The organism is Streptomyces varsoviensis, from assembly GCF_000718635.1.
Taxonomy (GTDB): Bacteria; Actinomycetota; Actinomycetes; order Streptomycetales; family Streptomycetaceae; genus Streptomyces; species Streptomyces varsoviensis.
This window is the reverse complement of sequence record NZ_JOBF01000014.1, coordinates 1-55,459: the sequence shown is the minus strand read 5'-3', so window position 1 is coordinate 55,459 and position 55,459 is coordinate 1. Positions and strand designations below refer to the sequence as shown.

Sequence of the window (55,459 nt, the reverse complement as noted above, 5' to 3'; positions counted from 1 at the left end):
TCCTGTCGGGGCGACCGGTCGGCGGTCCGCACCGGAACCGGACAGTCCGCGGCTGCCGTCCCACCGTGCATACGGAATGACCTGCGCGTCCGGCCCGGGCGGCGTCGCACCCGGAGGCGGTGCGGCGGGCGATCCGGCCCGGCTGTTGTGACAGATTGATGAGAGATGAGAGCGTGCGGAGCGTGAGCGAGACGACGACTGAAGCCCTGCAATACCGGTGTGACGGGCCGGAGCAGGCCCCGGTCCTGGTCATGGGCCCCTCCCTCGGGACGACGTGGCACATGTGGGATCGGCAGATCCCGGAGCTGACCCGCCACTGGCGCGTCCTCCGCTTCGACCTGCCCGGCCACGGCGGCGCGCCCGCGCACCCCGCCACCGCCATCGGCGACCTCACCGACCGGCTGCTGGTCACCCTCGACCAGCTCGGCATCGACAGATTCGGCTACGTCGGCTGCTCGATCGGCGGGGCGATCGGCGCCGACCTCGCCCTGCGCCACCCGCACCGGCTCGCCTCGCTGGCCCTCGTCGCGTCCTCCGCCCGGTTCGGGACCGCCGACTCCTGGCGGCAGCGCGGCGTCGTCGTCCGTACGAACGGGCTCGACCCGATCGCCCGCTCCTCGCCGGAGCGCTGGTTCACCCCCGGCTTCGCCGCCGCCCAGCCCGCCATCGTGGAGTGGGCCGTACAGATGGTCCGTACCACCGACCCCGGCTGCTACATCGCCGCCTGCGAGGCCCTGGCCGCCTTCGACATCCGCGCGGAGCTCGGCCGCGTCGGCGTGCCGACCCTGGTGCTCGTCGGCGCCGAGGACCAGGTCAGCCCGCCCGCCGACGCCCGCGTCCTGGTCGCCGGGATACCCGACGCCCGGCTCGCCCTGGTCCCCGGCACCTCGCACCTGGCCCCCGTCGAGCAGCCCGCCGCCGTCACCGACCTGCTGGTCCGCCACTTCACCACCTCCTGGCAGAGCGGCTACGAGCAGACCGGCCCGCACGCGATCACCCCGCCCGTGCCCAAGCCGCAGCTCACGCCCCCGCCGCCGCCCACGACGGCGCCCACCGTGGTCACCGGCCCGGTCGCCGCCATCGCCGCCTCCGCCGAGCAGCCCGTCGCGACCGGCGGCACCGCCGCGGCCGCGTACGAAGCGGGCATGAAGGTACGGCGCGAGGTGCTCGGCGACGCCCACGTGGACCGCGCCGAGGCGGCCAAGGACGCCTTCACCGGCGACTTCCAGGACTTCATCACCCGCTACGCCTGGGGCGAGGTCTGGAACCGCCCCGGACTCGACCGGCACACCCGCAGCGTGATCACCCTCACGGCGCTGACCGCCCGCGGCCACTTCGACGAACTGGCCTTCCACACCCGCGCCGCGCTCCGCAACGGGCTCACCCCCGAGGAGATCAAGGAAGTGCTGCTGCAGACCGCCGTCTACTGCGGGGTGCCGACCGCGAACTCCGCGTTCGCCGTGGCGCAGCGCGTGATCCGGGAGGAGACCAGCCCGCACGCGTAGCAGGATGGAGGCATGAACCTCACGAAGCACAGCCATGCCTGCGTCCGGCTGGAGAAGGACGGCCGGACCCTCGTCATCGACCCCGGCGGCTTCAGCGAGCAGGACGCCGCCGTCGGCGCGGACGCCGTGCTGATCACCCACGAACACCCGGACCACTTCGACGAGGGCCGGCTCCGGGCCGCCCTGGACGCCAATCCGGCCGCCGAGATCTGGACGCTGCGCAGCGTCGCCGAGCAGATCTCCGCGGCCTTCCCCGGCCGCGTCCACACCGTCGGCGAGGGCGACGCCTTCACCGCCGCCGGCTTCGACGTCCAGGTGCACGGGCAGATGCACGCCGTCATCCACCCCGACATCCCGCGCATCACCAACGTCGGCTATCTGGTGGACGGCTCCGTCTTCCACCCCGGCGACGCGCTGACCCTCCCCGGGCGGCCCGTCGACACCCTGCTGGTCCCGGTGATGGCCCCCTGGAACAAGGTCGGCGAGATCATCGACTACGTCCGCGAGATCGGGCCCCGGCGCGCCCTCGACGTCCACGACGCGCTGCTCACCGGGCTCGCCCGGCCCGTGCCCTAGTAGCTCCGCTACGAGGACCTTCCGGCGCCTTGCGATCGCACGCACCAGACGCCGTGCGCTGATCCGACCAGGGATATGACACAGGCTCTGAGCGGCAGGGCCCCGGCTGCGACCTGGGCGGAGACCGGGACCGGCACCGCCGGACGGTGACTGTCGGACCCGGGCGGTAGGTTTACGGACATGCGCATCGCCACATGGAACGTCAACTCGATCACCGCCCGGTTGCCCCGGCTGCTGGCCTGGCTGGAGAGCAGCGGCACGGATGTGCTGTGCGTCCAGGAGACCAAGTGCACCGAGGAGCAGTTCCCCTTCGACGCGCTGCGCGAGATCGGCTACGAGGCCGCCGTCAACGCGACCGGCAGATGGAACGGCGTGGCCCTGCTCTCCAAGGTCGGCCTCGACGACGTGGTCGTCGGACTGCCCGGCGGCCCGGAGTACGACGGCGTGCGGGAGCCCCGCGCCGTCGCGGCCACCTGCGGCCCCGCCCGCGTCTGGTCGGTCTACGTGCCCAACGGCCGCGAGGTCGACCACGCCCACTACGCGTACAAGCTCCGCTGGCTCGACGCGCTGAAGACGGCGGTCGCGGACGACGCGGCGGGGCAGCGGCCCTTCGCCGTCCTCGGCGACTTCAACGTGGCGCCCACCGACGACGACGTCTGGGACCCGGCCCTCTTCGAGGGCGCGACGCACGTCACCCCCAAGGAGCGCTCGGCGCTCGCCGCCCTCCGCGACACCGGCCTGTCCGACGTGGTGCCCCGCCCGCTCAAGTACGACCGCCCGTACACCTACTGGGACTACCGCGGCCTCGGCTTCCCGAAGAACAAGGGCATGCGCATCGACCTCGTCTACGGCAACGGCGGCTTCGCCAAGGCCGTCTCCGACTCCTACGTCGACCGGGAGGAGCGCAAGGGCAAGGGCGCCTCGGACCACGCCCCCGTCGTCGTCGACCTCGACGTATAGGACTGCGCCGAGCCTGCCCGGCCGTACACCACCCGGCCGTTCACCGCGCCCGCCCGGCCCGCTCAGCCCACCAGGTCCCGCAGTTCGATCGCGTCGGCGAAGGCCCGCATCCCCGCGTCGTTGGGGTGCAGATGGTCGCCGCTGTCGTAGGCGGGCAGGATGCGCTCGGGCCGGGCCGGGTCGCGCAGTACGGCGTCGAAGTCCAGCACGGCGTCGAAGCGGCCCGCGCCCGAGCGGATGAAGGCGTTGACCTTCTCGCGCTGCGTGTTCGCCGAGGGCGGGCAGTACCTCTCGCCCGCGCACGGCGCGATGGTGGCCATCACCACGCGCAGCCCCCGCGCGTGCGCCCGCGCCGTGACGGCCCGCAGCCCCGTGACGACCTCGTCGGCCGAGGTGCCCGCGCGCACGTCGTTGACGCCCTCGAAGACGAGGACCGTACGGGCCGAGGTCTGGGCCAGCACATCGCGGTCGAGGCGGTGCTGCGCGCTCACCCCGCTGGTGATCGTGGACACGCCGTCGCCCGGATAGCGGTCGGTCACCACGCGGTTCCCCGAGATGGCCTCGTTGAGCACGCCGAGCCTGGGCACCGCGTGCTGCGCCGCGAGCCGCCGCCACAGCAGGTCGGGCCAGCGCCGGTTGGCGTCGGGCGTCGAGTTGGCCCCGTCGGTGATCGAGTCGCCGAGCGCCACCACCGAGCCCGGCCCGCCCCCGACGTCCACCCCGGTCAGCAGCGGCCACGTGGTGAGCGACTGCCCGTACGAGCCGCCGGCGCGCTCGCCCGTACGGTCCCCGCTGTCGTCGGCGCTCAGATACGAGCGCTGGAGCGCCAGGCCGTGCACCGGGAGCGCGTCGACCGTGCCCGGCAGGTGGACGCTCACCAGCAGATTCGCCCCGGCGGGCACCCGGAATCCCACCGGGTCGCTGAACTGCTCGGCGCCCGCCGGGACGGTGGCTCCCGGCCGGCCGCCGAACCGCAGCGGAACGGGCCGCCCGGCCGCCGTCGCGCCGCTCGCCTGGAGCGCCACGCTCGCGTGCCCGATCGCCAGCGGCCGCCCCGCGAAGGTGTTGGCCAGCCGGATACGGGCCCGCGGGCCGCCCGCGCTGGTGTGCACGACGAGCCGCAGCGTCCGGTCCCGCCACGGCCCGACCGCGGTGTACCCGGACGAGGCCGCCGCCCAGCTCCCCGTCCAGCCGCGGGGCTCGGCCCGTACCGCCACCGCGAACACGTGCAGGGCCGCCGCCGCGCCGGTCCGCGGCAGCACCACGGAGTCGATCTCCCGGCCGCGCGCCACCGGCACCGTCACCACGAACAGCCGGGTCTTCTCGGCGCGCTGCCCGGCGGGCGAGTTGAGGTGCGGCAGCGCGACCGCCTTCGTCGCGAGCGGGCCGGTCCGCCAGTCCGGGGCGGTCAGCGTGTACGCGCCCCGTGAGCCGTCCCGGTAGCGCACCGTCCCGTCGCCGCCCGCCGTGCCGCCCGTACCGGCGACGAGGAAGGAGACGGCGTCGCCGCGCCCGGCCAGCCGCACGCGCTGCCCGTCGGCGCGCACATTGTCCGGCGCGCCGGGGGCGGCCCGCGGCAGCCGCAGCCGGGCCCCGTCGAAGCCGAGGGCGCGCCCCGGCGTCCAGCCCGCGGCGGCCAGGTCCTGGGCGGAGAGCGAGTTGCCGGCGCCGTCGAAGTCGGCCGCGCCGGGCCGGGCGTCGTCGCTGACGGCCGTATTGTCGAAGAGCCGCTCCAAGGGGAGCGGCTCGGCGGGGCGCTGGACGGCGAGGGCGGGCGCGGCCGTGACGGCCAGGGCCAGGGCGGCGCCCGTCGCGACGAGCCCGGCCGCGGCCGCGGGTCTGTGCCGGCCGTTCCCGCCGCGCGCTCCAAGGAACGTGTGTACGAGCATGTGTGCTGCCTCCCGTGTCCCGTCGGCGCGCTCGGGCCCGTACGGTTCGGCCCGTCGGGCGCCGGTCCTGAGCCGGTGGTGAAGCCGGGGCGCTCCAGTGGCCCCAGTGGGGGACCCTGCTCCGGCGGGATGAAGCTAAGGAGGCGTTCGGGTGGCGTCAAGGAGGCCCAATGGGCCAAGAGGGTGTGCCGCGCGCCTGTGGTGAGGTCGTCCGCGCGGATGGGAACCTGTGCGGTATGAACATTCCCTTCTTGGACAAGTGGCGCAAGCGGCACGGGCCGGAGCACGGGATGACGCCGGCCGAGGCGCTCGACATGGATCCGGAAGGCATCGCCGAACTGCTCTCGGAGTGCGAACTGCTGCGCGCCCAGGCCCAGTCGGCGGGGGTGACGCTGGACGACTCGGCCGCGTCCCTCACGGCGCTGGACCAACTTCAGCCGCGCTGGCGCGAGGACCCGGAGCTGCTGCCGTGGCTCGGCAACGACGCCGGCCTGTATCTGGGCACGGTCGTCGTCCGCACGGTCCCCGGCGCCGGCTGGCACCTCCGCCCGGACGGCCAGCCCGTCGTCCTGCTCGGCAACGGCCGCGAGGTCGACGTGGTCGACGCGGGCCAGGGCTGGGCGGCCGACGGCGCGCCGGAACTCTCCCAGCTCTACGCGGAGATCGCGGAGAGCTGACGGGCGGCCCGGAGCGCGCGCGGCCCGCCTCCACCGGTGCCGTGACCGGCGGTGCGACGGGGCACAGCCTGCCGGGCGGGGCGCTAGCTGACGAACGGGATCGAGTACTCCAGCCGCCACCGGTCCGCCCGCACCACGATGTCGGCGGTCTCCACGGCCCGGTCGTCGGAGTCGAAGTGCGTGCGCTCGACCACGGTCACGCACTGCCCCACCGCGCAGCCCAGCGTCTCCGCCTCCCGGCTCGTGGCCGGCCGCGAACCGACCAGGTCCTGCGCCCGTACGACCCTGATCCCGATGGCCGCCAGCCGCCCGCGCACCCCGCGCCGCGCGTACGGACCGCGCTCGGGATGGGCCACGTCCGTGCCCTCGGTGACCGACAGCGGCTCCCAGCTCGTGGCGAGCTGCACGGGGCGCCGGTTGGCGAGGTACTCGTACTGGGTGCAGATCACCCCGGCGTCCGGAGCCAGCCCCAGCCGGGCGGCGATCCGGTCCGGCGCGGCCATCTCGGTGGAGGTGGCCTCCCAGGTCAGCGCGGTGTCCGAGGCGCTCTGGGGAGAGGTCCGGTCGAGCGACGGGCAGGTGTCGGCGTCGCGCTCGCGCGCCGGGTCGTACCCCCGGATCACGGTGGCGAAGGGGGAGTCGACGGCCCCCGTGGAGCGCAGCAGGGCGCCCAGCGGCGCCCGGTCGCTGACGAACACGCCGCGCCCGAACTGCCCTTCCGCGTACCCGGCGGCTTTGAGGACGCGCACCGCGCGGTCCACGGTCTGGTCGCTCGCGTCGTACGCGCGCTTGAGCTCGGAGCGGGAGGGGATGCGGTCGCCGACGGTCAGGGTGCCTTCGTCGATCCGCTGCCGGAGGTCGTCGGCGATGCGTTGGTAGACGGGCCTGAGGTCACACACCTGGGGTCCTTTCGCACGAAGTGCCCCCAGGCTAGGTACCCAGGCCGGCTCTGCGTACCTAGGTCAAAAGTCGGTTAATCCCCGCCATGTGCGTGTCGTCCGGGAAGCCCCGTATTGGGGTGGATAGTTTGCGTTGACCGCGACACGGCTGAGAGTGGGTAGAGCTGGGTATGGCCGTCGATCCCTTGATCGAGCTGCGTGATGTGAACAAGCACTTCGGCTCGTTGCACGTCCTGCGGGACATCAACCTCACCGTCGGCCGCGGCGAGGTGGTGGTCGTCATCGGCCCGTCGGGCTCGGGCAAGTCGACCTTGTGCCGCACCGTCAACCGCCTGGAGCCCGTCGACTCCGGCACCATCCTCCTCGACGGCAGGCCGCTGCCCGAGGAGGGCAAGAGCCTCGCGCGGCTCCGCGCCGAGGTGGGCATGGTCTTCCAGTCCTTCAACCTCTTCGCCCACAAGAGCGTGCTGGAGAACGTCTCCCTCGCCCAGATCAAGGTCCGGGGCCGCAAGAAGGAGCAGGCCGAGGCGCGCTCGCGCGAACTCCTGGAACGCGTCGGGCTCGCCGCGCACGCCGGGAAGTACCCGGCCCAGCTCTCCGGCGGTCAGCAGCAGCGCGTCGCGATCGCCCGCGCGCTCGCGATGGACCCCAAGGCGCTCCTCTTCGACGAGCCGACCTCCGCGCTCGACCCCGAGATGATCAATGAGGTGCTGGAGGTGATGCGGCAACTCGCCCGCGACGGCATGACGATGGTCGTCGTCACCCACGAGATGGGGTTCGCCCGCTCGGCCGCCAACCGGGTCGTGTTCATGGCCGACGGCAGCATCGTCGAGGACCGCGCGCCGGAGGAGTTCTTCACCGCGCCGGAGAGCGACCGCGCCAAGGACTTCCTGTCCAAGATCCTCAAGCACTGAGCGGGGGAGCGGACATGAGCCTGAACCCCCGCCGTACGAACCGGCGCCTGGCCCGCCGCCGTATGAACCCGCGCCGTACGAACCCGCGCCGTACGGACCCCCGCCGTACGGACCCCCGCCGTACGGACCCCCTCGGCACGAACCGCCGCACCGTCCGCCGGGCCGCGGCGGCCCTCGCCCTCACCGGGCTCGCCCTCGCCGCCGCGGCCTGCGGCAAGTCCGGCAGCCCGCCGGTCAAGGGCCCGCCGCCGGGCGCGCTGCCCGTCTACCAGACGGCCCACGGCTTCCGGCTGCCCGATTCCCCCACCTGGAAGCGCGCCCGCGGCCGCGGCCACCTCGTCGTCGGCGCCAAGGAGGACCAGCCCTATCTAGGGGAGAAGGACCCCGCCAGCGGCCGCTACTCCGGCTTCGACGTCGAGATCGCCAAGATGATGTCGGCCTCCCTGGGCTTCGACCCCAAGACGGTCCGGTTCACGACCATCGCCTCCGCCAACCGCGAGACCGCGCTCCAGAACGGCCAGATCGACTACTACGTCGGCACCTACACCGTGAACGCCCTGCGCAAACGGCAGGTCGGGTTCGCCGGCCCGTACTACATGGCCGGCCAGGGGCTGCTCGTACGGACCGACGAGAAGGACATCCACGGCCCCCGCGACCTCGACGGCCGGAAGGTCTGCTCGGCCGCGGGATCGACCCCGCTCCAGCGGCTGCAGGCCGACTACCCCAAGGCCAAGGCCGTCGCGTACGACACGTACTCGATCTGCGTCGACAACCTGCTCACCTATCAGGTGGACGCCGTCACCACGGACGACAGCATCCTGATGGGCTACGCGGCCAAGGTGCCCGACGAGCTGAAGCTCGCGGGCAAGCCCTTCTCGAAGGAGCCGTACGGCATCGGCGTCCCGCGCGGCGACAAGGCGCTGCGCCTCGCGCTCGACGACGCCATCGAGGCGCACGAGAAGAACGGCGACTGGAAGAAGGCGTACGACGCGACCCTCGGCCTGTCCGGGGTCCCCGCCCCCAAGCCGCCCGCCGTCGACCGCTACCCGGCGAGCTGAGGCAAGGACCGCCATGGACGTACTCACCGAAAACTTCTCCCTGTACGGCAGGGGCCTGCTCGGCACCGTCGAACTCACCGTCTACGCCTCGCTCCTCGCGCTCGCGCTCGGCTTCGTGATGGCCTCCTTCCGCGTCGCGCCGGTCGGCTCGCTGCGCGCGTTCGGGACCGTATGGGTGGCCGTACTGCGCAACACCCCCCTGACGCTGCTGTTCTTCGCGGTGCTGCTGGGGCTGCCGAGGTTCGGGCTGGTGCTGCCGTTCCAGCTCTTCGCCGTCCTCGCGCTCGGCTGCTACACCTCCGCCTTCATCTGCGAGGCGGTGCGCTCCGGCATCAACACGGTGCCGGTCGGGCAGGGCGAGGCGGCCCGCAGCCTCGGCATGACCTTCGGGCAGACGCTCGGCGGCGTGGTGCTGCCGCAGGCGTTCCGCTCCGTCATCCCGCCGATCGGCTCGACGCTGATCGCCCTCGCCAAGAACTCGGCGATCGCCGGATCGTTCAGCGTCACCGAACTCCTGGGCACCTACAAGACCCTCAACGAGCTGGGCTACAGCATCATCTGGTCCTTCGTCTGGATCGCCGTCGGCTATCTGATCGTGACCCTGACCATCAGCGCGCTCTTCAACGTGCTGGAGAAGCGCTGGGGAGTGGCCCGATGAGCGACACCGTGCTGTACGACGTGCCGGGCCCGCGGACCCGGCGCCGCCACCGGATCTACGGGCTGCTGGCGACGGCCGCGATCCTCGCCCTGGTCGGCTGGGCCCTCTACCTCCTCTTCGACACCGAGCAGTTCACGGCCCGCAAATGGACGCCGTTCGCGTACCAGGGCATCCAGGAGATGCTGCTGCGCGGCCTCGGCAACACGCTGAAGGCCTTCGCGTTCTCCGCCGTCCTCGCGCTGGCGCTCGCCGCCGTGCTCGCCGCGGGGCGGCTCTCGGAGCACCGGCCGGTGCGCTGGACGGCGACCCTGCTGGTGGAGTTCTTCCGCGCGATGCCCGTCCTCGTGATGATCTTCTTCGTCTTCGTGGCGCTCCAGGTGCAGCCGCTGCCCGCCCTGATCACCGGCCTGACGCTCTACAACGGTTCGGTGCTCGCCGAGGTGTTCCGTACCGGCGTCATCTCCGTCGACCGCGGCCAGCGCGAGGCGGCGTACGCGCTCGGGCTGCGCAAGACCCAGGTCATGTCGCACGTCCTGGTGCCGCAGGCGGTACGGGCGATGCTGCCGACGATCATCAGTCAGCTCGTGGTGGCCCTCAAGGACACCTCCCTCGGCTACCTCATCACCTATGAGGAATTCCTCCACGCGGGCAAGCTGATCGCCTCCAACCTCGACTACGACCTGCCGTTCATCCCCGTCGTCATGGTGATCTCGCCGATCTACATCGGGATGTGCATGCTGCTGTCGTGGTTCGCCAACTGGGTCGCCAAGCGGGAGCGGCGCAGCCTCAAGACCGAGGGGGTGGAGGTGAACGCCGCCGAGCCGGGCACGCTGCTGCCGGGCTCCAAGCAGCAGTAGCGAGCCCGCGCTCCCGTACGGACCGCAGGTCAGGCCGTTCCGAACCAGGCGCCCAGCGCCGCGTGCAGGCCCTCGTCCGTGGTGCCCTGCCAGGCGACGTAGCAGTCCGGCCGCAGCAGGAGCGCGGTGTCGAGTTCCGGCACGGTCACGGTGTCGACCCGCGCGGCCCACGGGCCCGCGTCGAGCGCGCCGGTCGGGTCCAGGAGCAGCGGGCGGGCCGTACGCGTCAGCTCGCGCAGTCCCGGCACGTCCGGCGCCCACCGGCCGACGAGCGGCCCGGTCGCCGGCCCCATGTCGTACCGGATGTCCGCGCCGGACAGCAGGTCCGCGAGGTGCTGCCGGGTGGCGGGCTCGGCGAGCAGTTCGCCGAACAGCTCGCGCAGCGCGGTGACATCGGCGCCCGGCCGGGTGAGCAGCGACTGCGCCTGCGTGTGCATGGCCACCCGCCGCGCCACCGGCGCCCGCTCCGACTCGTACGTGTCCAGCAGCCCCTCGGGCGCCTGGCCGCGCACCGCCGCCGCCAGCTTCCAGCCGAGGTTCACCGCGTCCTGGAGCCCCATGTTGAGCCCCGGGCCGCCGATCGCCGAGTGCACGTGCGCGGCGTCGCCGAGCAGGAACACGCGGCCCGCGCGGTACCGTTCCGCGATCCTCGTGTTGCCGCCGAAGAGCCGCCGGAGCAGGCGGGGGCCCGTACCCGTCGGCGGAGCGACCGGCACGTCCGCGCCGAGCACGCGGCGGGCCCCGGCCCGCAGTTCCTCGAACGACGCCTCGCCCTCGGCCGGCCGGCCCCACTCCACCGTGCTGATCTTCGGGTCGTCGTCCGGGAACGGCGCCCAGGTGAACAGGCCGCGTTCGGTGCGCAGATGCTGGAACGGCGGTACGACGCCGAAGCCGGGCACGGTCAGACCGCCGTCGGCGTCGATCAGCTCCGGGTCGACGCTCACATGGCCGGTGTACGACACCGAGTCGTCCGTGGTCACGCCGGGGAAGCCGATGCCCGCGAGCTTGCGGACGGCGCTGTGCCCGCCGTCGGCCCCCACCAGGAACGCCGCCTCGACCGGCTCGCGGTCCCGTATGCCGATCCGTACGGACCGCTCGTCCTGCGTCAGGCCGATGACCTCGTGGCCGCGGCGGACCTCGACGCCCAGCTCGGCGGCGCGGTCGGCGAGCATGGCCTCGATGAAGCGCTGCGGCATCAGCAGGGTGTGCAGCGAGTTGGCGGGCAGGTCGTGCAGGTCGAGCGGGAACGCGCCGAAGACGAAGGCGGGCGACGGCTCGGGTACGGCCCCGGGCTCGGTCAGCCGCTCGTACAGGCCGCGCCGGTCGAGCATCGGGATCACCTGGCCGACCAGGCCGTTCGCGCGCTGTTCGTCGACGGGTTCGGGCAGGCGCTCCAGGACGAGGGGGCGCGCGCCGGCCAGGGCGAGTTCGCAGGCGAGCATCAGGCCGTTGGGGCCGGCGCCCGCGATGACGACATCGATCATGGTCGAACTCCTTTTCCGGGCAGGGAAAATCCGGGCAGAGAAGGCCGGCCCAGCGGCCCGCCGGGCTGTTCCTTCACTCTGGGCGGCTAGGGGGTGGGCAGTCCCGCCGCAATCCTGGCGAGCGCGTCCGCGAGCAGGCGGCGCACCGGCACGGGCGGGTCGGTGCGCAGGTAGTGGGCCATGGCGGTGTTGATCGCGGCGACGACCGCGGCCGCGACGAGGTGCGGGTACAGGTCGTTCGCCAGGTCCGTGCCCGTACGGTCGGCGACGGCGGCGGCGATCTCGGCCTCGGCGATGGCGCCGGCCCGCAGCATCTCGCCCTGGAGCGCCGGTTCGGCGAGCATCGTGCGTACGCCCGCCGTCCACGTGGCGGCGTCGGGAACGGGGTGGGCGGCCGACTCGGCGTCCGGCGCGAACCGAGGGAGCACGGCCCGGGGGATCGCCTCCCACAACGGCTCCGCCGGGCCCTCGCGCAGCGCCTCCGCGACGCCGAGGCACCGGTCGAGGTGGCGGGCGACGATCGCCTCGCCCTTGCTGGAGTAGTAGTTGTTGAACGTACGCGGCGAGACCCCCGCAGCCTCCGCGATGTCCTCGACCTTCACATCATCGAGCCCGCGCTCCACGACGAGCCGCAGCGCCGCCCAGCTCAGCGCGGCACGTGTCTCGGCTTTCTTCCGCTCTCGCAGCCCCATGGCACGACCGTAGCAAAACTTGCGCGCCGCGCAAAGTTGCGTGGTGCGCAAGTTTTGCTTCCCTCCGTCGCGGACCGTGCGATATTCGCTACGGCACCGCCCCCGGCGGCTCCTATCATCACCGGATGACGGACCCTCTCTATCCCCTCTATCCTCCGAAGCCCCGCCCCGGAGACCAGGTCGCGGTGGTGTCCCCCGCGGCCGGCCTGCCCGGCGCCTTCCCCCAGCCCTACGAACTCGGGCTGCGCAGACTGCGGGAGGACTTCGGGCTGAAGCCGGTGGAGTACCCGACGACGCGGAAGATGGGCGCGACGCCCGAGGAGCGCGCCGCGGACCTCCACGCCGCCTTCGCCGACCCCGCCATCAAGGCGGTGATCACCAGCGTCGGCGGCGACGACCAGCTCACCGTCCTGCGCCACCTCGACCGCGACCTGATCCGCGCCAACCCCAAGCCGTTCTTCGGCTACAGCGACAACACCAACCTGCTGCTGTACCTGCGGAACTCGGGGATCGTCGGCTACCACGGCGGCTCGGTGATGCTCGAATGGGGACGCCCCGGCGCCATGCACCCACTGACCGCGGACTCCCTCCGGGCGGCGCTCTTCACCTCCGGCCCGTACGAGCTCGCCCCGGCGAACGCGTCCGGAGACGTCAACCGCCCCTGGGAGGACCCCCGCACCTTCGACTCCGAACCCGCGTTGGAACCCGCCGACGGCTGGACCTGGCACAACGGCGACCGGCTGGTCGAGGGGCCGAGCTGGGGCGGCAACCTGGAGATCATCTCCTGGCTGCTGATGGCCGACCGCGAGATGCTTCCGGCCGCGGCGTACGCCGGCAACGTCCTCTTCCTGGAGACATCGGAAGAGATGCCGCCCGCCCCGGAGGTCTACCGCATCCTGCGGAACATGGGCGAACGCGGCCTGCTCCGGCAGTTCCCCGCCCTCCTGATGGGCCGCGCCAAGAGCTGGTCGTTCGAGAAGCCCCTCGACGCCGAGGAGAGGGTGCGCTTCCGCCGCGACCAGCGCGAGGCCGTCCTGCGAGCATGCGACGAGTACGCGCCCGACACCATGATCGTCTTCGACGTCGACCTCGGCCACACCGACCCGCAACTCGTCATCCCCGTCGGCGGCCACATCCGCGTCGACGGCCCGGCCCGCCGGATCACGGTCACGTACTGAGCGGGAGGCCGTTCCGGGGGAACGGGCTCACGCGTCCGTGATGTGGCCGCGTTCGAGCCGGGAGATGGTGCTCGGCGTGATGCCGGTGCGCTCCGCCAGTTCGGCGCGGGTGAGGCCGAGGGCCGTACGGAAGCCGACGCGGGGGCCAGAGCCCTCAGTCGCGGAGCGGGATGGACAGCCTCGACGGGTCGTCCTTCGGCGAGGAGAAGGTGAGCTTCGCGCCGGGCGGGTTGTGGGAGATGTACAGGGGGTCGACGGTGTCGACGACGAGCGCGAGGCGGTGGCCGGCCGGCACGTCGTACGCGGTGGAGAACAGCTCCAGATCGACGCCGAACGGCGTTCCCGGCGTCTTGCCGTGGAAGGTGTACGGCGCGTTGGTGACCAGTTGGCCGACGCCCAGCGGGCCCACGTCGTAGAGGTAGGCGACGGCCGTACCGCTCTCTTTGTCGCTGGTCAGCGTGGTGTGCAGGGTCACCGTGCCGCGCACCCGGCGCTCGGTCGCGTACGGCTCGGACTGCCATACGGCGGCCACCGAGCGCGGCAGCAGCGGCACCGAGACCACCGGCGGCGTCTTGAGGAACTGGTCGAGGGCGTTGGTCAGCAGTACGACCCCGGCGTCGGCGCCCGAGTCGACGTTGGTGGCGATGGTCCGGTCGCCGGACAGCGGCAGGTCGATCCGCTTCCGCCCGACGGCCGCCCAGCTCGGGTACCCCTCGTAGCCATTCGAGGAACGGGACTTGAGCTGTACGGGCTGCTCGCGGTCGACGCCGTTGGCCGCGCCCTTGAGGTAGTGGTCGAACCAGCGGTGGGCGTTGTTCCAGGTGTCGTTGGGCAGCCCGAGCAGGCCCGTGAGCTCGGCGGTGGCGTGGTCGCCGGGGCGCAGTTCGAGGCGCTTGGGCCCGGTCAGCCGCTCGTAGCACTCCGCGTACTGATTGGGCGGGAAGATCGTGTCGCCCCACGCGTTGCCGAGCATGATGGCCGCGCCATTGGCGTTGATCTTGTCGAGATAGCTGGCGGGGGAGCGCTTGCGGCCCCACTCGATCATCTCGGGTTCCTTGTCGAGCCGGGAGCCCAGGAAGTTCTTCAGTATTTCCGCGAGTTCGGCGCTGGGCCGGCCGGTGAGCGCGCCCGCGCCGCCGAGCAGCGCCGCGGCCTGCTGGTGCTGGGTGCGCCCGCTGTAGATCGCGTCGATCAGATCGGCCCAGCCGCTCATCGCGACGACGGCCTTGACCCGCTTGTCGAACCCCGCGGACAGCAGGCCGATGCCCGCCCCGTACGAGATGCCCGCCATGCCGATCCGGTCGGGGTCGGCGGGGGTGTGGGCCAGCGCCCAGTCGATGACCTTCGAGGAGTCCGCGACATCCGGCGCCCCGGCGGTCTCGATCTGGCCGCCGGAGAGCCAGAAGCCGCGGGAGGTGTAACTGACCACCACGTAACCGTCGTCGGCGAGCTTCTGGGCCTGGGCGAGGTATTCGACCTGCGGCATGCCCCAGCTCGTGGGCAGCACGATCAGCGGGTAGCGCCGAGCGGCGTCGGCGGGGGCGCCGGCCGGTGTGAAGACGTTTCCCTTGAGGGTGATGCCGCCCGAGCCGGGGATGTCGTAGAACTTCAGGCGCGAGGCGGCAGGCGAGGCGGCGGACGCCGTGACAGGTGACGCGGCCGGTGCGGCGGCGCGTTGGGCCGGGGTTGCCGGGCGCGGGGACTGCGGGGGGGGGGCCACGGGGGGGGAGCGCGGGGGGAGGGGGGCGGGTGAGGGGTGCCGGGGGTGGGGGACGCGTGGGGACGCCATGAGCCGCTCCAGACTTCGCTGGCTGGGGAATGCCGAAGTGACTGGAGAGTAACCAGAGTTGTTTACTGGAGGTAACCCATCAGTGCGTCACGGACTGGTAACGCTCGGTGGTGAGCGGGTGATACGGCGGGCGAGTCCCCGCCCCCTCTCCTCCCGTACCCCCGCTCGTACGCCCCCCGCTCATCTCCTGCCCGAACCCTTCACTCGTCCCCGCCGAGCCACAAGTCCGGCCCGAACACCTCGTAGTGGACATCGGCGGGACGCACCCCGGCGGCCAGCAGTTGGGTACGGGCCGCGCGCAGGAAGGGCAGGGGTCCGCAGAGGTACGCGACGGTACCGGCGGGGATGTCGAGCGTGCCGAGATCGGCCAGGCCCGTGCGGTCCGCGGGCCACTCGCCCTCGGGGGCCTCGTACCAGACGTCCGCGGTGGCGGCGGGCAGCAGCGCGGTGAGGCGGCTCAACTCGTCGCGGAAGGCGTGGGTCCGCTCGCTGTGGTCGGCGTGCGCGACGAGCACGCGGCGCGTGGCGCCCATGGCGGCGAGGTGGGTGAGCATGCCGATCATCGGCGTGCAGCCGATGCCCGCGGAGGCGAGCAGCACGGGGGAGTCGCCGTCGGCCAGGACGACATCGCCGAAGGGGGCGCTGATCAGCAGCGTCTCGCCCACCCCGACGCGGTCGTGGAGGTAGTTGGAGACCTCGCCCTCCGGCGAGCCGGCGGCCCGCTTGACCGAGAACTGGAGCCCGCCCTCGGGGTCGCCCGAGAGGCTGTACTGGCGGATCTGCCGCGCCCCGTCGGGGAGCCGCACCTGGACGGAGACGTACTGGCCGGGGCGCGCGGCGGGCGCGGGGTCGCCGTCGACGGGCCGTACGACATAGGTCGCGACGTCGTCCGTCTCCCCGATCCGGGCGGCGACCCGGTAGCGCCGCCAGGTGTCGCCGTCCGGGGCGCCGGCCTCCGCGTACAGCTTGGCCTCGATGCTGATCAGGGCGTTCGCCATCAGCCAGTACACCTCGTCCCAGGCCGCCACGACCTCGTCGGTGACGGCGTCGCCGAGTATCTCGGCGATGGCCTCGAAGAGGTACCGGCGCACGATCGGGTACTGCTCGGCGGTGACGCCGAGCGAGGCGTGCTTGTGCGCGATGCGCGAGAGCAGCGCGTCGGGCCGGGTCTCGGGGTGGGTGACCAGGGAGGTCGCGAAGGCGGCGAACGCGCCCGCGAGGGCCTGGCGCTGGGCGCCGTTGGCCTGGTTGCCGCGGTTGAAGAGGTCGCGCAGCAGCTCGGGGTGGGCGGCGAACAGCTTGTCGTAGAAGAGCGGGGTGATCTCTTCGATGGCGCCCCCGACCGCGGGCAGGGTGGCGCGGACGGTCTCGGCCGACGTGGATGACAACATCAGCGGCTCCAAACTTGCATTTTGAATTCGTATTTTGAGTTGTGCGGAAGGGCCGCGGCCCGGAGCGCGGCGATCAGCCGCCGGGGCGCGGACTCAGGCTGAGCAGGACCGGACCGGTCGGCTCGGCGACCAGATCCTGGATGGTGAGCGGGTCGAGCGAGGCGAAGAACGCCTCCTGCGCCCGGCGCAGCTCCGCGCGCAGCCGGCAGGCCGCGCGCAGCGGACAGGGTGGATCGTCCTCGCAGCCGACGACGTCCGAGACGCCTTCCAGCTCGCGGACGAGGCCGCCCACCGAGCCCGTGCGGCCGCCGAGCGTGAGGGTGAGGCCGCCGCCCCGCCCCCGGCGGGCCTCGACGACCCCGAGGTGCTGCAGCCGGCTGACCACCTTCGCGGCGTGCGTGTACGGCACCCCGACGGCCCCGGCCACCTCGCGGGTGGTCGGGGCCTCGGTGTCGCCCGCCACCGCCAGGCGCATGGCGATGCGCAGGGCGATGTCGGTGCTCTTGGTCAGTCGCACGTTCCGTAGCCTAGCTAATTGGTTTTTGGGACTCCTATTTGGGGGGCGGTATTCGGCCGGGGCCGGACCGGCCGCGGCGTGCGCCCGGTCCGGGTCTCCACCCACTCGGCCAGCTTGGACAGCAGCCAGTTCAGCGCGATGAAGATGACCGCGACCTCGAAGTACACCTGGAGGAAGTCGTTCTCCAGGAACGAGCCCAGCACATTGCCCTGGTGCATCAGCTCGGGGTAGCTGACCACATAGCCCAGCGTGGTGTCCTTCAGGGCGCGCACGGCCTGCCCGATGATGGTCGGCAGCAGCGCCCGTACGGCCTGGGGCAGCACGATGAGCCGCATGACCTGCCCGTGCCGCAGCCCGATCGCGTACCCCGCCTCGCTCTGGCCGCGCGGCAGCGCGAGCACCCCGGCCCGGAAGATCTCGGCGAAGTTGCCCACGCCGTGCAGCACGATGGGGATGACGAGCTGCCAGAACGGCGGCATCCGCAGCCCCAGGGACGGCAGCCCGAGCAGGAAGAAGTACACGACGAACAGCAGCGGCAGCGAGCGCAGCAGCTCCACCACCGCACCTGCCGGCACCGACACGAGCCGCCGCCGGGAGAGCCGCAGCAGGCCCATCACCGCGCCCAGCGGCAGCCCGATGGCGATGGACACCACGCCCGCCAGCAGGGTGTCGCCCAGCGCGCTGAACAGGAACCGCTGGATCGACGCCTGGGTCAGCGGCTGCCACCGGGCCCAGTCCAACTGGCCGTGCCGGCCCAGTTGGAGCATGACGACGGCCGCGAACGCCGCGATCAGGGCCGCCGCCGCCACGGAGCCGAGCCGCCGCTGCCGCCGGCCGCGCGCCCCGGGCGGCTCGAAGAGCACGCCCGCCGCACCGCCGAGCGGCCTGCGGCCCGCTCGGGGTCCCGGGCGCGGGGCGCGCCGCGCCGGGGCGTTCCGCCCGCTCGGCGCGGCGTCCAGGGCGGTGGGGGCGGGGTCCGCAGGCTGGGGCCGCGGCCGGGTCTGCGTCATGGCTGCTGTGCTCTCTTCCGTACTCCGGGCGGCCTCGCCGGCGCCCTGCCGTGCCGTGCCGCTCATCGGTGGATCCTCAGCCGGCGCTCCAGGCGGCCGGTGATCAGACCGCCCGCGAGGGTCAGGGCGACGTAGAGGACCGTCGCGGACGCGAACAGCGCGAGCGGTTCGACGTACTGCACGTTGAGCTGCCGGATGACGCCGGACAGTTCGTTGACGCCCGCGACCGAGCCGACCGCGGTGCCCAGCGCGGTGGCGATGAACATGTTGCCCAGCGGCTGCACCATCGAGCGCAGCGCCTGCGGGAGGACGACCAGCCGCAGGCACTGGAAGGTGGTCAGGCCCACGGCGCGGGCCGCCTCGACCTGGCCGGCCGGCACGGTCTCCATGCCGGAGCGCAGGATCTCGCAGACGTAACTGGCGATGTAGGCGGCCAGCCCCACGGTCACGGAGGTGTTCAGCGACAGCGTGAGACCGAGCTGCGGGAGCACGAACACCGTCACCACCACGACCAGCAGCAGCGGCAGGTTGCGCACCGTGTGCACGTAGCAGGCGGCGAGCGAGCGCAGTACGCCCAGCGGCGCCACCCGGCACAGGCCGAGCAGGCCGCCGAGGACGAGGGCGGCGGCGAAGCTGACGAGGGTGAGCAGGACGGTGCGTCCGAACCCGGTCAGGATCTCCCCGAAGTGGTCGGCGACGACGTTCACGGCCGTCCTCTCAGGAGCCGGTGGAGGCGGTGGGCGTGCTGGCGGGAGGCGTGGCGGCGGACGGGTCGCCGCCCGCGCCGCCGGGCTTCGGGGGCTCGGGGACGGGCTGCTTCGTCAGCGGGCTGACGTTGTCCTTCCAGGACTGCTTCCACAGCCCCTGCTCCTCCACGGTGCGCAGGAAGCCGTCGACGATCTCGCGGAACTTCGGGTCGTCCTTGGGCAGCCCGATGCCGTACGAGGCGGAGCCGAAGGTGAAGGGCAGCACTTCGAGCGCGGTGTCCTTCTGCGCCCGGGCCACGATGACCGCCTGGTTGTTGATGAAGGCGTCGCCGCGACCGTCGCGCAGGGCCTGCAGGCACTGGCTGATGGTCTGGAAGATGACCGGCGTCGCGTGCGGCGCGACCTTCTTCAGGGACTCCACGGACGGACCGGCCGTCGTGATCACCTTGCGGCCGTCGAGGTCGGCGGCCTTGTCGATGCCCTTCATCCCCTTGCGGACCAGGACGGCCTGACCGAGGTTCATGTACGGGCCGCCGAACGCGACCTTGCGCATCCGCTCCGGCGTGATCTTGTACGTGGAGACCACCGCGTCGGCCGTGCCGTTCTGGAGCAGGGCCTCACGGGTGTCGGCGTTGATGGAGACGTGCTTGACCTCCGGCTTGCCCAGCAGGTACTTGGCGAGCATCGCCGTCAGGTCCGCCTCGAACCCCTGGTACTTGCCGTTGAGCGGGTTCTTCTCGGAGAAGCCGGGGTCGGTGTCCGAGGTGGCGGCCGTGAGATGGCCGTTCTTGCGGATGCGCTCCAGGGTGGGCGTGCTGGGCAGGTCCTGGCCCACGGGGGCGCGGGAGAGCAGGTCGCCGCCGGACTTCGCGCCGCCGCCGGGCTTGTCGGGCAGCTCCGAGGAGCCGCAGGCGGTGAGGGAGGCGGCGAGGGCGGCGGCGCAGGCGATGGCGGCCGCGAGCACAGTTGGTCTCCGGAGAGTCATGACCGGTTCCTTTCACGGCCGCGGACGGCAGACCTGTCCCCTGGAGAAGGGGGCGTCCGGGCGGAGGGGCGACCAGAGACGGTGTGTCGTAGAAACTACGAACACATGAAGCTCTGTAGTGCGCTTCACCATAGTCGGGCCCCGCACCGTGTCAAGAGTCTGTTCAGGTTCCGTATGCGCTTCGGCAAGCGGATGGCCCGCTCGCCGGCGTTCGCCGGTTCCGTTCGCCCGCGTCCGCCGCGTGTCACGTGGCCCTGCCGCCGCGCCCCGCCGTTCCGTCCGTCGCCGGTCAGGCTTCTCCGTACGTCGCCCCTCAGGCGTCCCGCTCGTCCGCGCCCCGGCCGCGCCGCTGCTTGCGCGGTACGTACACGGCCGGGTCCCGGCCGGTCAGCGAGGTGCGCAGCCGGTTCAGGGCCTCGCCGGCGTCGGCCGCGCGGGCGGCGCCGCGCTCCTTGAGCGCGAGCAGCAGCGCGTCGTTGAGGACGATCGATGCCAGCTCCTCGCTGGCCATGCCGCCGCCGGAGTAGAGCGCGGTGAGGGCGACGTCGACCCGGTCGCCGAGCACCGGCCCCAGCGAGTCCGTGACCAGGATGCTCGCCGCGCCCACCTGCGCCGCGTGGTCCAGCACCACCTCGATGTCGGTCAGCAGCCGGCCGGGCGCGTACACGACCACGACGTCGCCCGCGGACACCGGCAGCAGCGCGTCCGCGAGCTGGAAGCCGGTGGCCGCCGCGACGCGGGTCCCGAACCCCAGCCGCCCCATGCGCAGCGCGAGATGGCGGGCGGCCAGTTCGGAGGCCCCGACGCCGAAGGCGGTCACCGCGCGGGCGTCCGCCAGCAGGTCCACGGCGCGCCCGAAGACCGCGGAGTCCACGAGCCGGCGGGTCTGCTGGAGCCGGTCCACCGCCTCGTCGAAGATCTGGTCCAGCGTGGCGTCGGTGTCGCCGGAGGTGGTGCGGCGCCGTACGGACGAGGGCCGGCTGCTGTCCACGAAGCGCTGACCGAGCTCGCGCTTGAGCTCCGGCAGTCCCGTGTAGCCGAGGGCCTTGGCCGTACGGACCACCGTGGCGTCGCTGGTGCCGGCGGCCTGTCCGAGCTGTTCGGCGGTGGCGAACGGCACGTCCTGCACGTGGTTGCGCAGATACTCCGCGACCTGTCGTTCCGCCGGGGAGAGCTGGGCCAGCCGCTCGGCGACGCGGGCGTGGAAGCCGGCCGGGGCGTCGCCCGAGCCCGCCGCGGCTCCCGTTCCAGTAGTTTTCATGACAGCTATTGACTCCTCTGTAGTGCTCGCTACTATCGGGCCGTAAGCGGCTACGAGAGCCGGAACAACTCGTAGCGGATGCTACAGACGGCTATCGACGCCGAGCGCGCCACTTCCGAGGGAAGCCCATGCAGACACCCCCCATCCCGCTGATCGAGATATCCGGGTCGCCCCGGGAACGCGGCCGCCAGTACGGCGAGGCCGCCCGCCCCCAGATCGAGACCGCGCTCGCGTTCTACCGCGCCTCGTTCGCCAAGACCCCCGGACTCGCGTGGCACGAGGTCACCCGCCGCGCCGAACTCTGGCTGCCCTGCGTCGAGGACTTCGCCCCCGACCTGCTGGAGGAGTTGCGCGGCGTCGCCGAGGGCGCGGGCGCGGGGCTGCTCGACCTGATGGCGCTCAACGCGCGCGGCGAGATCGTCTACGACCGTACGTTCGCGCGGATGGGGACCACGGGCGAGGAGACCGCGAAGGGGGAAGGCCAGGAGGCCGCGAAGGGGGAAGGCCAGGAGGCCGCGAAGGGGGACGCCCAGGAGCCCGACGCCGACGGCTGCTCCTCCTTCGCCCTGCTGCCGCCCGCCGCCGGCGACGGCCACGTCTGGTGCGGACAGAACTGGGACTGGCGCACCGGCGCGGAGCCCACCCTCGTCGCCCTGCGCATCGTCCAGCCGCCCCGGCCGACCGTGATCATGGTGGTCGAGGCGGGCCAGATCGGCCGGCACGGCGCGAACTCCGCCGGCATCGCCCTCAACGCCAACGGCCTCGGCGGCCGGTTCGGCGACGAGATCGGCGTCCCCCAGCCCTTCATCCGGCGGCGCATCCTGGACCAGGCCAACTACAAGGACGCCCTCCAGGTCCCCTTCACCGCCCGCCAGCAGATCCCCACCAACCTCCTTCTCACCCACCGCGACGGCATCGCCATCGACCTGGAGACCACCCCCGGCCGCCACCAGTGGCTGTACCCGCAGGACGGCATGCTGGTGCACGGCAACCACTACCAGGCGCCCGTGCCACCGCAGTTGGAGCGCACGTACCGGCCCTTCTCGGTCGACTCGCTCTACCGGGTGCCGATCATCGAGGCCGCGCTCCGCCGGGCCCGCGACCGCGCCGAGTCGGCGGAGGTCCGCAAGGTGATCGAGGAGGGTCTCGCCGACCACTTCGGGCTGCCGCACTCGGTGTGCAACCACCCGGTCGAGGAGACCGACCCGCTGCTGCACACCAGCACCATCGCCTCCAACGTCGTGGACCTGACGACCGGTGAGTACCACGTCGTCGCGGGGCTGCCGTGCCGGTCGCCGTACCTGCCGCTGCCGTGGAACGTGTACGACGGCCCCGGGGGACAGTGAGATGACGCCCTCTCAGGAGACCCGTCCGGCGGCCGACGGCGCGGCCGAGCCGCTCATCCGCGTCAGCGGCGTCCAGAAGTACTTCGGCGACCACCAGGTGCTGCACGACATCGACTTGGACGTACGGGCCGGCGAGGTCGTGGTGCTGCTCGGCCCCTCCGGCTCCGGCAAGACGACGCTCTGCCGGTGCGTCAACCGCCTGGAGACCATCGAGGGCGGAACGATCACGGTGAACGGCGCCCCGCTGCCGGAGGAGGGGCGGGCGCTGGCGCGGCTGCGCGCGGACGTCGGAATGGTCTTCCAGTCCTTCAACCTCTTCGCCCACAAGAGCGTGCTCGACAACGTCACGCTCGGGCCCATGAAGGTACGGGGCACGGCGCGCGCCGAGGCCGAGGAGCGGGCCCGCGCCCTGCTGGAACGCGTCGGCCTGGCGGGCAAGGCGAGCGCGCGCCCCGCGCAGCTCTCCGGCGGCCAGCAGCAGCGGGTCGCCATCGCCCGCGCGCTGGCCATGGAGCCGAAGGCCCTGCTCTTCGACGAGCCCACGTCGGCCCTGGACCCGGAGATGATCAATGAGGTCCTGGACGTCATGGTCTCCCTCGCCGACGAGGGCATGACGATGCTGGTCGTCACCCACGAGATGGGCTTCGCCCGGCGGGCCGCCGACCGGGTGGTCTTCATGGACGGCGGACGCATCGTGGAGTCCGCCCCGCCGGAGGAGTTCTTCGGCGACCCGCGGACCGACCGGGCGAAGGGCTTCCTCTCCAAGGTGCTCCAGCACTGAGGCGATGCCCGCCCCGGCACCCTCGTCTACCTCCGCGTCCGCGACGTCGACGCCATCGCCGCCGAGTTCGCCGTCCCCGTCGCAGAGGCCCCCTGGGCCCGCGAAATCGAGCTCCGCGACCCGGACGGCAACCGCTTGCGCATCGGCACGCCGACGGACTGAGGGCGTGTGAGAGAGGCGTCAGGCTGGTCTCGTACGCAGGGGAGCTGGGCAGGGCGCGTGCGGGGCCGCCGGTCGGCGCGTACGGGTGAGGGGCCGCCCCCACGGGCCCGTACACGCCGCCACGCCCGGGGAGTACGCGCCCTGTCGTGCCGAGGGATGCGCGAGTTACGCTCCGGCCTCTGTCATCTGCCCGGAGGTGCCACGGATGGCCAGCCCCCGAACGATGTCCCCCCGCCGCCTGGCAGCGCTGGGCGCGACGGCCGCGCTGGTGGCCGGGCTCGGTGTCGCGCCGAGCGCCGCCGCGCACAACGCACCGGACCGTCACCCCGCCGCTACGGCCGCCACGAACCGTACGCCCGTGAAGACGCCCATAGCCGTCGGCTACGGCGGCGCGGTCTCCAGCGTGGACGCCGACGCGTCGGCAGCCGGCATCGACGTGCTGCGGCGCGGCGGCAACGCCGTGGACGCGGCCGTGGCGACCGCGGCGGCGCTCGGCGTCACCGAGCCGTACTCGTCCGGCATCGGCGGTGGCGGGTATTTCGTCTACTACAACGCCGAACACCGCAAGGTGTACACCGTCGACGGCCGCGAGCGCGCCCCGCTCAGCGCCGGGAAGGACCTCTTCCTGGAGCACGGGCAGCCCATCCCCTTCGCCGAGGCCGTCACCAGCGGCCTCAGCGTCGGCACCCCCGGCACGCCCGCCACCTGGGACACCGTCCTCGATGCCTGGGGCACCCGGTCGCTGCGCCAGGTCCTGAAGCCCGCCGAACGCATCGCCCGCGACGGCTTCACCGTCGACTCGACCTTCCAGAAGCAGACCGCCGACAACGCCGCCCGCTTCAAGGACTTCCCGGCCACCGCCAAGCTCTTCCTGCCCGGCGGCCGCCCGCCCGCCGTGGGGTCGACGCTCAAGAACCCCGACCTCGCGCGCACCTACGAACTGCTCGGCGAGAAGGGCGTCGACGCCCTGTACGACGGGGAGCTGGGCCGCGACATCGTACGGACCGTGCGCAAGCCGCCCGCCGACCCGGCGTCCTCACGCGTGGTACGCCCCGGCGACCTGACCCGCGACGACCTGGGCGACTACGCGACGAAGCGGCAGGCCCCCACCCGCACCGCCTACCGCGGCCTCGGCGTCTACGGCATGGCGCCGTCCGCCTCCGGCGGCACCTCCGTCGCCGAAGCCCTCAACATCCTTGAGAACAACGACCTTTCACGGCTCGACGAGCAGCAGTACCTGCACCGCTACATCGAGGCCAGCCGCATCGCCTTCGCCGACCGCGGCCGGTGGGTCGGCGACCCGGCACACGAGGACGTACCCACGAAGGGGCTGACCTCGCAGCGGTTCGCCGACTCGCGGGCCTGCCTCATCAGGGACGACGCGGTGCTCACCAGCCCGCTGCCGCCCGGCGACCCGCGCCACCCCCGGCCGTGCGCGTCGACCGGCGAGGCCGCCCCGACCACGTACGAGGGCGAGAACACCACCCACCTGACGGTCGCCGACAAGTGGGGCGACGTCGTCGGCTACACCCTCACCATCGAGCAGACCGGCGGCAGCGGCATCACCGTGCCCGGCCGCGGCTTCCTGCTCAACAACGAACTGACCGACTTCTCCTTCGCCCCCGCCGACCCGGCCGTCCACGACCCGAACCTCCCCGGGCCCGGCAAGCGCCCGCGCTCCTCGATCTCCCCGACGATCGTCCTCGACCGCCACGACCGGCCGCTGTTCGCGCTCGGCTCGCCCGGCGGCGCGACCATCATCACCACGGTCCTCCAGACCCTCCTGAACCACGTCGACCGCGGCATGCCGCTCGTCGACGCCATCGCCGCGCCCCGCGCCAGCCAGCGCAACGCCGCGACGACCGAACTGGAGCCGGGGCTGTGGAACAGCCCGGTGCGCGGCCGGCTCGAAGCGCTGGGGCACGTCTTCAAGCTCAACCCGGAGATCGGCGCGGCGACCGGCGTGCAGCGGCTGCCGGACGGCCGCTGGCTGGCCGCCGCCGAGACCGTCCGGCGCGGCGGCGGCTCCGCGATGGTGGTACGCCCGGCCGGCCGCCGCTGAACGGCTGGGCCGCTGGACCGTTGAACGGCTGGGCGGCTTGGAGGTGTCAAAACCCTTGCCTGAAAGCCCACTTGGGCGTGTAAACAGGGGACGGTGCTCGTTCCGTCCCCTGTGCACCGCACTCTGTGGAGGAGGCCTCCCGTGGGCACGAGTCTCCAGCCGACGCTGTATCTGACGGTCAACGGCGAGAAACGCGAGGTGCCCGCGCCCGACGTGCGGGCCACCCTTCTGGACACGCTCCGCGAACGGCTCGGCCTGACGGGCGCGAAGAAGGGCTGCGACCGCGGCGAATGCGGCGCCTGCACCGTGCACCTCGACGGCCGCCGCGTACTGTCCTGCCTGACGCTCGCGGTCGCCGCCCAGGACGCCGATGTGGTCACGGTCGAGGGCCTGGCCACCGACGGTGAACTCCACGCCATGCAACGGGCGTTCCTCGACCACGACGCCTTCCAGTGCGGCTTCTGCACGCCGGGGCAGCTCATGTCCGCGGTCGCCTGCGTACGGGAGGGGCGCGCCGGCTCGCCCGACGAGATCCGCGAATGGATGAGCGGCAACCTCTGCCGCTGCGCCGCCTACCCGCAGATCACCGCCGCCATCGCCGACGTGGCCGAGCGCGCTGCCGAGAACGAGAGCACCCCAGCCGAGTCAGGGGGCGGTCGGTCATGAAGGAGTTCACGTACGTCAAGGCGCCCGACATGGCCGCGGCGCTCACCGCGCTGCGTAGGCCCGGCGCCCAACTTGTCGCCGGTGGCACGGAGTTGCTGAATTGGCTCAAGGACGGCATCGAGGCCCCCGACCACCTCGTGGACATCACCGGACTGCCGCTCACCGCCGTCGACGTAGGGCCGCACGGCCGGCTCCGCGTCGGAGCGCTGGCCCGGATGAGCGACCTCGCCGCCCACCCGGAGGTCGCCCGTGAGCGACCGGTCCTCGCCCAGTCGCTGCTCCTCGCCGCCTCGCCCCAACTCCGCAACATGGCGACCATCGGCGGCAACCTCCAACAGCGCACCCGCTGCCCGTACTTCCGCGCCGACACCCCGCTGCCCTGCAACAAGCGGACGCCCGGTGCGGGCTGCGCCGCGCTCCAGGCGGACGACACGGCCCAGCACGCCATCTTCGGCTGGACCCAGGAGTGCGCCGCCACCCACCCCTCCGACCTCGCGGTCGCCCTCGCCGCCCTCGACGCCACCATCCTGATCAGCGGGCCCGGCGGCGAGCGGCGGGTCCCCGCTGACGCCTTCCACCTCACCCCCGAGGAGGCGGAGCCGCGGCGCCATACGGTCCTCGCCCCCGACGAGCTGATCACCGGAGTCGAGGTGCCCGCCCGCCCCTCGGCCCGCCTCTCCCACTACCTCAAGGTGCGGCAGCGCGCGAGCTACGAGTTCGCGGTCGTCTCGGCCGCCGTGGCCCTGGAACTCACGGCCGGCGACACCATCGGCTCCGTCCGGATCGCGCTCGGCGGCGTCGCCCACCGCCCCTGGCGGCTCACCGCCGCCGAGGAGGCCCTGCGCGGCACGGAACTCGCCGACACCGACGCCCTGCGCGCGGCAGTCGCCATCTCCTTCGCCGACGCCCGGCCCCTGCCCGGCAACGGCTACAAGGTCGAGCTGGCCCAGCGCGCCGCCGTACGCGCCCTGCGCGCCGCGGCCCGCCCGGAGGCACCCGATGTGCACCGGGCCGGCGCGAACGGAGGCCCCCGATGAACACCGCGTCCCCCGCCGGCCTGCGCCGCCCCGACGGCCCCGCCAAGCTCACCGGCACCGCCCGCTACGCCGCCGACACCCCGGCCCACGGCGCCGCGTACGCCATCCTCGTCGGCGCGACCGTACCGACCGGCCGCCTCACCGCCCTGCACACCGAGGCCGCCCGCGGCGCGCCCGGCGTCAGCGCCGTACTGACCGCCGAGGACCTGCCGGATATGCCGCTCGGCCCCCTCGTCCAGCCGCTGCCGATGCGGCGGTCCCGGAACGGCGCGATCGACTACGAGGGCCAGCCGATCGCCATCGTCCTCGCCGACGGCTGGGAGCGGGCGCGGTACGCGGCCGGACTCGTCCGGGCCGACTACGCCGACACGCGGCGGCCCGTGGTCTTCGACGAGGCCCCCGACGCCGTCGAGCGGGAACCGCTCCTGTCGCCGCCCGACGAGACGAAGGGCGATGTCGCGGCGGGGCTGGCGGCCGCGCACACCGTGGTCTCCGCCACATACACCACCGCCGACCGGCACCACAGCCCCATGGAACCATCGGCGACGTACGCCCGCTGGGACGGCGACCGGCTCACCGTGCACGACAGCGTGCAGTCCATCGGGCTCACCCAGCTCGCCCTGTCGACGGCCTTCGGCGTACCGTTCGAATCGGTCCGCGTCATCTGCCCGTTCATCGGCGGCGGCTTCGGCTGCAAGGGCTACGTCTGGCCGCACCAGCTGCTCACCGCCGCCGCGGCCAAGGTCACCGGACGGCCCGTCAAACTCGCCCTGACGCGGACTCAGATGTTCACCTCCTGCGGGCACCAGCCCACCACCCGGCAGACCGTCACGCTCGGCGCGGACGCCCGAGGGCGGCTCACCGCCCTGCGGCACACCTCGGCCAACGCCGCCTCCCTGCACGGGGATCACGCCGAGGGCGCGACCGAGGCCAGCACCTGGATGTACGCCAGCCCCGCCATCGAGGTCCGGCGGCGCATCCGGCACACCGACCGGCCCGAGCCGACGCCGATGCGCGCCCCGCACCAGGGGCCCGGCATGTTCGCCCTGGAGTCGGCGATGGACGAGCTGGCCTACGCGACCGGCATCGACCCCGTCGAACTGCGGCTGCGCAACGAGCCGGAGACCGACCCCCTGACCGGACGGCCCTTCTCCTCCCGTGAGCTGCGCGCCTGCCTGCTCCGGGCGGCCGACCGGTTCGGCTGGCGGGACCGTACGCCCGAGCCCCGCTCGATGCGCGACGGGGACGAGCTGATCGGCTGGGGCATGGCCGCCGCGACCATGGACACCTTCCGCTTCGCCGCGACGGCCCGCGTGCGCGTCGACGCCGACGGGCACGTCCGGGTGGAGTGCGGAACCCAGGAGATCGGCACCGGCCTGCCCGGCGTCATCGCCACCATCGCCTCCGACGTGCTCGGCACCGACCCGGACGCGGTCGAGGTGCGGTTCGGCGACACCGAGCTGCCGCCCGCGTGGATGACGGCCGGCTCTTCCGCCACCATGGGCGTCGGCTCGGCCGTATACGCCGCCGCTACCGAACTCAAGGAGAAACTAAAGGAGTTGGGTGTGAGCGGCATGGGCTTCGCGGGCTCCCTCGGTGCCGCCGGATTCCTTGAGGCCGAGGCGGGCTGGGGCCCGGAGGAGGGCTCCGACCTGGCGGGCCGCTCCCGTACGTACTCGATGCACACCTACGGCGCGGTCTTCGCCGAGGTCCGCGTGGACGATGAGCTGGGACTGGTGCGCGTGGCGCGCTGCACCGCCGGCTACGCGGCGGGCCGCATCATCAACCCGCTGACCGCGCGCAGCCAGATGACAGGCGGACTGGCCTGGGGTATCGGCCAGGCCCTGCTGGAGAACTCGCGGTTCGACGGGTACTTCGGCCGCTTCGTGTCCAAGAACCTGGCCGGGTACACCGTCCCCGTCAACGCCGACATCCCCGAACTCGACGTCTTCTTCGTCGACGACCACGACCCGCACGCCGGCCCCCTCGGCGCCAAGGGCATCGGCGAACTGGGCGCGGTCGGCGCGGGGGCGGCGATCGCCAACGCGGTGTTCCACGCGACGGGGAAGCGGCTGCGCGACGTGCCGATGGGGATCGCGGAGGTGATGGCGGCGGGCGCGGCCCGGTGACGCCCGTACGGCCGGAAATGTAGACGCTACGTCAATTGACGTGCGTACGGCCCGGAGGAGGCTTGCTCCGGGCCGTACGGTCGTCCGTCAGCCGAGCAGGCCGATGACGGCCTTCGTCGAGTCCAGCTCGCCGAGCCGGGGGAAGATCTTCTCGATGCTGTTGCGGTGGGCGTCCGCGTCCATGTCGGTGACGGCGTCCGTCACGATCGTCACGTGGTAGCCGTGCTCGTGCGCGGCGCGGGCGGTGGACTCGACGCCGATGCTGGTGGCGATGCCCGCGAGCACGACCTGGGTGATGCCCCGGCGACGCAGTTCGAGGTCGAGGCCGGTGCCGTAGAAGGCGCCCCACTGCTGCTTGGTGACGGTGATGTCGCCGGGCCGCTGATCGATCTCGGGCACCAACTCTGCCCAGTCGGCGGGCAGTTCCCCACCTCCCACGCCTGCCTGGGTGCGGCCCGGCGCGCCGCCCGTGACATTGACGAGGACCACCGGCAGGCCGCGCGCGCGGAAGGCGGCGGCCAACTCGGCGGAACGCGCGACGACATCGGTGGCGGGGGAGAAGGTCGGCAGGGCGGTGATGCCCTTCTGGAGGTCGATGAGGACGAGCGCGGTGTTGGCGTCGAGTGTGGTGGCGGTCATGTGCTGTGCTCCTATGGGTAAGTGAGGGGGCGTCAGGAGGCGGTCCCCGCGCGGGTGGCGCGCAGGGCGCGGTCGGTGGCGGTCAGGACGATCAGCAGCAGGCCGAGGGCGCCGGACACGACGGCGATGTGGTGCAGCCCGGCGTCCGTGGCCCGCTGCCCGTAGAAGAGGCCGATGAGGCTGGCGGAGGTGACCGCGCCGAGGTACTGCGCGGTGCGCTGGAGCCCGGCCGCCGCGCCGACCGCGTCGGCGGGGGCCTGGGCGAAGACGGCGGCCTGGTTGCCCGTCGAGGTCAGCCCCTGCGGGAGGCCGAAGAGGACACCGGCCAGGAGCAGCGCGGCGAGCGGGGTGGTGTGGTCGGCGGCGAAGAGCAGGGCGCTGCCCGCCGCGAGGAGCACCGAGGCGAGCGTGAGCGGCGCCCGGATGCCCTTGGTGCGGGCGCCGAGCACCGAGCACACGGCGGCGGCCAGCGACATCGGCAGCATGATCAGCCCCGTGTGGAACGAGGAGTAGCCGTGCGCCTCCTCCAGCCACTGCGTGTACCCGTACATGACGCAGTAGATGACGAGGTAGGCCAGCCCGTGGCGGAGATAGGTGACGGACAGCGCCCGGTTGTGCGCCAGCATCCGCAGGTCGATGAAGGGGGCGCGGCGGCGCAGTTGCCACCAGGCGAGGACGGCGGCGAGCACCGCGACGACGGGGAGCAGCGGCCAGCGCGGGTGGTCGAGGTCCATCAGGAAGAGCATCGCGGCGGTCAGCGTCGCGCCGAAGAGCGCGATGCCGAGCCCGTCGATCGACGGCTCCCCGGCCGCCGCGCCGGGGCCTCTCCCGGTGCCGACCGCCGAGGCGTGCCGCGCGGCAACCATGTCGGCCTTCGCGTGGCCCTTCGCGTCGCCCGTCGCGTCGGCCTTCGTGTCGTCCTTCGGCAGCCACAGGAGTGCGAGGGCGAGGCCGAGCGCGGCGAGCGGTACGTTCACGGCGAAGATGCCGCGCCAGCCGGTGGTCGCCGCGAGCAGCCCGCCGAGTACGGGGCCGACGGCCATGGACCCGAGGCCGGCGAGGGAGAGCAGCCCCAGCACGGTGCGCGGGGCCTCCTGCCCGGTGCGCCGGGACTCGGCGCGCAGCATGGCCATCGCGGCGGGGTACGCGGCGGACGTGCCGATGCCGAGCAGCACCCGGGAGGCGATCAGCCAGCCGAAGCCGGGCGCGAGCGCGCCGGTCAGCGCCGCCGCCAGCACCACCAGCAGCCCGCCCAGGAATATCCGGCGCGGCCCCAGCAGGTCCGCCAGTCTGCCCATGGTGGGCTGCGCGACGGCGCTGGCGAGGTAGAGGGAGGCGACGAGCCAGGCGGTGGAGGCGGCGCCCACACCGAAGTCGTGGCCGATGGCCACCAGGCCGGTGGCGATCATCGTGGAGTTGATGGGGTTGAGCACCGAGCCGATGAGCAGCGGCGTCATCAGCCGAGGCCCGAACGCCGAGGCCGCGGGGGTACGGGAGAGCGCCGCGCTGCTACGGGCGGCGAGGCGGCTCACTGTACGGCCAGGTTGTCGGACGCGCCGTCAGTTCCCGGCTTGGTGTTGGCCCCAGACTGGGCGTCAGCTCCAGCATTCGGCGGGGCGGGCGCCGTCAGTCGCTTCAGAAGCTCCGTCGCCTCCGTCAGGGTCCGCTGCTCGTCGGGGGTGAGCCGGTCGGCGATGGCCCCGGCGAGCCAGCTCCGCTTGGACTGCCGCACGGACGCGAGCGTGCGGCGGCCCTCGGCCGTGAGGGAGAAGACGACCTGCCGGCCGTCGGTGGGGTGCGGGGCGCGTTCGAGCAGCCCTTGCTCCTCCAGGTAGCCGAGTGTGAGCCGCATCGACTGCGGCCGTACCAGCTCGGCGCGGGCCATCGCCGCCGTCGTCGCGGCGCCGTCGGTGGCGATCCGGCTGAGCGCGGAGCGCTGCGTCGGCGTGAGTTCCCCCTGCGGGGACGCCGCCCGCAGGCGGCGTGACAACTGGCCGACGGCGGCGGTGAGGTCGGCGGCGATGCGTACCTGTTCCTGATCGGGTTCGTGGGCGGGCATGCCGTCACCGTAAGGCATCGACAGGAAAACTTGCAAGTTTGCCTGTCGATATGGCCGCGGCGCCGGTGTGCTTGGCTGGCCGCCATGAGTGACGCACTCGGCGTAGACCGACCGAACAAGATCGCTTACATGACACAGGTCGCCGCTCTCGCGGCCGGCCGCTCGTACAAGGAGACCCTGCTCGAAGCCCTCGACCTGCGGCCGGGCCAGACCGCCCTGGACGTGGGGTGCGGTCCCGGCACGGACCTCGGCGGACTGGCCGCCGGCGTCGGCGAGTCCGGCCGCGTCATCGGCGTCGACCAGGACCCCGCGATGCTCGCGGAGGCGGCCAACCGGATGGCCGACCGCCCCTGGGTCGAACTGCGCGACGGCGACGCGCACGCCCTGCCGGTGGCCGACGGCAGCGTCGACCGGGCGCATATCGACCGCGTCCTGATGCACGTCGCCGACCCCGCCAAGGTCCTCGCCGAACTGCGCCGCGTCGCCCGGCCCGGCTGTGTCATCGGGCTGGCCGAGCCCGACTGGGACACCCTCGTCGTCGACTCGGACGACCTCGAAACCTCCCGCGCCTTCACCCGCTACACCACCGAAGTCGCCGTCCGCAACGCCACGATCGGCCGGCGGCTGCCGCGCCTGGCCGAGGCGGCCGGGTTCACCGTCGACGCCGTCACGGCCACCACGCCGGTCTTCCGCGACGCCGGACTCGCCGACAAGATCCTGGGCCTGGGCCGCAACACCCGGCGCGCCATCGACGCCGGGTACATGGACGAGAGCCGCGGCCGCGCCTGGTTCGCGTCCCTGTCCGAGGGGCCGTTCGTGGCCTCCTCGACGCTGTTCACGGTCGTGGCCCGGGCGTGAGAGTCCGCGGCGGCGGCCCGGGTGCGAACGCCGTGACCGCGGCCTGAGCGGAGGAGCCCGCCCCCGCCGTGCCGCGTCCCGGCCGACATCACCGGGACGCGGCGCGGCGGGACCCTTGCCACAGTCCGTGGCGGGTCATACGGTCACATCCACACGTAGATCGACTAGATCGATTCGGCCGATTCGCCTGCTGTGATCGTGGGGGTGGGAAGGCCGAAAAGGTCGAGGAGGCCGATAAGGGCCGAGAAGGCCGACGCGTGGTCAGCCTGGTTGACGCCCCGGCAAAGGAGCAGTTCATGGCCGAAATCGTCCGCGCCGCACTCGTCCAGGCGAGCTGGACCGGTGACACCGAATCGATGATCGCCAAGCACGAGGAGCACGCCCGCGCGGCCGCCGCCCAGGGCGCGAAGGTGATCGGGTTCCAGGAAGTCTTCAACGCTCCCTACTTCTGCCAGGTCCAGGACGAGGAGCACTACCGCTGGGCCGAACCCGTACCCGACGGCCCGACCGTACGCCGGATGCGGGACCTCGCCCGGGAGACCGGCATGGTGATCGTCGTGCCCGTCTACGAGGTGGACCAGCCCGGCTTCTACTACAACACCGCGGCCGTCATCGACGCCGACGGCAGCTACCTCGGCAAGTACCGCAAACACCACATCCCGCAGGTCAAGGGGTTCTGGGAGAAGTTCTACTTCCGCCCCGGCAACGCCGGCTGGCCCGTCTTCGACACCGCGGTGGGCAAGGTCGGCGTCTACATCTGCTACGACCGCCACTTCCCCGAGGGCTGGCGCGCCCTCGGCCTCGGCGGCGCGCAGATCGTCTACAACCCCTCCGCCACCTCGCGCGGCCTCTCCGCCTACCTCTGGCAGCTCGAACAGCCCGCCGCCGCCGTGGCGAACGAGTACTTCATCGCCGCGATCAACCGGGTCGGCACGGAGGAGTACGGCGACAACGACTTCTACGGCACCTCGTACTTCGTCGACCCCCGCGGCCAGTTCGTCGGCGAGAAGGCCAGCGACACCAAGGAGGAGCTGGTCGTGCGCGACCTGGACCTCTCCCTCATCGACGAGGTCCGCCACCAGTGGGCGTTCTACCGGGACCGCAGGCCCGACGCCTACGACGGCCTGGTACAGCCATGACCACCCCCGCCTCCCTGCACGCCCGCCACCAGGCGGTCATGCCGGACTGGCTCTCGCTCTACTACGAGCGGCCGCTGGAGCTCACCCACGGCGAGGGCCGCCACGTCTGGGACGCCGAGGGCAACCGCTACCTCGACTTCTTCGGCGGCATCCTCACCACCATGACCGCCCACGCCCTCCCCGAGGTCACCAAGGCCGTCAGCGACCAGGCCGCCCGCATCCTGCACACCTCCACCCTCTACCTCAACCGCCCGATGATCGACCTGGCGGAGCGGATCGCCCAGCTCTCCGGCATCCCGGACGCCCGCGTCTTCTTCACCACCTCCGGCACCGAGGCCAACGACGCGGCCCTGCTGCTCGCCACCTCCTACCGCCGCTCCAACCAGGTCCTGGCGCTGCGCAACAGCTACCACGGCCGTTCCTTCGCCTCCATCGGGATCACCGGCAACTCCCGTTGGTCGCCGACCAGCCTCTCGCCGCTCCAGACGCTGTACGTCCACGGCGGCGTCCGCACCGACGGCCCGTACGCCCACCTGACGGACGCCCAGTACATCGCGGCCTGCGTGGCGGACCTCACCGACATGCTCAGCCAGACGCACGGCAACGTCGCCGCCCTCATCGCCGAACCCGTCCAGGGCGTCGGCGGGTTCACCAACCCGCCCGACGGGCTCCTCGCCGCCTTCCGCGAAGTCCTCGAAGCCCACGGCATCCTGTGGATCACCGACGAGGTGCAGACCGGCTGGGGCCGCACCGGCGAACACTTCTGGGGCTGGCAGGCCCACGGCCGGGCCGGCCCGCCCGACCTCCTCACCTTCGCCAAGGGCATCGGCAACGGCATGTCCATCGGCGGCGTCGTCGCCCGCGCCTCCGTCATGAACTGCCTCGACGCCAACTCCATCTCCACCTTCGGCGGCTCCCCCGTCACCATGGCCGCGGGCCTCGCCAACCTCACCTACCTCCTGGAACACGACCTCCAGGGCAACGCCCGCCGCGTCGGCGGCCTCCTCATCGAACGGCTCCGCGCCGTCGCCGCCCAACTCCCGGTCGTACGGGAAGTACGCGGCCGGGGCCTGATGATCGGCGTGGAACTGGTCCACGCCGACGGCTCGCCCTCGCCGCGCGCCGCCACCATCGCCCTCGAACGCGCCCGCGAGCGGGGCCTGCTGGTCGGCAAGGGCGGACGCGACGGCAACGTACTGCGCGTCGCGCCGCCGCTGTCGCTAACCATCGCGGAGGCGGAGGAGGGCGCGGACCACCTCGAAGACGCGCTGCGCCAGGCGCAGACGGAGATCGGCGGGCTCGACGACAGCAGAGACATGGAAGGGGGCGGACAGCCATGACCCGCACACTCATCGAGGGCGGCCTGGTCGTCACCGCCGCCGAGGAGACCCGGGCGGACGTCCTGATCGAGGACGAGAAGATCGTCGCCCTGGCCGCCTCGGACAGCGCGTACGCCGCCGGCTGGACGGCCGACCGTACGATCGACGCCACCGGAAAGTACGTGATCCCCGGCGGGATCGACGCCCATACGCACATGGACTTCCCCTTCGGCGGCACCTTCTCCGCCGACTCCTTCGAGACCGGGACCCGCGCCGCCGCCTGGGGCGGCACCACCACCATCGTCGACTTCGCGGTCCAGACGCGCGGCCAGGCGCTGCGCGAGGGGCTCGACCTCTGGCACGCGAAATCCGACGCCCAGTGCGCCGTCGACTACGCCTTCCACATGATCCTCTCCGATGTGAACGAGGGCACGCTCAAGGAGATGGACCTGCTGGTGGGGGAGGGGGTCACCTCCTTCAAGCTGTTCATGGCCTATCCGGGGGTGTTCTACAGCGACGACGGGCAGATCCTGCGCGCGATGCAGCGCTCCGCCGGCAACGGCGGGCTGATCATGATGCACGCCGAGAACGGCATCGCCATCGACGTGCTCGTGGAACAGGCCCTCGCGGAGGGCCGTACCGACCCCCGCTACCACGGCGAGGTCCGCAAGACGCTCCTCGAAGCCGAGGCCACCCACCGCGCCATCCAGCTCGCGCGCGTCGCCGGGGCGCCGCTCTACATCGTGCACGTCTCGGCCGAGGAGGCCGTGGCGGAGCTGACGCTGGCCCGCGACAAGGGGCTGAACGTCTTCGGGGAGACATGCCCGCAGTACCTGTTCCTGTCCACCGACAACCTCGCCGAGCCGGACTTCGAGGGCGCGAAGTACGTGTGCAGCACGCCGCTGCGCCCCCGTGAGCACCAGGAGGCGCTGTGGCGCGGGCTGCGCGGGGACGATCTCCAGGTGGTCTCCACGGACCACTGCCCGTTCTGCTTCACCGGCCAGAAGGAGCTGGGACGCGGGGACTTCTCGAAGATCCCCAACGGGATGCCGGGCGTGGAGAACCGGATGGACCTCCTCCACCAGGCCGTCGTGGACGGGCACATCTCGCGCCGCCGCTGGATCGACATCGCCTGCGCGGCCCCGGCCCGGATGTTCGGCCTGTACCCGAAGAAGGGCACCATCGCGCCGGGCGCGGACGCCGACGTCGTCATCTACGACCCGCACGCCGAGCAGACGATCTCGGCGGCCACACACCACATGAACGTCGACTACTCGGCGTACGAGGGGAAGAGGATCACGGGCCGGGTCGAGACCGTGCTCTCGCGCGGTACGGCCGTACTCGACCAGCGGCAGTTCACCGGGCGCGCCGGACACGGCCGCTACGTGCCGCGCGGCACCTGTCAGTACCTGACCTGAGCCAGGAGGCGTGGACATGGACTTCGGACTCGTCCTTCAGACCGACCCGCCCGCCACCGCCGTCGTCGACCTGATGCGGCACGCGGAGCGGCGCGGCTTCACCTACGGCTGGACCTTCGACTCGGCCGTGCTGTGGCAGGAGCCGTTCGTCATCTACAGCCGCATCCTGGACCACACCGAGCGGCTGATCGTCGGCCCGATGGTCACCAACCCCTCGACCCGCACCCCGGAGGTCACCGCCTCCACCTTCGCCACCCTCAACGACATGTACGGCAACCGCACCGTCTGCGGCATCGGCCGCGGCGACTCCGCCATGCGCGTGGCCGGCCGCAAACCCAACTCCCTGGCCACACTCAGCGAGTCCATGCACGTCATCCGCGAACTCGCCGAAGGCCGCGAGATATCGGTCGACGGCACCCCGCTGCGCTTCCCCTGGGTACGCGACGGGAAGCTGCCGGTGTGGATGGCGGCGTACGGGCCGAAGGCGCTGGCCCTCGCGGGCCGCGAGGCCGACGGCTTCATCCTCCAGCTCGCCGACCCGTATCTGACCGAGTGGATGATCAAGGCGGTCAGGGACGCGGCGGCGGGGGCGGGCCGCGACCCCTCGGATGTCAAGATCTGCGTAGCCGCCCCGGCGTACGTGGGCGACGACCTCGCCCACGCCCGGGAACAGTGCCGCTGGTTCGGCGGCATGGTCGGCAACCACGTCGCCGACCTGGTGACCCGCTACGGCGAACACTCCGACCTGGTCCCCGAGGCCCTGACCGCCTACATCAAGGCCCGCGAGGGCTACGACTACGCGCACCACGGGCGCAGCGGCAACCCCGACACCGCCTTCGTCCCCGACGAGATCGTGGACCGCTTCTGCCTGCTGGGGCCGGTGGAGGCGCACGAGGAGAAGCTGCGCGTGCTACGGGACCTGGGCGTCGACCAGTTCGCGCTGTACGCGATGCACGACGCGAAGGAGACGACGATCGACGCGTACGGGGACCGGATCATCCCTGAACTGGGCTGAACCGACCGCGGCGGGAGGGAGCCGTGTCGTTCGGCCCCCGGTCGGCGACGACGATCAGGCTGGCGGAGGCGTCGTCGTACGGGGCGCCCTCCCAGTCGCCGTAGCTGGTGACCGAGGCGAAGCCGGCTTCGAGGCACAGGTCGGCGAACTCCTGGGGGGTGTAGATCCGCACGCTGTAGGGGGCCATCGGATGTTCGGTTCCGTCGTCGTCCACGATCATCCACGCGCCGTTCTCCCTGCCGGTGCGCGGATCGAGCCCGCGGCGTGAGACCAGGGTGCGGCCGCTGGCCAGGCGGCGCCGTTCCTCGGCCGGGATACGCCCGTCGGTCAGGGCGGGCACGGTCACCATCGTGTGCATCAGGAGGCGTCCGGAGGGCTTCAGTACGCGGTGGAATTCCCGGAGCACCTTCAGATCCTCCTCGGGGGTGAAGAACCCGAAGGAGTAGAACATGTTGATCACGGCGTCGACGGGTGCCAGCTCCGGCAGCCTCCTCATGTCGCCTCGCACCAGGCTGACCGGGACGCCCGCCTGGGCGGCGGCGTCCCGGGCCGCGTCGAGGAAGCCGGGGTTGATGTCGAGGCCGATCACGTCCATCCCGCGGCGGGCGAGTCCGACGCTGTGGCGGCCGTAGCCGCACGGGCAGTCCAGCACCCGGGAGCCCGCCGCCAGCTCGCACCTGCGGATGACGCCGTCCACCTCGGCCGCCGTCCGCTCGCCCAGCCGCGTCCCGTCCCCGAAGAACGTGTGCAGCGAGTCGTCGGCCTCCCGGTACAGGTCCCCGAAGAATCCGCCCTCCGGGTCCCACCACGACGTACCGGCCCGCGCTTCGTCCGCGATCGGCTCCCTCACGTGCTCCTCCTTGAGCACAAGCGCCCCGGAGGACGCGCTGGACACTATCCACCCGACAGTAGATGACTGGTTTGTCCTGGTTTGGAGGTGTGGAGGGGTCGGCGTGGTGAGATCGGTGTGGTGAGATCGGCGTGGTGCCGAGGAGTTCCCGTCTCGGCCCGGGAAGGCGCGGGGAGGGTGCCGGGAGGATGCCGGGAAGGCGCCTCACGTCGTACGCGGGGCCGGGGGCTCGGGGAGCGGTCGCGCCGTACGGGTGAGCACGGCGCCCGGCACGGAGGAGTACGTGGCGAAGCCGGGCGCGGTCGTGGTGCGCGCGGCCAGGTCGTCGACCACGTCGCGCAGACGGCGGTCCCGGGCGAACGCGGCCCGCTGCCGGCCGGCGCCGCCGCCCTCGCGGGCCAGCCGTCCCAGCACAGCGGCGACCCAGCGCCACTCCCCGCGGGCCTCCAGGCCCGGCCGCACCAGCTCCAGCAGCCGACCGGCCATGCGCGCGGCGGGCACCGGCCTGCCGCTGCGCTGGTCGATGCCCTGCCCCGTCCAGCCATCGCGGGCGCCGCGCCAGTACGCCGCGCGCAGCCAGGCATCCTCGATGATCGGCCCCGGGTCGCCCCGCCCCACCCGCTCCACCGCGTCCATCACCAACGCCCGCGCCAGCAGCGCGAACGCCACCGTCTCCGCCGGCCCGGCGTTGGCGTCCATCACCCGGATCTCCACGGTGCCCAGGCGGTCGCACGGGCGGACGTCCCAGAAGAGATTGTGCTCGTCGAGCGCGGCGCCGCTGTCGAGCAGCCGCGCGACGAGACGGTCGTGATCGGCGGCATCACGGAAGAAGGGGGGAGGGCCCGCGATCGGCCACTGCGCCAGGGCGACGGCCCGCCAGCTCGCGTACCCACTGTCGCGCCCGGCCCGGAAGGGGGAGTTCGCCGCGATCGCCACCAGCGTCGGCAGCCACGGCCGCAGGTGGTTGCCCACCAGCACGGCGGCCTCGCGCCCGGGCACCGCCACATGGGTCTGCAGGGCGGAGAACACGAACGACTCCTGCAACCCGCGGTATGCCCGTACGCCGGCGTCGTAGCGCGGGTCCGCTCGTACCGGCACCGGGTCCGCGACGCCCAGGACCGGCGTGCCCGAGGCCACGATCCGCAGGCCCTCGGCGCCGGCGGCCGCGGACAGCGCCGCGCGCACGCGGGCGATCCGCGCCAGGAGGCCGGCCCCGTCCGAACAAGGGGGCGTCTTGCCCTCCACCTGGTATTCGCTGAACTCACCGGAGACCAGCCCGCCCACCGCTGCCACCGCCGCGGGCAGCACGCGCGAAGCGGCCTCCCGGACAGCCCCGTCGTCCGGGTCGACGAGGAAGAACTCCTCCTCCACACCCAACGTCGGAACCGGTTCGCTCGTCACCGACATGCACCCGTGCCCCACAGCGTCCAAGAGAGCGGAACTCACCACCGGCAGCCCAGCATGCCCCGCCCGACGCCGAAGACCGGCCCGACACCCCGCCCGACGAGCCCCGAGCCACGAGTTCCGGGCCACGAGACCCGAGTCAGGGGCCCCGGGCCAGGAGTCCCGGGCCATTCACGACGGCGGACCGCGACCGTGCGGGGCAGGGCCGACAGCGGGTCGCGGAAAGTGCGCTTGCCCCATGACGTCCGAGGTCACCGCCACATGGGGCCGTAGGCCGCCATGGCCGCGTAGGCGTCCGTCGTTCCCCAGTCGGCGAAGCCGACACCGCGCAGAGCGCGCGTTACGCCCAGTCTGTCTCGACCCGGGCGTAACGCGCACGATGACGTACCTCTAGCAGGGCTGGGCGTACCAGACGTGATAGCCGTCGTTCACCTTGCCCTGGCTGGGGGCGGGCCCGGTCTTCTGCTTGAGAGCGTGGTTCTTGTCCCGGAACTGCCCGACTGTCCCCTTGGTCTGGTTGTTGACGTAGTAGGTGGGGACGAAGTCGCCGAGCCCGAATTCGCCGCAGTAGTACAGGTCCTTCCAGTAGTAGGGGCCGCTCTGACCGTTCTTCTCGTCGAAACCGTGCACACACAGCGCCCCGGAGGGGCAGTCGCGGGCGAGCTGCGGTGAGGCCGCGGCCGTGGCCTTCGTGGGCTGCCGCGGGACGGAGGCCGTCGCGCCGGCCGTGCCCGCCCCGGTGGTGAGCAGGACGGCCGCGCCGGCGGCCAGTATGGCGAAGCGCCGTGTCCGGTGCGGAAAGGCCCGCGATCGCACTGTCATGAGGTGGTTCCTTTCTGTCCGATCTCTGTCCGATTTCTGTCCGAGCCATTGACATGGCGTGACTGTTCTCCGACGCGGCCGCCCCAGTGGGGCGGATGCCTCGCCGGACGACCGGCGAGGGTGCGGCGGAGCGAATGCGCCCGGTCGCCGGATGCGTCTGCACCAGCTTGGCGGGGCAGGAGCGACGAGGCTGTGCCCACGGACGCCAGGTGCATGACGATGCGTGCCAGGACCGGCTCACGCCGGCGGCTGGAAACGCCGGCGGTACTCGCCGGGGCTGAGGCCATGGGTTTTCGTGAAGAGACGGCTGAAGTGGGCGTAGCTGGTGAACCCCCACCGGGCGGCGATGGCGTGGACCGGGTGGCGGGCCAGGCCGGGGTCGGCGAGTGCGCGTCGGCAGCGTTCGAGTCTGCGCGTGCGGATCGCGGCGGCGACGGAGGTCGCGTTGGCCCGGAAGAGCCGGTGCAGGCTGCGGAGGGACATGTGGTGCGCCGCGGCGATCGTCTCCGGGGTGAGGGCGGCGTCGTCCAAGTGCTCGTCGAGGAACGTGCTGACGCGGGCGAACAGCGCGCGCTGCCGCGTGTCCTGGGGCAGCGCGGCATCGGCGTCGAGCTCGTGGGCGAGCAGCGCCGCCAGCAGGTCGACGGTGACGGCGCCCAGGCGGGCCGTGTCGGACGGCGTGTACGAGCAGTCGCCCCTGCTCAGTTCGAGTAGCTGCCGGGACAGGAGCCGGCCGATCCCCTCCCGGCCCGGCAGGCGCGTCAGGAACAGCTCCGGTATCCGGCGCGGCGGGAGCGGCAGCAGGGGGCGGGGCACAGCCAGGAGCAGCTCGACGGTCAGCCCGTCCGCGACACGCGTGGTCGCGTGGAAGGGGTGGGAGGTGTCGTGGAATACGAGGTCCCCCGGACCGAGGACGACCCGGCGCCGGTACTGCTCCGCCTCGACCCATCCCCGCAGATTGACGCCGAGTTGGAAGTGCTCAGGATCGGACTGGCGGATGTGCTTGGCGGTGCGACTGGCCTTCAGCTCCTGTTGCGCGAGCCCGGCCGCCTGGACCGGGCCCAGTTGAACCGTGCGGAGGCGGGCCTGGAAGTCGTCGGTACGGTCCGTACGGATCTCGTACGGCGACATCGTCCGACGGATCGTATCCAGCCAGAACGGGAACCGCTCGGCCGCCGGCAAATCGTCCGTCCGCAGAACTGTCTCCATCGCCTTCCCCTCGGATCGGTGCCCGCCTCATGGCTTCCGACCTCCACGACGATCCTGCGATCAGGCGGACGACGCGGGCCCGGACTGGCCGCTCGGATGCCGCGCCTCATGCTGCCCAGGCGCGAGGAGCCACTTGGGCCCTGTCCTGGTGCGCCTTGCCGACGCCATGAACTGTCCGGGGCGGCGGGAGAGTTGGGAAGGAGATGGATGTCCCATCTCGCGCTGGGACGTGGGACGCCGCCGGACCTGGGAGTCTCCCGGCGGCCTGGGACGGCGCCCCGCCGTGTGCCACCCTGACGGAGGTCGTCGCAGGGGCTGGGGGCGCTCGTGGTCGCATCGGGGGAGGAGGCGCGGCGCTTCGCGCGTGCGCTGGAGGATCTCAAGCAACGCCGTGGACTGAGCTATGGGGAGCTGGCCCGCCGGACCTACACGACCAGGTCGACGCTGCACCGCTACTGCAACGGGGCATCACTGCCGCGGGACTTCACGATCGTGGCGGCCATCGCCCGGGAGTGCGAAGCCACCGCCGGGGAACAGGTCGAGCTGGCGCGGTTATGGATGGCGGCTCTCTCGCAACGGTCATCTGATCTGCCCGTCCGCACCCCGGAACCGGAAACCGGCCAGGAGGGCCGGCGAGCGGAGCCGCGGCTGTGGCGTGTACGGACTCCCTGGCGAGGGGCCGCCGCGCTGGCGCTGTTGTGCGCCGGGATGGTGCCGATCCTCTCGGCGAGCGGAGAGTTCGGCGGCGTGACCGCCGGGCCGTCTCCTATAGCGGCGACCTCAGGTGATTCGGGTGATGCAGGTGATTCGGGCGGTTCGGGCGGTTCGGGGGACAGTTGGGTGCAGGAGCCTTGGCCGGTGGGCACGGCCGGGTTCGGTGTCACGCTGAACAGCAACACCGGCACCATGCCGTCCTTCCGCGTCGGCAGCGTGCGCCTGTGGGACGGCGGCACACGCTGGGCCGACCTCGAACGGAGCCGCGGCACGTACACCTGGTCCGCTTTGGACCGTCTCGTAGCGGGGGCTCGCCGGGCCGGGAAGCCCGCCCTGTTCACGCTGGGCGGCACCCCGTCATGGGCGGCGCCCGACGGCCCGAAGACCGTGTACGCGGACGGCTCGCGCAGCGCCGCGCCCGACGATCTCAGGGACTGGGACGCGTTCATCCGCGCCCTGGTGGCGCGCTACCGCGGCCGCATCGAGGCGTACGAACTGTGGGACACGGTCACCGACCGGCACTTCTACTCCGGTTCGGTGCGCACCATGGCCGACATGGCCCGGCGGGCGGCCCGGATCATCCACGCCGCCGATCCCCGCGCGAAGGTGGTGTGTCCCTCCATGGGGCGGCTGCGCGAGGCGGGCGGCCCGCTGTTCCTTCGGCGCTTCGCCCGCCTCCACGGTTTCGACGCCTGCGACGTGGTCGGGGTGAAGCTGCGGCAGGACGCCGGGGGCGAGCCGCCGGAGGCCATGGCCGGGGAATTCGCCGCCGTCGCGGAGGTCCTGCACCAGGCCGGTGTCGGGGCGCCGGTCTGGGACACCGGCCCGGACTACGACATCCGTGACCAGGCTGTGCTCCGCGGTGGGCGGGCGGCCGACTACGCGGCCCGGTTCTTCTTGGTCGGTCTCTACGGACGGGAACTCCGGCTGGACCGTTCCTACTTCTACAACTGGGGCGGCCGGCGCATCCCGGTGGTGCTCCAGCCCGAGGGAGAGCCGCCGACACTCGCCGCCCGCGCCGTGGACCGGCTGCAGCGCTGGCTGGCAGGCGCCCGCATCCAAGGCTGCGGCCATGGACATGCGGCAGGCTTGCCGAGCACCGTGTGGCGATGCCGATTCACCGATGTGCTTATCGACGGCTCCGTACGAGGCGCGGTGATCCAGTGGACCTCCCGGGGCGCCGCCTCCGTGCCCGCGGAACCCCGCACCATGAGCCTGGCGCACCTCGACGGCACCCGGAGCCCAGTCCGGCCGGGGGCTTTGGTCCACGTCACCGAGACACCCGAACTCGTCATCGAATCCCCTGAGTGAAGCCGGACGTCGAAGGTGTTCGCTGCGGACCGTCGCCGGCCCGGTGGCCCCTGCCGGACATTCCCGTTCAGGCTCACGCGCGCCCGCCCCGCTGAACGTGTCCGGCGCCTCTGTCATGAACATCAACGCCGCTTTAGTATGGGCGAGTTGTCGATGGGGAAGCAGCGCAAGCGCATCAGAGAGCAGTGACGGGACGCCTATGACCAGTTTTCCTGAGATCTCCGCTGAACTTGCCACCTACTTCTCGCTGGCGGCCGAGACCGTGGGCGCTGCCGTGGTGGCGAGCGCCGCGCAGCGCATCGCGGACGGATCGATCGAGGTGGGCCAGGGCTGCTTTCGCAGGCTCTTCCGCCGTCGTGGCGAGGACACCCCGATCGCCCTGCCGGAGGGCCGCAGCGAACCGCGCGCCGACCATCTGCTCGGTGCGCTCTCCGCCGAGGACAGGCGCCGGTTGGCCGCGGCCCTGATGGCGTGGCTCGGCGAGCAGGGGGACCGCGGTTGGGACGCGGCCCGCTTGGCGGACCTCATGACAGCCGCCCCGGCGCCCACGCGCACGTACCATGTCGCGGCACACGGCCCCAACTCGGCCGCCATCGGCTCGGTAGGGGACGGTGCCACCTTCCGCTTCGGCGTCGGCCGGCCCGAGGACGGAGCGTGAGCTCCGCCGACCCCGGTGCCGGTGCCGGTGAGAGACCCGAGGCCGGCAGCGGCAGCTCCAGCGGCGCCAGTTCCAGCAGCGTCAGCTCCAGCGGCGTCGGCTCGTCCTCGTTCGGCGCGGTGGGTGACAACGCCACGTTCAAATGGGAGCTCAAGCGGTCGTTGACGCACATCGCGTGGATTCCCGTGTCCGCCTGCCTCGTCATCGCCGTGACGGCCGGCTTCGCCGTCTTCGCCGTCGCCCAGTGGCCCGGAGGCCCGCAGAGTCAGTACGTGTGGTGCTACGTCCTCGCGGCGCTCGCCCTGCTGGGCGCCGGTGCGGCCGTCCTGTACCCGGCCGACAGGGCCGGGCGGGCCCGCGGGGCCGAGCGACAGGCCGTCGGCGCTCGGCAGCGCGGGGTCGTTCGCGCCGTCCTCGTCGGCTTCGCCGCGCTCTGCTGCGGTGGCGGCGCGCTCGCCTGGGTCGACGTCGACCGCACCGGCGAGGTCGGCGTGGAGATGAACATCCAGGGAGCACAGCCCGTGGACGACACCGGCGGCACCCTCACGGTGGAGATGGCACGGCCGCCGGCCGACGACGTACGGAACAAGCTGCGTCTGACGCTGACGATCGTCGACGATGATCCGACCACGCCCACCTGCGTCGGCAGGACCACGGCCGAGGTCACCGCCGTCACCCCCGGCATCGCTCCGAGCGCGCGGAAGGTACCCGCGCGGTCGACCATCGACTTCGACCTCGGCGGCCGCCAGGGTGCGCTCCGCTTCGCGGTCGCCGTCCAGCCGGAGACAGGCTGCTCCATGCGTCTCGCCCAGGCCCGCGGAACGCTGCACAACGACTGAGACAACAGGTCTGGGAGGACCGTTCATGGGCACATCAGGGCGCCGTTTCCGTACGATCCGCGTCGGGGCCGCCGTGGCAGTCCTCGCGGGAGCCGCCCTGGCCGGCTGCTCCTCGAAGCCCGCGTCGCTGTTCGACGGGGGGAAGGTCGAGGTCGGCGCCAAGAGTGATCAGCCGGGCACGAGCTACTCACCGCACGACGGAGAGTTCAACGGGTTCGACATCACCGTGGCCCGCGAAGTGCTCGGGAAAGTGGGGGTCAAGTCCCCCAGTTTCGAAGGCGTTCTGTCCAAGAACCGGGCCCGCGCCCTGCATGAGGGGGACGTCCAGCTCATCGCGGCCACCTACTCGATCACGAGGGAAAGGATGGCGCCGAAGTCGCAGCACGGTGAGGGGCTCGATTTCGTGGGCCCCTACGCGTCGACCCAACAGGGCGTTCTCGTACGAACCGACGACGCCGGAGACTACAAGCGCCTCAACGACCTCGACGGGCACCTCGTATGCGTCTGGGAAGGCACCACGTCCGCAAAGGAACTGGAGAGAAAGGCGTACGGCGACATCCGCACCGTCACGGAGACGGACGCACGGGACTGCGTCAAGAGACTGCGGGAGGGGACTGTCGACGCCGTCTCCACCGACCAACTGCTTCTCTACGGATTCATGGGAGCCGATCCCGGCCTCACCGTCGAACCGGCCCTGTCGTTCGGCCCGTTCAACGACTACGGCATCGCCATGTCCAAGGGCCACCGCGACGACTGCAAGAAGCTTCAGCAGGCCCTCATGGACTACGCGCGCAGCAACGACTGGGACCAGGACTTCCACAACAATCTGTCCCGCGTCCCCAAGGAAATCCGCGACAAAGCCAGGCCCACCGATGCCGATATCGACACCTATTCCTGCACCGACAAGCCAGGGAACGCGAAGGTGGACGACTGAGTCTCGGCCAGGAGATCCCGCGGCCGGCCGGCCGACCGCTTGAGCTTGAGCGCACCGCCCCCCGTTGGCTTGCACAGCTCCCTTGAGTCAACCCGCTCTCAGGGAGTGAATAGCCGGCGCGAGGTGCTCTGCGATATTGCCGAGGATGCGCAGGTTCTCCTGCACGCCGAGCGTGTTGGGGATCGTGACGAGCAGGGTGTCCGCCTCCTTCACTGCGTGATCTTGCTGAATCTCCCTGATGACGGCCTCCGGCTCGCCGATGAAGCTCTTCCCGAAACGGGAGATGGCACCTCCAAGGACGCCGACGTTTTCTTGTGCTTGGAGCGCCGCGGGGCCGAACAAGGACCGGTCACGGTCGGAGACGATGGGCAGGATGCTGCGCACGACGGCGACGCGGGGCGCACCCCGATGGCCCGCGCGATCCCAGGCGGCGCGGAAGACCCTGATCTGTTCGGCCTGGAGTTCCGAGAATGGAACACCCGTGTCCTCGGAGAGCAAGGTGCTACTGAGCAGGTGCATACCCTGTTCGCCGGCCCACTGCGCGCTCTGTCGCGTGGCCGATCCCCACCAGATGCGCTGCGGAAGGGTCTCTGACTGCGGTTGGATCGGCAACGGCACCCGCACGCCGGCCTGGGCGGGGTCGCTGATCGCCATCGGGGTCCCGGCGATGGCGGCGCGGAAGCGGTCGGTGTGCTCGCGTGCCATGTCTGCGGCGTCGCTGTCGGCGGACGGATGGAAGCCGAAGCTCTCCCATCCGCGCAGTGCGGGTTCCTGTGATCCTCGGCTGATGCCGAGCTGGAGACGTCCGCCGCTGATGAGGTCGGCTGCGGCGGAGAGCTCGGCCATGATGAGCGGGTTCTCGTAACGCATGTTGATCACGGCGGTGCCGAGTTCGAGTCGCTGAGTTCTCGCGGCCAAGGCTCCCAGGAAGGACCAGGGGCTGGCGAACTGGTGCTGATAGTGGTGTACGCGCATCCAGGCGCCGTCGAAGCCGAGTTCTTCCGCGCCGACCGCGATCTCGATCCCCTGCGTCAGCGAGTCGGCTGCGGACAGGCGGTGGCGGGGCTGGTAGTGGCCGAAGGAGAGGAACCCCAGGTTCTTCGTCATCGTGGCTCCTTTCACAGGGCCGGGATGGAATCGGTGGGCGATTCCGCCGCAGTGGGCAGCTCGCCCTCGGTGGAGGTGGAGGTGGAGGTGGAGGTGGGGGTGGGGGTGGAGGTAGAGGTGGGGGTGGACGTGCCGCCGGCTCGGCGCAGGAGGATGACGGCGGCGCCGATGACCGTGGTGACGACGGCGCAGGCGATCATCATCATGCGGAACACGGTGGCGTAGACGGCTGCATGGCCGGTGGCCCCGGCCGCGACCTCGGCGCCGAGGGTTGGGTTGCCGAGCTGGGCGCCGATGATCGCGGCGAGCGCAGCGCCGAAGACGGCGACGGCGAGCGCTTCGCTGCCGAGTCGGAGGAAGTTGAGTACGCCGGCGGCGGCGGCGCTGCTGTGTGCGGGGACGGAGGCGAGTGCTTCGCCGTCGACGAGCCCGAGGGGGAGCCCCCATCCGAATCCCAGCAGGATCATCGGGATGACGAGCAGCACCGGGGACAGACTCGGGTCGAACAGCAGGAACAGCACGTCGCCGGTGATGAGCAGGATGAGGGCGGTGTTGATGATCGTATGCGGCGCGACGCGGGTGCGGGTGATCAGCGCGCCGGTGAGCAGCGGGCCGACGAGGACGGGGAGCGTCAGCGGGAGCATGAACAGCCCCGCGGTCGCCGCGTCCTGACCGTGGACGGCGCTCAGCGCGATGGGTGCGTAGGTGAGGACCGAGACGTAGGCGAACGACGCGGCGACGGGGACCAGCGCGACGGCGAGGAAACGGGGGCTGCGCAGCGGCGTCAGATCGAGGAATCCTCGGCGGGGCGCGGCGCCCGTCGACGTGGCGGACGGTGCCGGCAGGACTCTGAACGCCGCGGCCGCCAGTACGAGCGCGGCGACCCCGGCGACCACGCCGAAGACACCGCGCCATCCGAGCGCCGTGACGAGCAGGCCGCTGAGCGTGGGGCCGGCCGCCAGGCCGATGCCCACGATCGTGCCCAGGAGAGCGAAGGCGTGTGCGCGTCGCTTGCCGTCGTAGGCGTGGGAGATGATCGAGGTGCCGCCGGTCGCGATGGCGGCCGCGCCGACGCCGGTGATGATCCGTGCGAGGTCGAGGAGGATCAAGCTTCCGGCGAGGGCGCTTCCGACTGCTCCGAGCAGGACCGTGGCGAGGCCGATGACGAACGTCCGTCGCAGCCCGATCCGGTTGCCGATCTGCCCCCATAGCAGGGTGGAGATCGTCAGGGCGATGTTGAAGCCATTGACGACGCCCTGCAGCAGAGTTGCGTCGCTGCCGAGGTCCCGCGAGATGTCGGGAAGCGCGATCGCGGCACCGGTGATGCTGATCGGCATCACGAAGATGCCCAGCAGCACGACGGGCAGCAGCAAAGGCGATGGTGATGGGCGCTCGGGGGTGGCGTGAGTGGGCGACAAGATTCCTCCTAGGTACGATGTGCGTCGTACCTTGAGGGGGGTGCGCGCGTAAGGTACGATGCAAATCAGACCTTGAGGGGTGGAAGCGAATGGTGAAGGAAACACCTTCGGGGCCGGAGGCCGCGGAGATGGAGCTCGGCGCCGTCCTCCGAGCGCTCTCCGACGAGCACCGTCGCGCGGTGATGGTCGAGCTCGCCGCGGACGAGGAGGATCGCGAGCGCACATGCAACTCGTTCGATCTGCCGGTCTCGAAGCAGACCCAGACGCACCACTTCCGTGCGCTTCGGGAGGTCGGACTGATCCGCGAGATCGACTACGGAAACCGGAAGGGCATCCGGCTGCGCCGGTCGGACATCGACGTACGTTTCCCTGGTCTGCTCGGGCTCCTCGCAGCGGAGGCGCGCAAGCCGGAACGCGCAAACGACTAGCGGGGCCGCCGCGGCACGCTTCGCGCAGCAAGACTCGCAGGTCGACGTCCCCGTCCCGGGTGCGGAAGGCGACGACTGCGGCGGCGGTGGCCTTGGTGCGCGAAGCCCCGCAGGCGAGCGTGTGGACCGAGGCCGACGTGCCACGGACGATGGACCATCTCCGTCGCCTTCGCTCCGCGGGCACTCAAGATCTGCGTAGCCGGGGATCGGGTCAGCCCTGAGATGGGTTGATCCAATCTGACCGTGGGCCCGGGGCGCACCCGGGCCCGTCCGGTTCTCGTGGGGCCTCCGCATGGGGGCTGTCGAGCACCGCCTCGATAGCCGCGCCGGTCAGCTCGATGACCAGACAGTCGTCTCGGAGCTCTTCCGGCAGGTGGGGGCGATCCTCCTCGGCGCGCAGGAGGGTGGGGCACCCCGGCAGGAGAAGTACAGCACCGAGGCGGTCGACCAATTCGGCGGTGACGGCGAATATGCCGCCGCGTTGAGGCCGGTTAATCATCAAGCCGGTGGAGTCCGCGTAGACATCAGCTTCACTGCCGTCGCCTGCCCGAATGAGCATGGACTCGCGATCCCCGGCTATGACGTAAGGCCGTAGAACCTCATGCATCAGCGCTTCGTCCAGCGCTGCTGGCTCACCATGCGCGAACCGCTGGACGTACATGCTGTAACTCATAGCGAATCAGAGCTTACGGCGTTGTCGGATATTGAAGATCGGGGCCAGAACCGTGTGGCTGAGAACCCGAGCTGCTGACTGGGGTTGGTGGTTCGGCTGCTGGTGAACGCCAATCTCCGGCAGGGCCCGTCCGCATATCCTCCGGACATGGTTGATCAACGCTCGGTCGACGTCGGCGAGGTCCGGCTGGCTTATCAGACGTCGGGTCCTCCGCATGCTCCGCCCCTCGTCCTGTTGCACGCACTGGGCGAGGATGCCACCGACTGGGAGGCGGTTGTGCCCGCCCTCGCCCGGAGTCGAAGGGTGTATGCCCTCGATCTTCGCGGTCACGGCCGAAGCGACTGGCCGGGGGACTACTCACTCGAACTCATGCAGGCCGATGTGCTCCGGTTCCTGGACACACTGGGACTTGGACCAGTGGATCTGATCGGGCACTCCATGGGCGGGATCGTGGCCTACCTGGTCGCGGAGGATCACCCGCAGCGGGTGAGCCGGCTCGTCCTGGAGGATGTGCCGGTCCCCCGCCCCCGGAAGCCGAGCACCCCGGCCAGGCCGGACGGCGTCCTGACCTTCGACTGGGAGATGGTGCTGGCCGTCAGGCGGCAGATCGACCAGCCCGATCCCACCTGGCTGGAGCGACTCGGCCAGATCACCGCCGAGACCCTCGTACTCGCCGGCGGCCCCCACAGCCATGTTCCCCAGGACGGTGTCGCCGAGCTCGCTCGCCGCATCCCCGGCGGGCAAGTGGTCACCATCCCGGTGGGACACCTGATCCACCACGCGGCGCCGGAGGCGTTCACCGAGGCGGTTTCGGCGTTCCTGGAGGAAAACTTCCGTCCTACCGCCAAGCGTGAGCGGGGTCACAGGCTGTGACGTGGGGACGGCCGCACGGGTCCGTCGAGTGTGACGAAGAAGTGGGCCGGTGCGGCTTTGTCCCATCCCACCACGATCAGCGACGGCCAGGGCCGCACCCTTTGGTCCGGGGCCGACCGGCCCGGGAGAGTGCACGACCAGACCGCGATGCGCACCGAAGGCATCGCCGAGCGATTCCGTCTCCACCCGAACGTGAGAGCCGAGGTGGATGAGGGTTACCGGGGTCTGGCGAACGAGTTCCCCGAACAGGTCAGTGCGCCGCCGAAGAAGCCGAAGGAAGACGCCCCGCTCGGTGACCAGTACGCCTGGCGTGAGCACCGGCGCCGCCAGTCCTCGGCACGGATCTACGTCGAACACGCCAGCGCGGAGCACAAGCAGTGGCGCCCGCTGCAGCGCTTCCTCGGCCGCCGCGAGCACTACCCGGCCACGCACCGGGCCATCGCCGGCCTGGTCTCCGACCGAGCCCCCCAGCGGCCCACCCGCCGCGAACCGCGCACCGAACTCGTTCCCGTCAGCCCGATGACCTGCTAAATCACCCACCAGCCGGACTCTCAGGTCATCACGCCTCAACATCAATAGCCCACAACGTCGTTAGCCGGCGAGAGCTTCGGTGATCTGGCGGGTGGTCTGCGCGGCGACTCGGGGGTTGGCGGCGGCGTAGTGGGCGTAGGCGTTGAGGGCGGTGGCCAGCGCCCAGCCGCGGCCCCGGAGCCAGGTGGCGTCGTCGACGCCGAGCGCGGCGCGGAGCGCGGCCCGGCTCTCGGTCGACATCAGGGTGAAGGCGATCACCAGGTCGCAGGCCGGGTCACCGATGCCGAGTTCGCCGAAGTCGATGACGGCGCTGAGACGGCCGTCGACGGTGAGCAGGTTGCCGGTGTGGAAGTCGCCGTGGAACCAGACCGGAGGACCGTTCCACCCGGGGGCGTTGATCGCCGCGTCCCACAGCTCGGTCATGGCCGCGGCGTCGAACGCGTCGGCGGTCTCGGCGATGGCGGCCCGCGTCGCTCGATCCCGTGCGACCAATGGCTGAGCGGTGAGATCTGTGCGGACGCGCCGGTCCGGAATCTCCTCGGGTACGAACCGTTGTAAAGCGTCCAGGAAGCGGGCGAGTTCAACGGCTGTCTCGGAGGAATCGGCCAGTGCCTCGACGCTCGCCGTCTCGCCGTCCAGCCAACGGGAGACCGCCCATGGCCACGGATAGCCGAAGTCGGGCTTCCCCACCCCCACCGGCACGGGGACGGCCAGCGGCAGGTGCGGGGCGAGTCGGGGCAGCCACTCGGACTCCTTCCTGGCCTGTCCGACGGCGTCGGCATGTCGCGGCAGCCGTACGGACATCTCGTCGCCCAACCGGTAGATCACATGATCCGAACCTGCCGGGTCGAGCAGTTCCAGGGGTGCTCCGGCCCACTGTGGGAACTGCGTGTCGACCAGGCGTCTGACCAGTGCGGCATCGACCGAAGGGCGGGCATCCGCGGTTCTCCCAGTCGCCAAGACCAGTTCTCCCGGGATTGGCCCGCCCCGTACGGCGAGCAGTCGGGGCCATCACAGTGCCCCGCGGTCCGCTTGTCGACCGGATTTCCCCGCCGGCGTCACCTGCTACGGGCCGCGACCCCCACCCTGGCTGAGGTTCCGGCGGGGCTTCCGGTCCTACCGGGCAGCGGTGCTGGTGCACGCACGCCGGTACCGGCTCGCGATCGTGCCCCTCACGTGGTGCCCGCCGGCTGGTGCTTGGTGGTGGTGTGGGTGCGGTCGGTGGTCCAGGCGAGGGCGGCGATGACGGGGAAGGCCGCCGCGGTGAGGGTGACCGTGTGCCAGGTGCCCATGTGGTAGGCGAGGGTGGCGAGTTGGGAGCCGATGGCGCCGCCGATGAAGAAGGTGGCGATGTAGACGCTGGTGATCCGGGCGCGGGCGTCCTCGTCGAGTTGGTAGATGGTGTGCTGCCCGAAGATCAGGGAGCACTGCACGGCGCAGTCGAGGAGGATCGCGGCGGCGGCGAGGGCGAGGATCTGGTGGACGGCCAGGCCGGCCCAGACGAGGGCGGCGGCGGCGAGCAGGCAGGTCACGGGGGTGAGCCGGTGGACGAGACCCCGGTCGGCGAGGCGGCCCGCGAGCGGGGCGACGAGCGCGCCGGCGGCGCCGACGAGGGCGAACAGGCCGACCTGGAGCTGGGAGTAGTTGTACGGCGCGCTGGTCAGGACGTACGAGATGGTCGTCCAGAACGCGCTGAAGGCGGCGAACATGCAGGCGTGGTAGAAGGACCGGCGGCGCAGCCGCGGGTGCACGCGGACCAGGCGGGCCGTGGAACGCAGCAGCTCGGTGTAGGAAGCGGTGCTGGTGGGGGCCCGGCGGGGCAGTACGCGGCGCAGGACGAGGGCCAGGATCGCCATCAGGGCGGCGGAGACCAGGTAGACGGCGCGCCAGCCCGCGACGTCCGCGAGCAGGCTGGCGACGGTGCGGGAGAGCAGTATCCCGGCGAGCAGCCCGCTCATGACCTTGCCCACCACGGCGCCGCGCAGTTCATCGGGGGCGAGGTCGGCGGCGTAGGGGACGAGCACCTGCGCGACGACGGAGGTGGCGCCCGCGACGAGCGCGGCGATGAGCAGGACGGTGAAGTTGGGGGCGAAGGAGCCGGCGGCCATGCCCACGGCCGTGATGGTGAGCAGGACGGAGACCAGGCGGGAGTTCTCGATGCGGTCGCCGAGGGGGACCAGGAACACCATGCCGGCGGCGTAGCCGAGCTGGGTCAGGGTGATCAGCAGACCTGCGGTCGAGTCCTGGAGCTGGAAGGCCCGGCGCAGCATCTCCAGGAGCGGCTGGGCGTAGTAGAGGTTGGCCACGGTCAGCCCGCAGGAAGTGGCCAGGAGCACGACCAGCCAGCTAGGCAGGGCTTTCTGTCGCGCGTCTGACTCCGGTGTGACGCGGGCTTCGGCGGGCACGGGCATGAGCTGTCTCCGGATGCGGACGGGGAGGGAAGGGTGGAAGCCGAACCAGTTCCACGGGCCCCGGCCGGGCCGGGAGCTGCGCCCTGGCCTGTCACGGGCACCAGCATGGAACCACGATTCCACATTGAACTTTAGTTCAATATAGAACGCGGTGAGTACACTGTCAAACATGAAGAACACGGGCGACCCGCTGCCTCAGGGGATCGAAATCGGTGCGCTGTCCAGGATCATCCGGCACCACTTCGCCGACCGGATCGAGCAGGTCATCCACCCTCTGGGGCTCACCCTCGGGCAGTGGACGGTGCTGCGGGAACTGAAGCGGACCCCCGGCGCCTCCGCTTCGGAACTCGCCCGCGCCGCGGTCCACACACCGCAGGCCGTCAGCCGTCTCATCCGGTCCCTCCAGGAGGAGGGGCTGGTCGAGCGCTCCCCGGCCCGGGGCCGGGTGGTGGATAACCACCTCACGGCCAAAGGGCACAAGGTAATGGACGACACCTTCACCCAGATCGAGGCCCAACTGGCCCCGCTACTGGACAAGTTCGGCAGCGCCAATGTGGAGGAGTTCCGCCGTCTGGCTCACCTCCTCATCCAAGCCCTGGAAGACCCTGCCTGAGGCAGGGGCGGGGGCCCTGGGGGTGTGTCGGGCGTTGGTGGGGATCACGGCGGCCCTCATGCGTCACCACAGCAGGCAGGCCCTCAGGGGTGCGCTCCTGAGGGCCTGCCGGGGGTGGGTGGGTCGGTGCCGGTTAGGGCGTTTTGGTGGGGGCTGGGGTGGACCAGATGTCGATTATTACCTGGTGGGGGTGGGTGGGCTTGGGCGTGGTGCGGTTGGCGTAGTTGCGGTCTACTCGGGCCGCTTCGGTCGCGTCGGGCTTGGCGTTGGTGCAGGAGGGGCCGGGGCCGTGGCCGGACATGAGTTGTGAGCAGGGGCCGTTGTAGGTGTCGAGGAGCCCCAGGATGTGGCCGGTCTCGTGGGCCGCGATGCGGGTGACGTCGTAGCCCTCGTTGACCGCTTGCTGGCCGAGCTGCACCGCGCCGCGGCGGCCGGGGAAGACCGGGCCCAGCGTGGACTGGGGCCAGCCGCTGGTCGCGCGGTAGGTGTAGTCGGCCGAGCCGGGGGTGGCCGCCGGCTTGAGGCGTACGTTGTGCACCGTGTCGTTCCAGATCTGTACGGCCTTCTGGATCGCGCCCTGCCACTGGCCGGCTCGGCTGGCGTCGTAGGTCAGGGTGACCACCGCCCGGGGCGCGGGCGGCGCGGGCGGGGCCGGGTGCGCCGAGGCCGCGCCGATGGTGGTGCTCAGCAGGGCCGGGATGAGTGCCGTCAGGACGGCTATTCGCTTACGCATGAGACTGGTGCGCCTCCTTGAGTCTCAACTGCCGTACGCAGTAAAGAGGCTGGGCGCGGACATGACAAGCCCCTTGTCGAGACAAGCCCTTTGTCGAGACAAGCCTTCTGTCGAGACAACCCCTGTGCCGGGGCGCCCGTCCTGGCGGACACGTGGCGCCCCGTTCGCTCACAGACTCAGAGGTGGAAACCGATCGCGCGGAGTTGTTCGCGGCCGTCGTCGGTGATTTTGTCGGGGCCCCACGGGGGCATCCAGACCCAGTTGATGCGCAGCTCGCTCACGATGCCTTCGGTG

At 71.8% G+C, this 55,459-nt stretch carries 52 protein-coding genes and 3 pseudogenes; 29 read left to right on the top strand and 26 right to left on the bottom strand.

The annotated features are described in order from the left end of the window. Window positions 1-182: 182 nt before the first annotated feature. The 3 genes from pcaDC to IF55_RS20815 all read left to right on the top strand — a co-directional run bounded on the left by pcaDC (window position 183) and on the right by IF55_RS20815 (window position 3,041). On the top strand, window positions 183-1,505 hold the full coding sequence (pcaDC, locus tag IF55_RS20825; RefSeq protein ID WP_030886175.1) for a bifunctional 3-oxoadipate enol-lactonase/4-carboxymuconolactone decarboxylase PcaDC: 1,323 nt from the start codon (window positions 183-185) through the stop codon (window positions 1,503-1,505). Window positions 1,506-1,517: 12 nt separating this feature from the next. Next, window positions 1,518-2,081 (top strand): MBL fold metallo-hydrolase, encoded by a 564-nt coding sequence (locus IF55_RS20820; protein WP_078644852.1) that lies wholly within the window; start codon window positions 1,518-1,520, stop codon window positions 2,079-2,081. 180 nt (window positions 2,082-2,261) lie between these two features. Further along, on the top strand, window positions 2,262-3,041 hold the full coding sequence (locus tag IF55_RS20815) for an exodeoxyribonuclease III (RefSeq protein WP_048832254.1): 780 nt from the start codon (window positions 2,262-2,264) through the stop codon (window positions 3,039-3,041). A 62-nt stretch (window positions 3,042-3,103) separates the two neighbouring features. Here the strand turns inward: IF55_RS20815 and IF55_RS20810 are convergent, their stop codons facing one another. Then, window positions 3,104-4,930, bottom strand: a complete 1,827-nt coding sequence (locus IF55_RS20810; protein WP_048832253.1) for an SGNH/GDSL hydrolase family protein — start codon at window positions 4,928-4,930, stop codon at window positions 3,104-3,106. Window positions 4,931-5,166: 236 nt separating this feature from the next. Here IF55_RS20810 and IF55_RS20805 point away from each other — a divergent pair, with 236 nt between their 5' ends. Further along, a complete protein-coding gene (locus IF55_RS20805) occupies window positions 5,167-5,607 on the top strand; it encodes a DUF6278 family protein (protein ID WP_030886184.1) in 441 nt (146 codons plus the stop codon). Between the two features lie 83 nt (window positions 5,608-5,690). Here the strand turns inward: IF55_RS20805 and IF55_RS20800 are convergent, their stop codons facing one another. Then, window positions 5,691-6,506 carry a GntR family transcriptional regulator gene (locus tag IF55_RS20800; protein ID WP_030886187.1) on the bottom strand — a complete coding sequence of 272 codons (816 nt, stop codon included), beginning with the start codon at window positions 6,504-6,506 and terminating at the stop codon, window positions 5,691-5,693. 170 nt (window positions 6,507-6,676) lie between these two features. Between IF55_RS20800 and IF55_RS20795 the strand changes: the two genes are divergently transcribed. The 4 genes from IF55_RS20795 to IF55_RS20780 are packed head-to-tail and all read left to right on the top strand — an operon-like array spanning window position 6,677 to window position 9,993. Next, window positions 6,677-7,420 (top strand): amino acid ABC transporter ATP-binding protein, encoded by a 744-nt coding sequence (locus tag IF55_RS20795; protein WP_030886189.1) that lies wholly within the window; start codon window positions 6,677-6,679, stop codon window positions 7,418-7,420. Window positions 7,421-7,434: 14 nt separating this feature from the next. Continuing rightward, window positions 7,435-8,478: a glutamate ABC transporter substrate-binding protein gene (locus IF55_RS20790; protein ID WP_245661277.1), complete on the top strand. Its 1,044-nt coding sequence runs from the start codon at window positions 7,435-7,437 to the stop codon at window positions 8,476-8,478. A gap of 13 nt (window positions 8,479-8,491) precedes the next feature. After that, window positions 8,492-9,136 (top strand): amino acid ABC transporter permease, encoded by a 645-nt coding sequence (locus IF55_RS20785; protein ID WP_030886195.1) that lies wholly within the window; start codon window positions 8,492-8,494, stop codon window positions 9,134-9,136. After that, a complete protein-coding gene (locus tag IF55_RS20780; RefSeq protein WP_030886198.1) occupies window positions 9,133-9,993 on the top strand; it encodes an amino acid ABC transporter permease in 861 nt (286 codons plus the stop codon). The genes IF55_RS20785 and IF55_RS20780 overlap by 4 nt, the downstream gene beginning before the upstream one ends. Window positions 9,994-10,022: 29 nt before the next feature. Here IF55_RS20780 and IF55_RS20775 read toward each other — a convergent pair whose 3' ends face one another. Both IF55_RS20775 and IF55_RS20770 read right to left on the bottom strand, forming a co-directional pair. Then, the gene (locus IF55_RS20775; RefSeq protein WP_030886200.1) at window positions 10,023-11,477 is read right to left on the bottom strand and encodes an FAD-dependent monooxygenase; all 1,455 of its coding nucleotides are present in this window, start codon (window positions 11,475-11,477) and stop codon (window positions 10,023-10,025) included. Between the two features lie 86 nt (window positions 11,478-11,563). After that, a complete protein-coding gene (locus IF55_RS20770; RefSeq protein ID WP_030886203.1) occupies window positions 11,564-12,169 on the bottom strand; it encodes a TetR/AcrR family transcriptional regulator in 606 nt (201 codons plus the stop codon). 125 nt (window positions 12,170-12,294) lie between these two features. Between IF55_RS20770 and IF55_RS20765 the strand changes: the two genes are divergently transcribed. Then, on the top strand, window positions 12,295-13,347 hold the full coding sequence (locus IF55_RS20765; RefSeq protein WP_030886206.1) for a S66 family peptidase: 1,053 nt from the start codon (window positions 12,295-12,297) through the stop codon (window positions 13,345-13,347). A gap of 27 nt (window positions 13,348-13,374) precedes the next feature. On the opposite strand, the pseudogene IF55_RS40720 reads toward IF55_RS20765, so the two are convergent. From IF55_RS40720 to IF55_RS20730, 8 genes and pseudogenes are all read right to left on the bottom strand, one after another. Continuing rightward, a pseudogene (locus tag IF55_RS40720) lies at window positions 13,375-13,464 on the bottom strand (helix-turn-helix domain-containing protein); the annotation flags it as partial. Between the two features lie 37 nt (window positions 13,465-13,501). Continuing rightward, on the bottom strand, window positions 13,502-15,136 hold the full coding sequence (locus IF55_RS20760; protein ID WP_078644849.1) for a CocE/NonD family hydrolase: 1,635 nt from the start codon (window positions 15,134-15,136) through the stop codon (window positions 13,502-13,504). A 200-nt stretch (window positions 15,137-15,336) separates the two neighbouring features. Continuing rightward, a complete protein-coding gene (locus IF55_RS20755; protein WP_030886212.1) occupies window positions 15,337-16,527 on the bottom strand; it encodes a globin domain-containing protein in 1,191 nt (396 codons plus the stop codon). Between the two features lie 73 nt (window positions 16,528-16,600). Continuing rightward, a complete protein-coding gene (locus IF55_RS20750; protein ID WP_030886215.1) occupies window positions 16,601-17,044 on the bottom strand; it encodes an RrF2 family transcriptional regulator in 444 nt (147 codons plus the stop codon). Between the two features lie 14 nt (window positions 17,045-17,058). Further along, complete coding sequence (locus IF55_RS20745; RefSeq protein ID WP_245661275.1) at window positions 17,059-18,120, bottom strand: amino acid ABC transporter permease; 1,062 nt, start codon at window positions 18,118-18,120, stop codon at window positions 17,059-17,061. Beyond that, the gene (locus IF55_RS20740; protein WP_030886221.1) at window positions 18,117-18,761 is read right to left on the bottom strand and encodes an amino acid ABC transporter permease; all 645 of its coding nucleotides are present in this window, start codon (window positions 18,759-18,761) and stop codon (window positions 18,117-18,119) included. The genes IF55_RS20745 and IF55_RS20740 overlap by 4 nt, the downstream gene beginning before the upstream one ends. Before the next feature lie 10 nt (window positions 18,762-18,771). Beyond that, the gene (locus IF55_RS20735) at window positions 18,772-19,746 is read right to left on the bottom strand and encodes a glutamate ABC transporter substrate-binding protein (RefSeq protein WP_078644846.1); all 975 of its coding nucleotides are present in this window, start codon (window positions 19,744-19,746) and stop codon (window positions 18,772-18,774) included. 313 nt (window positions 19,747-20,059) lie between these two features. Continuing rightward, a complete protein-coding gene (locus tag IF55_RS20730; protein WP_048832251.1) occupies window positions 20,060-21,007 on the bottom strand; it encodes a MurR/RpiR family transcriptional regulator in 948 nt (315 codons plus the stop codon). 128 nt (window positions 21,008-21,135) lie between these two features. Here IF55_RS20730 and IF55_RS20725 point away from each other — a divergent pair, with 128 nt between their 5' ends. The 7 genes and pseudogenes from IF55_RS20725 (at window position 21,136) to IF55_RS20700 (ending at window position 29,190) form a co-directional block, all read left to right on the top strand. After that, complete coding sequence (locus tag IF55_RS20725; protein ID WP_030886233.1) at window positions 21,136-22,353, top strand: C45 family autoproteolytic acyltransferase/hydrolase; 1,218 nt, start codon at window positions 21,136-21,138, stop codon at window positions 22,351-22,353. Window position 22,354: 1 nt separating this feature from the next. Next, window positions 22,355-23,134, top strand: coding sequence for an amino acid ABC transporter ATP-binding protein (locus IF55_RS20720; RefSeq protein ID WP_030886236.1), 780 nt, complete (start codon window positions 22,355-22,357; stop codon window positions 23,132-23,134). After that, window positions 23,135-23,296: pseudogene (locus IF55_RS41490) on the top strand (VOC family protein); the annotation flags it as partial. Window positions 23,297-23,501: 205 nt separating this feature from the next. Next, a complete protein-coding gene (gene ggt / locus IF55_RS20715; RefSeq protein ID WP_245661272.1) occupies window positions 23,502-25,358 on the top strand; it encodes a gamma-glutamyltransferase in 1,857 nt (618 codons plus the stop codon). Between the two features lie 141 nt (window positions 25,359-25,499). Continuing rightward, window positions 25,500-26,024 (top strand): 2Fe-2S iron-sulfur cluster-binding protein, encoded by a 525-nt coding sequence (locus IF55_RS20710; RefSeq protein ID WP_037965944.1) that lies wholly within the window; start codon window positions 25,500-25,502, stop codon window positions 26,022-26,024. After that, a complete protein-coding gene (locus tag IF55_RS20705) occupies window positions 26,021-27,061 on the top strand; it encodes an FAD binding domain-containing protein (RefSeq protein ID WP_048832250.1) in 1,041 nt (346 codons plus the stop codon). The genes IF55_RS20710 and IF55_RS20705 overlap by 4 nt, the downstream gene beginning before the upstream one ends. Next, window positions 27,058-29,190 carry a xanthine dehydrogenase family protein molybdopterin-binding subunit gene (locus tag IF55_RS20700; protein WP_030886247.1) on the top strand — a complete coding sequence of 711 codons (2,133 nt, stop codon included), beginning with the start codon at window positions 27,058-27,060 and terminating at the stop codon, window positions 29,188-29,190. Before IF55_RS20705 ends, IF55_RS20700 begins: the two co-directional genes overlap by 4 nt. 87 nt (window positions 29,191-29,277) lie before the next feature. Here IF55_RS20700 and IF55_RS20695 read toward each other — a convergent pair whose 3' ends face one another. The 3 genes from IF55_RS20695 to IF55_RS20685 all read right to left on the bottom strand — a co-directional run bounded on the left by IF55_RS20695 (window position 29,278) and on the right by IF55_RS20685 (window position 31,888). Beyond that, a complete protein-coding gene (locus IF55_RS20695) occupies window positions 29,278-29,829 on the bottom strand; it encodes an isochorismatase family protein (RefSeq protein ID WP_030886251.1) in 552 nt (183 codons plus the stop codon). A gap of 32 nt (window positions 29,830-29,861) precedes the next feature. Then, window positions 29,862-31,286 (bottom strand): MFS transporter, encoded by a 1,425-nt coding sequence (locus IF55_RS20690; protein ID WP_078644922.1) that lies wholly within the window; start codon window positions 31,284-31,286, stop codon window positions 29,862-29,864. Window positions 31,287-31,357: 71 nt separating this feature from the next. Next, complete coding sequence (locus tag IF55_RS20685) at window positions 31,358-31,888, bottom strand: MarR family winged helix-turn-helix transcriptional regulator (protein WP_211270014.1); 531 nt, start codon at window positions 31,886-31,888, stop codon at window positions 31,358-31,360. 129 nt (window positions 31,889-32,017) lie between these two features. Here IF55_RS20685 and IF55_RS20680 point away from each other — a divergent pair, with 129 nt between their 5' ends. The 5 genes from IF55_RS20680 (at window position 32,018) to IF55_RS20660 (ending at window position 37,637) form a co-directional block, all read left to right on the top strand. Further along, window positions 32,018-32,746 (top strand): methyltransferase domain-containing protein, encoded by a 729-nt coding sequence (locus tag IF55_RS20680; RefSeq protein ID WP_245661269.1) that lies wholly within the window; start codon window positions 32,018-32,020, stop codon window positions 32,744-32,746. A 296-nt stretch (window positions 32,747-33,042) separates the two neighbouring features. Beyond that, window positions 33,043-33,885: a nitrilase-related carbon-nitrogen hydrolase gene (locus IF55_RS20675; protein ID WP_030886265.1), complete on the top strand. Its 843-nt coding sequence runs from the start codon at window positions 33,043-33,045 to the stop codon at window positions 33,883-33,885. Then, window positions 33,882-35,225 carry an aspartate aminotransferase family protein gene (locus IF55_RS20670; RefSeq protein ID WP_030886268.1) on the top strand — a complete coding sequence of 448 codons (1,344 nt, stop codon included), beginning with the start codon at window positions 33,882-33,884 and terminating at the stop codon, window positions 35,223-35,225. Before IF55_RS20675 ends, IF55_RS20670 begins: the two co-directional genes overlap by 4 nt. Next, the gene (gene hydA, locus IF55_RS20665) at window positions 35,222-36,622 is read left to right on the top strand and encodes a dihydropyrimidinase (protein WP_030886271.1); all 1,401 of its coding nucleotides are present in this window, start codon (window positions 35,222-35,224) and stop codon (window positions 36,620-36,622) included. The genes IF55_RS20670 and hydA overlap by 4 nt, the downstream gene beginning before the upstream one ends. A 16-nt stretch (window positions 36,623-36,638) precedes the next feature. After that, window positions 36,639-37,637 (top strand): TIGR03842 family LLM class F420-dependent oxidoreductase, encoded by a 999-nt coding sequence (locus tag IF55_RS20660; protein WP_030886274.1) that lies wholly within the window; start codon window positions 36,639-36,641, stop codon window positions 37,635-37,637. On the opposite strand, the gene IF55_RS20655 is transcribed toward IF55_RS20660, so the two are convergent. The 4 genes from IF55_RS20655 to IF55_RS20640 all read right to left on the bottom strand — a co-directional run bounded on the left by IF55_RS20655 (window position 37,618) and on the right by IF55_RS20640 (window position 41,922). Then, window positions 37,618-38,487 carry a class I SAM-dependent methyltransferase gene (locus IF55_RS20655; RefSeq protein ID WP_157854446.1) on the bottom strand — a complete coding sequence of 290 codons (870 nt, stop codon included), beginning with the start codon at window positions 38,485-38,487 and terminating at the stop codon, window positions 37,618-37,620. The genes IF55_RS20660 and IF55_RS20655 overlap by 20 nt on opposite strands. 204 nt (window positions 38,488-38,691) lie before the next feature. Then, a complete protein-coding gene (locus tag IF55_RS20650; protein WP_211270013.1) occupies window positions 38,692-39,888 on the bottom strand; it encodes a carboxylate-amine ligase in 1,197 nt (398 codons plus the stop codon). A gap of 393 nt (window positions 39,889-40,281) precedes the next feature. Beyond that, window positions 40,282-40,713 carry a hypothetical protein gene (locus tag IF55_RS20645; protein ID WP_030886284.1) on the bottom strand — a complete coding sequence of 144 codons (432 nt, stop codon included), beginning with the start codon at window positions 40,711-40,713 and terminating at the stop codon, window positions 40,282-40,284. A gap of 237 nt (window positions 40,714-40,950) precedes the next feature. Beyond that, the gene (locus IF55_RS20640) at window positions 40,951-41,922 is read right to left on the bottom strand and encodes an AraC-like ligand-binding domain-containing protein (RefSeq protein ID WP_037965948.1); all 972 of its coding nucleotides are present in this window, start codon (window positions 41,920-41,922) and stop codon (window positions 40,951-40,953) included. Between the two features lie 327 nt (window positions 41,923-42,249). Between IF55_RS20640 and IF55_RS39795 the strand changes: the two genes are divergently transcribed. The 4 genes from IF55_RS39795 to IF55_RS20620 all read left to right on the top strand — a co-directional run bounded on the left by IF55_RS39795 (window position 42,250) and on the right by IF55_RS20620 (window position 46,378). Beyond that, on the top strand, window positions 42,250-43,947 hold the full coding sequence (locus tag IF55_RS39795) for a helix-turn-helix domain-containing protein (RefSeq protein WP_078644832.1): 1,698 nt from the start codon (window positions 42,250-42,252) through the stop codon (window positions 43,945-43,947). A 199-nt stretch (window positions 43,948-44,146) separates the two neighbouring features. Beyond that, the gene (locus tag IF55_RS20630; RefSeq protein WP_030886293.1) at window positions 44,147-44,605 is read left to right on the top strand and encodes a hypothetical protein; all 459 of its coding nucleotides are present in this window, start codon (window positions 44,147-44,149) and stop codon (window positions 44,603-44,605) included. Further along, window positions 44,602-45,444, top strand: a complete 843-nt coding sequence (locus IF55_RS20625) for a hypothetical protein (protein ID WP_048832246.1) — start codon at window positions 44,602-44,604, stop codon at window positions 45,442-45,444. The genes IF55_RS20630 and IF55_RS20625 overlap by 4 nt, the downstream gene beginning before the upstream one ends. A 25-nt stretch (window positions 45,445-45,469) precedes the next feature. Then, window positions 45,470-46,378, top strand: a complete 909-nt coding sequence (locus tag IF55_RS20620; RefSeq protein WP_030886299.1) for a transporter substrate-binding domain-containing protein — start codon at window positions 45,470-45,472, stop codon at window positions 46,376-46,378. A gap of 87 nt (window positions 46,379-46,465) precedes the next feature. On the opposite strand, the gene IF55_RS20615 is transcribed toward IF55_RS20620, so the two are convergent. Together IF55_RS20615 and IF55_RS20610 are read right to left on the bottom strand one after the other, a co-directional pair. Continuing rightward, window positions 46,466-47,485: an LLM class flavin-dependent oxidoreductase gene (locus IF55_RS20615; RefSeq protein WP_030886303.1), complete on the bottom strand. Its 1,020-nt coding sequence runs from the start codon at window positions 47,483-47,485 to the stop codon at window positions 46,466-46,468. An 11-nt stretch (window positions 47,486-47,496) separates the two neighbouring features. Beyond that, window positions 47,497-48,903, bottom strand: coding sequence for an MFS transporter (locus IF55_RS20610; RefSeq protein ID WP_157857235.1), 1,407 nt, complete (start codon window positions 48,901-48,903; stop codon window positions 47,497-47,499). Window positions 48,904-48,992: 89 nt separating this feature from the next. Between IF55_RS20610 and IF55_RS20605 the strand changes: the two genes are divergently transcribed. Beyond that, the gene (locus IF55_RS20605; protein WP_030886309.1) at window positions 48,993-49,331 is read left to right on the top strand and encodes an ArsR/SmtB family transcription factor; all 339 of its coding nucleotides are present in this window, start codon (window positions 48,993-48,995) and stop codon (window positions 49,329-49,331) included. A gap of 211 nt (window positions 49,332-49,542) precedes the next feature. On the opposite strand, the gene IF55_RS20600 is transcribed toward IF55_RS20605, so the two are convergent. Beyond that, a complete protein-coding gene (locus IF55_RS20600; protein ID WP_048832245.1) occupies window positions 49,543-50,004 on the bottom strand; it encodes a hypothetical protein in 462 nt (153 codons plus the stop codon). Between the two features lie 147 nt (window positions 50,005-50,151). Here IF55_RS20600 and IF55_RS20595 point away from each other — a divergent pair, with 147 nt between their 5' ends. Both IF55_RS20595 and IF55_RS20590 read left to right on the top strand, forming a co-directional pair. Continuing rightward, complete coding sequence (locus tag IF55_RS20595; RefSeq protein WP_048832244.1) at window positions 50,152-50,877, top strand: alpha/beta fold hydrolase; 726 nt, start codon at window positions 50,152-50,154, stop codon at window positions 50,875-50,877. A 57-nt stretch (window positions 50,878-50,934) separates the two neighbouring features. After that, on the top strand, window positions 50,935-51,408 hold the full coding sequence (locus IF55_RS20590; protein ID WP_078644829.1) for a transposase family protein: 474 nt from the start codon (window positions 50,935-50,937) through the stop codon (window positions 51,406-51,408). A 60-nt stretch (window positions 51,409-51,468) separates the two neighbouring features. Here the strand turns inward: IF55_RS20590 and IF55_RS20585 are convergent, their stop codons facing one another. Further along, window positions 51,469-52,368 (bottom strand): aminoglycoside phosphotransferase family protein, encoded by a 900-nt coding sequence (locus tag IF55_RS20585; RefSeq protein WP_030886319.1) that lies wholly within the window; start codon window positions 52,366-52,368, stop codon window positions 51,469-51,471. Between the two features lie 212 nt (window positions 52,369-52,580). Further along, complete coding sequence (locus IF55_RS20580; protein WP_245661267.1) at window positions 52,581-53,744, bottom strand: MFS transporter; 1,164 nt, start codon at window positions 53,742-53,744, stop codon at window positions 52,581-52,583. 244 nt (window positions 53,745-53,988) lie between these two features. On the opposite strand from IF55_RS20580, the gene IF55_RS20575 reads away from it, so the two are divergent. Beyond that, window positions 53,989-54,432 carry a MarR family winged helix-turn-helix transcriptional regulator gene (locus tag IF55_RS20575; protein ID WP_048832242.1) on the top strand — a complete coding sequence of 148 codons (444 nt, stop codon included), beginning with the start codon at window positions 53,989-53,991 and terminating at the stop codon, window positions 54,430-54,432. A 133-nt stretch (window positions 54,433-54,565) separates the two neighbouring features. Here the strand turns inward: IF55_RS20575 and IF55_RS20570 are convergent, their stop codons facing one another. Together IF55_RS20570 and IF55_RS20565 are read right to left on the bottom strand one after the other, a co-directional pair. Next, window positions 54,566-55,165: a snapalysin family zinc-dependent metalloprotease gene (locus tag IF55_RS20570; RefSeq protein WP_030886329.1), complete on the bottom strand. Its 600-nt coding sequence runs from the start codon at window positions 55,163-55,165 to the stop codon at window positions 54,566-54,568. A 176-nt stretch (window positions 55,166-55,341) separates the two neighbouring features. After that, window positions 55,342-55,459 (bottom strand): annotated as a pseudogene (locus IF55_RS20565) (metal-sulfur cluster biosynthetic enzyme); the annotation flags it as partial.

Excerpts from the sequence above, each read along its gene's own strand:
- IF55_RS20760 (WP_078644849.1), bottom strand. The coding sequence starts at position 15,136 with ATGGCGTCCCCACGCGTCCCCCACCCCCGGCACCCCTCACCCGCCCCC.
- hydA (WP_030886271.1), top strand. The coding sequence starts at position 35,222 with ATGACCCGCACACTCATCGAGGGCGGCCTGGTCGTCACCGCCGCCGAG.
- IF55_RS20660 (WP_030886274.1), top strand. The coding sequence starts at position 36,639 with ATGGACTTCGGACTCGTCCTTCAGACCGACCCGCCCGCCACCGCCGTC.
- IF55_RS20595 (WP_048832244.1), top strand. The coding sequence starts at position 50,152 with ATGGTTGATCAACGCTCGGTCGACGTCGGCGAGGTCCGGCTGGCTTAT.
- IF55_RS20755 (WP_030886212.1), bottom strand. The coding sequence starts at position 16,527 with ATGTTGTCATCCACGTCGGCCGAGACCGTCCGCGCCACCCTGCCCGCG.
- IF55_RS20725 (WP_030886233.1), top strand. The coding sequence starts at position 21,136 with ATGCAGACACCCCCCATCCCGCTGATCGAGATATCCGGGTCGCCCCGG.
- IF55_RS20630 (WP_030886293.1), top strand. The coding sequence starts at position 44,147 with ATGACCAGTTTTCCTGAGATCTCCGCTGAACTTGCCACCTACTTCTCG.
- IF55_RS20765 (WP_030886206.1), top strand. The coding sequence starts at position 12,295 with ATGACGGACCCTCTCTATCCCCTCTATCCTCCGAAGCCCCGCCCCGGA.
- IF55_RS20690 (WP_078644922.1), bottom strand. The coding sequence starts at position 31,286 with ATGACGCCGCTGCTCATCGGCTCGGTGCTCAACCCCATCAACTCCACG.
- IF55_RS20805 (WP_030886184.1), top strand. The coding sequence starts at position 5,167 with ATGAACATTCCCTTCTTGGACAAGTGGCGCAAGCGGCACGGGCCGGAG.
- IF55_RS20745 (WP_245661275.1), bottom strand. The coding sequence starts at position 18,120 with ATGAGCGGCACGGCACGGCAGGGCGCCGGCGAGGCCGCCCGGAGTACG.
- IF55_RS20820 (WP_078644852.1), top strand. The coding sequence starts at position 1,518 with ATGAACCTCACGAAGCACAGCCATGCCTGCGTCCGGCTGGAGAAGGAC.
- IF55_RS20680 (WP_245661269.1), top strand. The coding sequence starts at position 32,018 with ATGACACAGGTCGCCGCTCTCGCGGCCGGCCGCTCGTACAAGGAGACC.
- ggt (WP_245661272.1), top strand. The coding sequence starts at position 23,502 with ATGGCCAGCCCCCGAACGATGTCCCCCCGCCGCCTGGCAGCGCTGGGC.
- IF55_RS20695 (WP_030886251.1), bottom strand. The coding sequence starts at position 29,829 with ATGACCGCCACCACACTCGACGCCAACACCGCGCTCGTCCTCATCGAC.
- IF55_RS20780 (WP_030886198.1), top strand. The coding sequence starts at position 9,133 with ATGAGCGACACCGTGCTGTACGACGTGCCGGGCCCGCGGACCCGGCGC.
- IF55_RS20790 (WP_245661277.1), top strand. The coding sequence starts at position 7,435 with ATGAGCCTGAACCCCCGCCGTACGAACCGGCGCCTGGCCCGCCGCCGT.
- IF55_RS20640 (WP_037965948.1), bottom strand. The coding sequence starts at position 41,922 with ATGGAGACAGTTCTGCGGACGGACGATTTGCCGGCGGCCGAGCGGTTC.
- IF55_RS20810 (WP_048832253.1), bottom strand. The coding sequence starts at position 4,930 with ATGCTCGTACACACGTTCCTTGGAGCGCGCGGCGGGAACGGCCGGCAC.
- IF55_RS20605 (WP_030886309.1), top strand. The coding sequence starts at position 48,993 with ATGGTGAAGGAAACACCTTCGGGGCCGGAGGCCGCGGAGATGGAGCTC.
- IF55_RS20720 (WP_030886236.1), top strand. The coding sequence starts at position 22,355 with ATGACGCCCTCTCAGGAGACCCGTCCGGCGGCCGACGGCGCGGCCGAG.
- IF55_RS20700 (WP_030886247.1), top strand. The coding sequence starts at position 27,058 with ATGAACACCGCGTCCCCCGCCGGCCTGCGCCGCCCCGACGGCCCCGCC.
- IF55_RS20775 (WP_030886200.1), bottom strand. The coding sequence starts at position 11,477 with ATGATCGATGTCGTCATCGCGGGCGCCGGCCCCAACGGCCTGATGCTC.
- IF55_RS20575 (WP_048832242.1), top strand. The coding sequence starts at position 53,989 with ATGAAGAACACGGGCGACCCGCTGCCTCAGGGGATCGAAATCGGTGCG.
- IF55_RS20600 (WP_048832245.1), bottom strand. The coding sequence starts at position 50,004 with ATGAGTTACAGCATGTACGTCCAGCGGTTCGCGCATGGTGAGCCAGCA.
- IF55_RS20815 (WP_048832254.1), top strand. The coding sequence starts at position 2,262 with ATGCGCATCGCCACATGGAACGTCAACTCGATCACCGCCCGGTTGCCC.
- IF55_RS20570 (WP_030886329.1), bottom strand. The coding sequence starts at position 55,165 with ATGCGTAAGCGAATAGCCGTCCTGACGGCACTCATCCCGGCCCTGCTG.
- IF55_RS20730 (WP_048832251.1), bottom strand. The coding sequence starts at position 21,007 with ATGAAAACTACTGGAACGGGAGCCGCGGCGGGCTCGGGCGACGCCCCG.
- IF55_RS20645 (WP_030886284.1), bottom strand. The coding sequence starts at position 40,713 with ATGACAGTGCGATCGCGGGCCTTTCCGCACCGGACACGGCGCTTCGCC.
- IF55_RS20770 (WP_030886203.1), bottom strand. The coding sequence starts at position 12,169 with ATGGGGCTGCGAGAGCGGAAGAAAGCCGAGACACGTGCCGCGCTGAGC.
- IF55_RS20705 (WP_048832250.1), top strand. The coding sequence starts at position 26,021 with ATGAAGGAGTTCACGTACGTCAAGGCGCCCGACATGGCCGCGGCGCTC.
- IF55_RS20785 (WP_030886195.1), top strand. The coding sequence starts at position 8,492 with ATGGACGTACTCACCGAAAACTTCTCCCTGTACGGCAGGGGCCTGCTC.
- IF55_RS20675 (WP_030886265.1), top strand. The coding sequence starts at position 33,043 with ATGGCCGAAATCGTCCGCGCCGCACTCGTCCAGGCGAGCTGGACCGGT.
- IF55_RS20795 (WP_030886189.1), top strand. The coding sequence starts at position 6,677 with ATGGCCGTCGATCCCTTGATCGAGCTGCGTGATGTGAACAAGCACTTC.
- IF55_RS20620 (WP_030886299.1), top strand. The coding sequence starts at position 45,470 with ATGGGCACATCAGGGCGCCGTTTCCGTACGATCCGCGTCGGGGCCGCC.
- IF55_RS20735 (WP_078644846.1), bottom strand. The coding sequence starts at position 19,746 with ATGACTCTCCGGAGACCAACTGTGCTCGCGGCCGCCATCGCCTGCGCC.
- IF55_RS20615 (WP_030886303.1), bottom strand. The coding sequence starts at position 47,485 with ATGACGAAGAACCTGGGGTTCCTCTCCTTCGGCCACTACCAGCCCCGC.
- IF55_RS20670 (WP_030886268.1), top strand. The coding sequence starts at position 33,882 with ATGACCACCCCCGCCTCCCTGCACGCCCGCCACCAGGCGGTCATGCCG.
- IF55_RS20685 (WP_211270014.1), bottom strand. The coding sequence starts at position 31,888 with ATGCCCGCCCACGAACCCGATCAGGAACAGGTACGCATCGCCGCCGAC.